Source organism: Paenarthrobacter sp. 2TAF44, from assembly GCF_052114885.1.
Taxonomy (GTDB): Bacteria; Actinomycetota; Actinomycetes; order Actinomycetales; family Micrococcaceae; genus Arthrobacter.
The window spans coordinates 1-57,343 of sequence record NZ_JBFRFP010000004.1; the positions used below are offsets into that span (position 1 = coordinate 1).

A 57,343-nucleotide genomic window follows, 5' to 3' on the forward strand; every position below is an offset into this window, starting at 1 on the left:
CAAACGCCAAGCCGAGGGACGAACCACAAAGGAGATCCGCCGGTGCGTGAAACGCTACCTCGCCCGGCGGATCTACCGAACCCTCAACGCCCCAAACCCCGGCCCTTGCCACGCTTGACAACCATAGAAGGATCCCCGCGTTGCTTTAGAGGTGGAGGCGGGAGACCGCTTCCTGGCGCATGTCCACCTTCCGAACTTTGCCCGAGACGGTCATCGGGAAACTCTCGCGGACATCCACGTATTTCGGAATCTTGTAGTGCGCCAGCTTGCCCCTGCAGTACTCGGCGATGTCCTCCGCGGTCAGGGTTTCCGCCCCCGGTTTGAGGATGATGCAGGCCATGAGTTCCTCGCCGTATTTAGCGTCCGGAACCCCGATCACCTGCACGTCCTGGATGGACGGATGCAGATACAGGAACTCCTCAATCTCGCGGGGATAAATGTTCTCGCCACCACGAATCACCATGTCCTTAATCCGGCCTTCGATCACCAGATACCCATCCTCGTCCATGCGGGCGAGGTCGCCGGTATGCATCCAGCCCTCGGAGTCAATGGCCTCGGCGGTCTTGTCCGGCTGGCCCCAGTAGCCCTGCATCACCGCGTAGCCGCGCGTGCACAGCTCACCGATGACGCCGCGCTCCACCACTTCACCTGTACCCGGGTCCACAATCCGGCTCTCAAGGTGCGGCATGGTCCTGCCCACTGTGCTGGTCCGGTGCTCCAAAGTGTCCCCCGCCCGGGTCATGGTGGACACCGGCGAAGTCTCGGTCATGCCATAGCAAATGGCCACATCCACCATGTGCATCTCATCGATGACCCGGCGCATCACCTCAATGGGGCACAACGACCCGGCCATGACGCCCGTCCTGAGCGTGGAGAGATCGAACGTGGCGAAGTCGGGCAGCGCGAGTTCGGCAATAAACATGGTGGGCACGCCATAAAGCGACGTGCCGCCAAAGTCCTGCACAGCTTCCAACGCCGCGGAAGGGTTGAATCCCCTGCTTGGGATGATGGTTGCCGCCCCGAAACTCAGGGCATTCAGGTTCCCGATTACCATTCCGAAGCAGTGGTAGAACGGCACCGGAATCACCACGCGGTCATGTTCCGTGTAGCCCAGGAGGCGGCCTATCGAGTGGCCGTTGTTGAGGATGTTGTGGTGGGTGAGGGTCGCAGCCTTCGGGAATCCCGTGGTGCCCGACGTGTATTGAAGGTTGATGGGATCATGCGGATCCAGTTCGGCCATACGGTCCCGTAGTGCAGAAGGCCCGACGCCGTCCGCCCGGGTCAGGAGCTCGGCATACGTCAGTTCGTGGCCGGCCTCGGGGACACCCGCCGTGAGGCCCGCCACCGGGTTTCCGGGGAGGAAGACGATCTCCCTGAGTTCGGGGCAAGTGCCTGCAGTTTCCCTGGTCATGCCCACGTAATCGCTGTTCTTGTCAGAGGGCGCAGCCACGAGCATCCGCATGCCGTTCTGCTTGACCACGAACTCCAGTTCGTGCCTGCGATAAGCCGGGTTGACGTTGACCAGCACGGCCCCGATCTTTGCCGTGGCGTACTGCAGGATGGTCCACTCCGCACAGTTCTGGCTCCAGATGCCGATGCGCTCGCCTTTCTCCACCCCCAGGGCGAGGAGCGCGCGGGCGAGGTGATCGACGTCGTCGTTAAGCTTTTCGTAACTCCAGCGCCGGGCATCCCCGCCGGGCGTGGCAGCGGCTTCTATCAGCGCGTCCCTGAGCGGAAACTGCGCTGCGATGCGTTCAAAATTGGCACCGATGGTCTCTTCGAGCAGCGGGACGTCAGTGTCTCCGGCGGTGTAGGACAACATGACCGAACGCTACCAAGTCAGTGCCCGCAACAGAACCGTAAAGTGGACAATCGGCTCCGTGTCCTCCCGGTAGGGTTGACTCCATGAGTGCACCCATCGACCTGCAGGCCACGTTCATCCCCAACGACGGCGAATTCTTCCGCGTGAAGCTCGCCCTGGAAATCGCGATCGACGAGGTCGTCAACGAGCCCGGCTGCATCAGTTATGAACTGACCGAAGCCACTGAGGATAAGCTGGTGCTCACAGAGCGCTGGGAATCGGAAGAGGCTCTGGAGAAGCACTCCAAGGGCATTGCAGTGCAGGACCTGAACGAGTCCCTCAGCGCCTTGCTGGCTGAGCCGGTCAAGCTCGAACGGCTCTAGCCTCTCCCAGCACTGGCTCAGCTCCCCACACCAGCTCAGCGAAATCGCCGCAAAACTGCGGGAACGMCTTAAAGCATCGAGGTCGCCGGAATTTTCCGGCGACCTCGATGCTGTTCCGGCGGTTTCGCCGGGCGAGTCTAGCTTTCCTGGGCCTCGGCACGCGCCTTGGCCACGTGGGCGTGGACTTCTTCCATGTCCAAGCCCTTCACGGCCTCGATGACCTGCTCCAGCTGCGGGCCGTTGAGGGCACCCGGCTGCGAGAAGACAAGCACTTTCTCGCGGAAGGCCATGAGCGTCGGGATGGACGTAATCCCGGCTTCGGCGGCGAGCTGCTGCTCAGCCTCGGTGTCTACCTTCGCGAAGACCACGTCCGGGTGCTTCTCCGAAGCTGCCCCATAGGTGGGCGCAAACTGGCGGCACGGGGCGCACCAGGCAGCCCAGAAATCCACCAGGACAATGTCATTGCCCTCGATGGTCGATGCGAACTGTTCTCCAGTGATGTCAACTGTAGCCATGATTCCACGGTACGCGACCCTGCTCGCTAAGTCCCGTGGAGAGGGGCCTTGTTCGCTTCCCGCGTCACCGGGAATAAACGGCTACCTGGCCAGGACGTACTTGAGCGCGGACGCGTAGAGCGGGGCAACCTTGTTGTGTCCGGTCTGGTTTAGGTGGACGTCATCAAGATAATTCCAGGTAGCTCCGGCGATAGTCGCTGTCCCCGCCATCGAGATGCGTGGCCAGCCCCGGACAGCAGCTTCGCGTGTCAAGAGCCCGTCCACCCATCGGCGCTGGAAATGGCTGGCGTCGTAGCGCGAAAGAACACCAGTGATGAGGATGGTGCTGCGGGGATATTTGCGGCGCAGTTCATCCCACAGTCGGTTGGCCTGGGACAAGATCGCGGCATCGGTGGCAAAAATCCGGGCGTCGTTTCCACCAAGAGTCACCACCACCAGTCCGGGGTTTCCTTGGGGCAAAAGGATCCGGTCCAGGAGCAGGGCATCCGTCGCTGAATTGCCACCGACGGCGGGGCTCCCCGAGACGTATCCGATGCCACCGATGCTTCGGACCACCTGGCGGGTATAGCCAGCGGCGCGGGCGCCCTGTTCACCCCAGGAATCAAGGTCCAGCTGCGAATCGCCAAGGAAAACCACGGTGGAGGCGTCCACTGCTTCGGCTGAATACAGCTCCTGGGTGGAATCGTTCCAGATAGTTTCCAACTTTTGGAAGGCGACGTGGGAGCCCCGGGCATCGGACCAGGTATCGCGCACCGGCCAGCCGAACTCGTCCGGATTGATGGACCACACTTTGTACGTGGGGTGCCCCACAATCCGCGCTCCCGTTGCAGGCCCCCAAACAAGCCAACCGTTTACGAACTGCTGCACCAGACCCCCGGCCCGCGGAAGCTTGTCCGTGAGGGGCAAGCCCAATTGGCCGGCAGCTCCACCCAGGGAGACGTAGCGGTTGTGGACGTCGCCATGGGTGGTTGAATGCGCACCAGTGGCCGCCGACCAGTAGACCGTGCCGCCCTGGAAGAGTTGGTAGACGAAGTCGTTTTGCCGGTATTCCTCGCTGACCGGATATCCCAAGGCACCGTTCTGGCCTCCAGTCGCGGACCAGTAGCTCCGGATGGCTCCCGTCAGGGCCCGCGCGCCCGTGGCGGGCGACCAGATGATGGTTGCGTGCTGGTACTGCTGTGACGAGCCACCATTACGCAGTCCGGTCGCTTCGTCCGTAGTGGGATAGCCAAACTCGCCGCTTTCCAGCCCGGATTGGCGCCAGCGCTCACGTATGGCGCCCATGGAAGGATGTGCCCCAGTCGTCGGGGACCACACAATAAAGCCGCGCTCGAAGACCTGGTAGGCGCCGCCGTCGGGCAGTCCGGTCTGTTCACTGCCGGCCGGGTATCCGAGGAAACCGGCCTCAAAACCCGTCCTCCCCCACGCCAAATGGATGGACCCCGCTGTCTGTTGGGCACCAGTAGCTGGCGAGAAACTGATGGCTCCCCGTTCGAAGAGTTGCTTGGAACCCCCATTGCGCAGGCCGCTTACAGTGTCTGTTGTGGGATAGCCGTGATAGCCCGCGGGGCCATCGGCTTCCCACCAAGCGTTGCGGACCGGCCCATTTACCACCACACGGGCTCCCGTACGGGCAGACCAAGCGATATCGCCACCGACAAACCGTTGCACGCAGCCTGTGCTGGAGCAGTCCTCCGCTGCCGTGGGCCGGATCAGAACGCTTCGAGCCCAAGTGCTGGTGCTGTAAAGCTGCCCGATGGCGCCTGTGACGGGAGGATTGGAAGTCTGAAACTTGATGCTCGCCGACGGGAACGCTTGCGCCGGTACCACTGTTCCAAGCAGGCCAAGGACCAACAACAGCGCCGCCGCTGACCGGGCGATTTTGCTTTTCTTCGACCTCGAAGCCGACCCCGCACAACCCACTTATCTACCCCTGCATCTTCGGACCCAAAGGCCCCGTCACTGCTCCCCCACGAAGACAGTCAAGCCAGTATCTTCGACGGCGGCACTTCAGGCAGCGACGACGCAGCGTTTGGTGTCACATCGTTATGTTCCCCGGCCGGCGGGCATCGTTCCGCTGAGTCACGGGAACCCCTGTCATCGCCGGATCCTTCGTCCTAGACTGGCCTCCCATGGTGACTTGGGGACGGGTTGCGTTGCCTGCCCTGACCAGTTCTTGCCCGACCAGTTCTTGCCCGGCGGCCACGCATTCAATGAAGGGAATGAACGTGGAGCCTGAGGATAACAAAGCGCTTGTTAGGCGCTTCTATGAAGCGATCGATGCCGGCAACATCGAAGCGATGGACGATCTGGTTGCTGAAGACTATCTGGACCATCACCCTCCTTTCCCCGGGCTCTCGGCTGGACGGGAGGGACTGAAGGAGGCCTTCCGCATTTTCCTCCAGGCCACGCCGGGACATCATGTTATTGAAGATCAGATCTGCGAAGGCGACAAGGTAGTTACCAGGCTGACCGCCCATGGTCGACACGAAGGCGAGCTGCCCGGTCCGCTGCCTGCTACAGGCGCCGAACTGGACGAAACCGCCGTGGCCATCCACAGAATTCAGGACGGCAGGATTGTGGAGCATTGGTCCGATCGCGACGACCTCGCGCTGATGCAGCAGCTTGGGATTATTCAGATGCCAGGCGCCTGAATCGAGCCGCGAAGCTTCCGAAGTCCACGCAAGTAACCTCGCATTCGTGGGGGTAAATCAGCGCCTCTTGCCAGCGATTGAACAAGTGTTTAGTGTATGAAACATGCGTTTAACCGCAGAGGATTTAACCACCCGTGCACGCATCCGTGATGCCGCCATTGGACTGTTCGGCCGCGATGGTTTCGGCCCTGCCACCGTCCGCGCCGTCGCCTCTGCCGCTGGGGTCAGCCCTGGCCTGGTGATCCACCATTTCGGCAGCAAGGCAGGTCTGCGCGAAGCATGCGACCAGCATGTCCTCGCGCAGACCGCCAGCCAGGGCAGGGAGAAAACAGACCCAGGCACCGCACGCCAATTGATCCAGGACTACCTCAACCACCCGGACCAGTACGCCAACGAGATCGCCTACATCCGTCGCTCCCTGGGCGACGAATCCGAGGCCGGCGACGCATTCTTCGACGCCGTGGTGCGCCAGACGCAGGACATCATCGAGGCCGGAATCGCTGCCGGCACCATCCGCGACTTCGACGACGTCCGGTCCACCGCCGTCGTCGTTGCATCAAACAGCCTTTCAATGCTCATGCTGGGCAGGCACCTCTCACGGGCGCTGGGTGCGGACGTAACAGAACCGCACGGCATAGGACCGGAACTGCTGCGGCAACTGACCATCCCCGCGCTGGACATCTACACCAACGGTTTCTATACGGATTCGCGGTTCCTGGACTCGGCCCGCGACGCCCTGCAGCAGGACACCATCAACCAAGGAAGGGAGCATGCCCCGTGACCCAGGCAATCGTCGTTGAGGGGTTGCGCAAGAAGTTCGGCCAGCGCGAGGTCCTCCACGGACTCGATTTCGCCGTTGAACCGGGAACGGTCTTCGGCGTCATTGGACCGAACGGAGCGGGCAAAACCACCACCATGCGCTGCCTGCTGGATATCATCCGGCCAAGCGCGGGAACCATTTCTGTGTTGGGCCAGGATCCACGCCGCGCCGGAACCGGACTCCGCCGCAGGATCGGTTACCTCCCCGGCGAACTCCACTTGGAGAACCGGACCACCGGCCGGCGAATGCTTGAACACTTCGAGGCCATCAGCGGCCCGGTACAGCCCAAATATGTCAACGAGTTGGCAGAACGGCTGGACCTGGATTTGGACCGGCAGACCCGCAAACTCTCCAAAGGGAACAAGCAGAAGCTCGGCCTCCTGCAGGCGTTCATGCACCGCCCCGAGCTACTGGTGCTCGATGAACCAACCAGCGGCCTGGATCCCCTGGTCCAACAGGAATTCCATTCACTGGTCCGCGAAGTGGTGGACGATGGCGCCACGGTCTTCCTCAGCTCACACGTGCTGAGCGAGGTCCAGCAGGCCGCCGACGCCGTAGCCATCCTCCGCGACGGCGGCATCGTGACCATCTCCACTGTTGAGGCCTTGAGGAACGCGGCCGTACGGCAGTTGCGGTTCAACGCGGCGGGCGCAGAAACGCACGACGTCGGGGCGCTGCTGGCGCGGGTGCCCGGCGTCGCCAACGTTGTGCTGCGGGAGCTTCCTGGTGACAGCGCAGCGGAAGCCGCCGTCGAAGCAACGGCGACGCTCTCGGGGCAGGTCCAGCCATTGGTGCAGGAGCTGGCTCGATTAAACCTCACGGACCTCGTCCTGGAGGAGCCGGATTTGGAGGAAGCCGTGCTGACTCTCTACACGGGTCATTATGTGGGCAACGGAAACGGGCGCGGCGGAAACGGGCGAAATGGAACTGGACACAAGTCCCTGAGCCACACGGAAGGAGCACACCATGTCTAAGTTCCTCCCCCTCTTCACGAAAGCCTTGACTGACTCGTGGCGGTCCACTCTCGCATGGGCCTTGGGACTAACGGCCGCGATCATGCTGTACCTGCCGCTGTATCCGTCCATCGGCGGCAGCGCGCAAATGCAGCAAATGATCGACGCACTCCCCCAGGAGATGACCAAGGCCCTGAACTATGACCAGATCGCCACCGGACCTGGCTATACCCAGGCCACCCTTTTCGGGTTGATCGGTTTCCTGCTGATGTCCATGGCCTCCGTCGGTTGGGGCGCGGCGGCAGTCGGCGGGGACGAGGAGTCTGGGCTGCTGGAATTGACCTTGGCCCATAGCGTGACCCGAATCCAGGTGGTCCTTGAACGCGCCCTGGCACTCGTGGTCCGCGTCGCGATCCTCTCAGCCTTGGTCTTCCTGCTGGTGCTGGTGCTGAACGGGCCCTCGAAACTGGATATCGACGTCGGGCATCTCTTCGGTGCGGTAGTGCTGTTTGCCGCTTTGGCACTGCTGAGCGGAACAGCGGCGCTGTGCGTAGGTGCGCTGACAGGACGGAAGGTTTATGCGATTGCGGCGGGTGCCGCCGTCGCCGTCCTCGGCTATGTCTTCAACGCTGTTGGGAGGCAAAGCCCCGACGTCGACTGGCTGCTGCACCTTTCGCCATACCACTGGGCGTACGGCAATTCACCCGTGACGAACGGTGCTGATTGGGGAGCGGCTGCCGGCCTGCTGGGTATTTCCGCGGCGCTTATCGCACTGGGCGCGGTTGCACTTCAACGGCGGGACGTCGGCGTTTAGTTATTCCTAACCCCACACGTGCGGAGCTGACCGGCGCGCTCCTGGGAGCGCATTGTTTTCGCGCCACTCATGGATCCACTCCGGCAATTCCAGATCAGCCGGCGGCGCCCCGAACTCAGCAATGATCTCTTCCTGCGTCACCGGCTTCCCCTTGTTGACCAAGCGGGTTGCGATGTGCGCGCGAGCGTAGATCTCACCGTCCACCACCATGCGCTGCTCAAAGTAGATGGCTTTGGTGTCCAGTCCGATGATGCGCGTTTCGATGGTGTAGCGCTGCCAGAGTTGCAACGACTTGCGGAAAGCGATGGTCTCTCCGGCTGCCACAGGACTCCAGCCGCGCCTGCGCATTTTTCTCCAGATACCGCTGCGAACCATGAGGTCGAAACGGCCAAGGTCCATCAAGGAGAAATACATGCCGTTGTTCACGTGCATCGCGATGTCGATGTCGGTCGGCAGGACCCGCAGGGGCAGCGAGGACGTTTCCCAAGCACCCAAGGGGGAACGCTTGGATGAAGTGAACAGCAGCATGAGGGTGCGGAGAAGCAAATGCATGCGAGCAATGTTACCCGCGAGTAACTTCGGAGGGAATAGACGGACCGCATGGTGGACAGGGTGTCGGGCGCAGCGTTAGTACATCCAGCGCTTTATGTCCAACGATTGCACAAACGTTTACCGCCAGTTCATCCATCCCGTGCACAATATCTGAAACCCGGAAACACCGACTCATACCCAGGGAGATCCCTTTGAGCACTCTGCAAACCACCAAACCGCACGCCGACGTCTGGCCCGACCTCGCCCGGCACCAGGACGTCGTGCTCCGGGACGCACGTGGCAACCGCATCGAAGGAACCATCGACGGCATGACCGATGACCACAGCACACTCTGGGTACAGCTCAAGGGCGGTCTGGGCCGGCAACTGGTTCACCACATGGACGGATACTGGCTGGAGACTCCCACCGTCTGATCCGTTTTCCGGTGGCGTGCAATGTTGCTGTGGCTAGGATTCCCGTATGACTCAAGCGCGATACCGGGACCTCGTCGAATGGCCCCTCATGGGGACAGCACTTGTTTTCCTCACGGCCTATGCCTGGCAGGTTGTAGGACGCGTGGACGGCACGGCCGCCCTCCCCTTCGAAATAATCCTCTGGATTACCTGGGGGATCTTCGCGCTGGACTACTTCGCCAACCTTTGGCTGGCCGAGGATCGAAGGCGATGGTTCATCTGGAACCTGCATGAACTCCTCATCGTGGTGCTCCCCTTCTTCCGACCACTCCGGCTTCTTCGGCTGGTCACGCTCCTGTCCGTACTGCAACGCACGGTGGGGGAAACCCTGCGCGGACGCGTAGCCACCTACGTTGCCGGCTCGGCCGCCATGTTGGTGCTCATCGGCGCCCTGGCAGTGCTTGACGTGGAGCAGAATGCACCGGACGCCAAGATCCTGACATTCGGCGACGCCGCTTGGTGGGCTATCACCACGATCACCACAGTTGGCTACGGAGACCTCTACCCCGTCACGCCCATCGGCCGGATCGTGGCGGCGGCACTCATGATGAGCGGGATTGCGGTCCTGGGTATTGTGACGGCCTCTATTGCCTCGTGGTTGGTGCAACGAATCGAGGAAAATGCGGAGGATGTTGCGGCTGCGGCCGAAAACAAGGCAGCAGCCGCCGAAGAACCGGTTCGCGCTGAATTGGCAGACCTTGTCACTGAGATTGCCGCACTGAGGCGTGAGATCGCGGAGCTTCGGGAGAGCGCGGCTTCGCGAGAGCCTCCAACCCAGGCGTGACACTGGGACGGAGTCGCCAACCAGCTGAGAATTCCCGGACTCGTTCGAATTCCCCGCCGCACAACGGTGAGTACAGCGAACAAGAGCGGGAGCCGCGGGTTCCTTGGCCTCTGAATTCGGGGCGCGTGCACCCCGAACGCGAAAAATCCCCGGAACCTGTTGGTTCCGGGGACTTTCCTTGGGTGGCAGATGAGGGATTCGAACCCCCGTAGGCGTTGCCAGCTGATTTACAGTCAGCCCCCTTTGGCCGCTCGGGTAATCTGCCGAACTTCAAAAGAAGATCACTTCCGGAGACCGTTTCTTTCGATCCGGTAACCGAAGGCAGAGATAACCTTACAGAACTTCCGGCCAAGAATCTAATCGAGGGCGGACACGCCGGAATGGCCGGTATTTCAGGCTTCTCCGAGGATCCGGCCAGCCAGTTTCGCTTCAAACTTTTCTGCTTGCTCGGCCGTGATTTGGTTGAGCTCCACAGCACGCAGCAAATCGGCATGCACCCCGTCCATACGCGAAGCCGCATCCGGCACCGGGCTCAGGACGATCGACGCCGCCACGGTCACCGCTGCCACCGCACTCGCCGCGGCTGCCGCTGCAGTCCCGATCGAACCAGCTGCCGCGGATGCGGATTTCGTGACGTAGTGGACGGCCTTGTGGCTCATGCTTACCTCCGGGGGTGGGCTCTTCCAACTGGTACAACTCTCAAACATCCACCTCGGTTCCAACCAAGCATGTGCTGTGAGTGAACTGTGAAAGTTATCCACGGCCCCATCCCGCGCCTTCCGTACTAGGCTGGATGGCAGACAAACCGCCCTTACCGGGCCCCCAACCTAAGGAGAGTCATGGCAGGCGAATCAACATTCGACGTCGTCAGCAAGGTAGACAAGCAAGAGGTCGCCAACGCGCTCAACCAGTCCCAGAAGGAAATCGCGCAGCGCTACGACTTCAAGGGAGTCGGCGCGGAGATTGACTTCAGCGGCGAAAAGATCCTCATGAAGGCCAACTCCGAGGATCGCGTCCTCGCCGTCCTGGACGTCTTCCAGTCCAAGCTCATCAAGCGTGGCATCTCCCTGAAGTCCCTGGATCAGGGCGAGCCCTACCCCTCCGGCAAAGAATTCCGGCTGGAGTGCACCATCAAGGAGGGTATCGCGCAGGACATCGCCAAAAAGATCAACAAGATCATCCGCGACGAAGCCCCCAAGTCCGTCAAGTCCCAGATCCAGGGCGACGAGCTTCGCGTCACTTCCAAGTCCCGCGATGACCTGCAGGAAACCATGAACATCCTCAAGAAGTTCGAAGAGGCAGACCTGCAGTTCGTGAACTTCCGCAGCTGACTGCCGACGCTGCACCGCCAGCGTCATAAAAGCCGGAGTCCGGCGCCGCTCAGGGCGCTGGACTCCGGTTTTTTATGGCCTGGCTACAGCGATTGTCGTAATAGCCGCGGACATTAGGGCACAAACTTTTTGCGTAATCACCTGATGGCAGTATTCTTCTTCATTAGGCAAGCCTAAGTATGGCTACCCTGAGTGAAAGAAATGCACATGACCGCCAACTTCCTGATAGGCCTGCGTGAGGGCCTCGAGGCCTCGCTCATCGTGGTCCTCCTGATGGCCTACCTCATCAAGACCGGCCGGCAGTCCCTGCTCCCCCGGCTCTGGACCGGCGTCGGGCTGGCCATTGCCATCTCCCTCGCTTTCGGCGCCCTTCTTACTTTCGGCCCGCGGGGCCTCACCTTCGAGGCCCAGGAAGCGATCGGCGGAGGGCTGTCCATTGTTGCCGTAGGCCTCGTGACCTGGATGGTCTTCTGGATGGCGCGCACCGCCCGCAGCCTCGGAAGCGACCTCCGGTCCCACGTGGACAAAGCAGCCGACGGCGCCGCATGGGGCCTTGTGCTGGTTGCGGCACTGGCCGTGGGCCGCGAAGGACTCGAAACCGCCCTCTTCATTTGGGCGGCAGCGCAAGCCACCGGCGAAACCACGTTCCCCCTCCTTGGTGCCCTGCTTGGCCTCCTGACAGCTGCCGGACTCGGATACCTGCTGCACCGCGGCGTCCTCAAGGTCAACCTGGGCCGCTTCTTCACATGGACGGGAGTTGGACTCATCGTCATTGCCGGGGGCGTCCTTGCTTATGGCGTCCACGATCTCCAGGAAGCCGGCATCCTTCCCGGCCTGCATAGCCTGGCCTTCGACCTCTCAGCCGCCGTTCCGCCGTCGTCCTGGTACGGGACCTTGCTGAAGGGCACACTGAACTTCTCCCCGGCCAGCACGTGGCTGGAAGCAGCAGCCTGGCTGCTGTATGTCATCCCGGTCCTGTTCCTGTACATCCGGGCCAACCGCTCCCATCCTCCGGCGGCAGCAGCGAAGACGCCCGCGGCGAACCCGGCAGTCGCCCTGCAGCAGTAAGAACCCAGAGCTTCTCCAACTCGACGCGCAGGCCCTCGCACCCCGCGCCTTCCCCCAACACAAAGGACCCCCATGCTTGGCACGTTCCTGTCCACGTCCACTTCCCCGAAGCTTCGCAGGACCCTCACCGTCATTGGCGCAGCCGCCGCCGTCCCCATGGTTCTGGCGGGCTGCACTGACAATGCGAAAACCACGGCGGCCACGGATGGGCCGATCCAGGTCAGCAGTACCGCTAATGAATGCAAGGTCTCCACAGGCACTGCGCCCAGCGGCAACCTGACGTTTGCCGTGAAGAACGAAGGCACCGAGGTCACCGAGTTCTACCTGCTGGCCGAGGACGGTTTGCGGATCATCGGTGAAGTGGAGAACATCGGGCCTGGAATTACGCGGAACCTGGTGCTCACGGCTCCTGCAGGCAAGTACAACACCGCCTGCAAGCCGGGTATGCAGGGCGACGGCATCCGGGCTTCGTTCGAGGTCACGGAATCCGGAAACAAGCCAAGCGCAGATGCTGACTTCCAAAAGCTGCTTGAGACCGGCTCCCAGCAGTACGCCGCTTACGTCAAGGACCAAACGGAGCAACTCGTCACGGGCACCAAGGCCTTCGCAGACGCCTTCGCAGCCGGTGACGCCGCCAAGGCCCGTGAGCTCTATGCCGCGACCCGCATGCACTGGGAGCGGATCGAGCCCGTTGCCGAGTCGTTTGGCGATCTCGACCCCAAGCTGGATGCGCGCGAGGCCGATCTCGAGCCTGGCCAGGAGTGGACCGGCTGGCACCGCGCCGAGAAGGATTTGTTCCCGTCAGCGGACTACGCCGCCATGACGCCGGCCGAACGGACCGCGATTTCCACTCAGCTGGTTGCAGATACTGCGGACCTCGCAACGCGTACCCGCACGGTGGAGTTGACGGCAGACAAGCTGGGCAACGGCGCCAAGGAACTCCTCGATGAGGTTGCTACCGGTAAGGTGACGGGCGAGGAAGAGATCTGGTCCCACACCGACCTCTGGGATTTCCAGGCCAACGTGGACGGCGCCCGCATCGCCTTCCAGAGCCTGAAGCCGGCCTTGGAGCAAAAAGACGCCGAGCTTGCCAAGTCCCTGGACGAGAAGTTCACAGCCCTCCAGGTCCAACTTAAGAAGCACGCCAAGGGCGATGGCTTCTCCTACTACAACGAGTTGAGCCAGGATCAAATCCAGCAGCTCGCCGCGCTGGTCGATTCCTTGGGCGAACCGCTGTCCAAGCTCACCTCGGCCGTCGTGCTGTGAGCGGCTGCCCCTACGGGCACACCGGCGAAGCCCCCGAAACTCCAGGTGCCGGACAGCCACTGGATGTGAACGATTCCCCGCGCCCAGGCGAGGCGACCGGCGTCGTAGGTTCCGAAGCGACGTCCGACGGCGGTGCGTCAGCTACCGCTGGCACCTCCCGACTGTCCCGCCGCGGCCTCCTTTCCCTTGCCGGAGTGGGCGGCGCAGGCGCAGTGGCTGGCATCGCCGCCGGTTTCCTGGGCCACGACGTGGTCGCGGCCGGTGCTGCGTCGGCCGCGGAATCCGACACAGGGGATGCTGTTGTTCCCTTTTTCGGCGAGCACCAAGCTGGCATCACGACTCCGGCCCAGGACCGCCTTCACATGGCTGCCTTTGATGTCACCACCGAGGACCGGAAAGAGCTGATCAAGCTCCTGAAGGATTGGACCGCTGCGGCTGAGGCCATGACGGCAGGCCGCAGCACAGGCGCGACTGGCGCCGTCGATGGCCCTTACGACGCCCCGCCGGAAGACACCGGTGAAGCGCTGGACCTGGCCGCCGCACAATTGACGTTGACCTTCGGTTTCGGCGCAGGGCTGTTTGAGAAAAATGGCAAGGTGCGCTTTGGCTTGGACGGTCGCAGGCCCGAAGCCTTGATCGACCTCCCGCACTTCCCGGGCGACGACCTTCAAGCTGGCCGCACCGGTGGCGACATCGTGGTCCAGGCGTGCGCCGACGACCCCCAAGTGGCCGTCCACGCCATCCGTAACCTTGCGCGCATCGGCTTCGGAAAGGTGCGGGTTCGCTGGTCCCAATTAGGCTTTGGCCGCACGTCCTCCACGTCACGGGCGCAGGTGACGCCCCGCAACCTCTTCGGCTTCAAGGACGGCACCAACAACCTCAAGGTTGAGGACAACGCCCTCCTCGATGAGCATGTCTGGGTAGATTCCCCGGCTTCCTCGAAGGAAGAGTGGATGAGGGGCGGCAGCTATCTTGTGGCGCGCAGGATCCAGATGCACATCGAGATCTGGGACCGAACGTCCCTGCGCGAGCAGGAGGGCCTGATCGGCCGGACGAAGGGCGTGGGAGCGCCGCTGTCCGGTGGCGAAGAGTTCACGGCGCCCGATTTCAAGCTCGCTGGCCGCAATGGTGATCCACTCATCCCCTTGGACTCGCACGTCCGGCTGGCCCACCCCGACCAGAACGGGGGTGTGCGGATGCTTCGCCGCGGCTACAACTTCACGGATGGCTCAGACGGGCTCGGGCACTTGGACGCAGGGCTGTTCTTCATCGCGTTTGTCAAGGATCCCCGGACCCACTACGTTCCCATGCAGATGGCTCTGGCCAAGGGCGATACCTTATCCGTCGAATACCTGAAACATACCGGCTCGGGCCTTTTCGCCGTGCCTCCTGGGATCCAGCAGGGCGGCTTCATCGGCGAAGGACTTTTCGGCTGATTCCTCTATTACGTCGTGAACCCGCTATTCCGTTGTTGGCCCCCCACGGAATAGCGGGTTCACGACGTTTTAGGCCTTAGGAAAGCGGCGTCCTTAGGAAAGCGGCCGGCCGGCCATCCGCTCAAGCCTGGTGATGCGTTCCTTCATGGGCGGGTGTGTAGAGAACAGGCGCCGCATGCCACCGCCTCGGAACGGGTTCGCGATCATGAGGTGGGAAGCATTCACGAGCCTTTGATCCTGCGGGAGCGGAAGTTGGGAGACACCAGATTCGATCTTGCGCAGGGCTGAGGCGAGCGCCAGCGGATCGCCGGTCAGCGCGGCCCCGTCCTCATCGGCGTCGTACTCGCGGGTACGGGAGATCGCCATTTGGATCAGGGAGGCCGCGAACGGCGCCAGCAGGGCCATGGCGATCATCGCGATGGGGTTGGCGTTGCGCCGGTCCCCTCCGCCGAAGAACAACAACATCTGCCCCACGGACGTGATCACGCCCGCAACGGCGGCAGCTACGGACGACGTCAGGATGTCACGGTTGTACACGTGCATGAGCTCATGCCCCAGGACACCCCGGAGCTCGCGGGCATCAAGGACATGCAGGATTCCCTCGGTGCAGCAGACCGCGGCGTTCTTGGGACTGCGGCCGGTAGCGAAGGCGTTGGGCGTCATGGTGGGAGAGAGGTAAATCCGCGGCATGGGCTTGTTGGCCCGCACGGAAAGCTCCCGGACAATCTGGTACAGCTGTGGGGCTTGGGCTTCGGTGACGGGATAGGCGGCCATGGAGCGGATGGCGATCTTGTCGCTGTTCCAGTAGCCGTAGGCGGTGGTGGCTACCCCGATCAGGGCAAAGATCCAGATGGGCGTGGTGCTGCGCGTGCCGGCCCCGATAATGGCGCCCAAACCCAACAGCACCGCCCACAGCACACCGAAAAGTGCTGCGGTCTTGAGTCCATTGTTGTGTTTGTGCACGGTTGTTCTTTCACTTTCTTTGGCTCGTGAATGGTTGTGTACGGATTAACTCTGTAGCGATTAACGCCGACGGCGGTCGCCGTGTTCCGCAGCTGTCACGCCTGGGCTGGCGTCGACCTTTTGGGCCGGCGTCGACTCTTGTGCCAACACCGTCCTGCCTGCAACAATCCTGCTGGCTATGGCACCGGATGCTTCGCATCGTACGCGACGAAGCCCGGCTGCAGGCGCGAAGCCAGCCAGGCCAAGACAATGCAGACGATCCCGCCCATCAGCAGCACTCCGCCTTCGCTAACGAATTGCGTGACACCTCCAGCCAGCATGTCCCCCACTCGAGGGCCTCCTGCGACCACCACGATGAACACTCCCTGCAGTCGTCCGCGCAGGTGATCGGGCGTCGCGGACTGGAGGATGGTGGTCCGGAAGACCGCGCTGACAGAATCCGAAATCCCCGCCAGCGCACAACACAACGCCGCAGGAAGGAGCCAGGGCGTTACGCCCTCGCGGCCCGAATCTCCAGCCAGCAACACCACCACTCCAAAGGCTGCAATCGAGGCGCCCCATCCGACCACCGACCACACCACTGCGCTGCCTTGGCGCCTCACCCTGCCGAGGGGACCGGAAAACAGTCCGGCCAGGAAGGCGCCCACGGCGGTAGATGCCAGCAGCACGCCCACCGTTGTTTCACCGCCGCCAATCATGACTGCCCCAATTGCAGGCATCAGGGCACGGGGTTGGGCGCAGATCATGGCGATGAGGTCGATGATGAAGGTCATCCGGACATTGGGCCGCGTACCTAGGAACCGGAAGCCCTCCACTACGGAGCGAAGCCCGGGCCGGACGGCCTCCTTTGACGGTGGCAGCGGCGGGAGTTTGGCGAGGCCCCACAGGGCAAAGGTGAAACTGATGACATCGATCGTGTAAGTCCATCCGAAACCGATCGTGGCCACCAGCACGCCCGCCAGGAGCGGCCCGGCGGTCATGGACAGGCCGAACGTCAGCATGCTCAAGGCGTTCGCCGCCGGGAGCAGGTCCTTCCGGACAAGGAGCGGAATGATGGCGCTTCGGGCGGGACCATTGATGCCTTGTGCACCACTTTGGATGGCAACCAACGCGTAAAGGATCCAGATGTTGCCGATCTCCAGCCACGCCTGCAGTGCCAAACCGGCGGTGCTGGCCCAAAGCACCAGTGATGCGATCAGCGCTACTTTGCGGCGATCGTAGGCATCGGAGATAGAGCCGCCGTATAGTCCGGTGATGACCAGCGGAACCAGCGCGAAGATACCCAGAAGGCCTACATAGAAGCTCTCCTGGGTCAGACGGTAAACCTCCAGGCTGACGGCCACCAACGTGAGCTGGGTACCGATGGCAGCCACCGAAGCCCCAAGCCAAAGCCGCCGGAAGGCCACGCTCTCCTTGATCGGGGTGATGTCTGCCAGTAGTTTCGCCACCTAGCCACCCTAGCGACCCAAGCGAACCCCAGTGACGTCGTTGCCCGCTTCGCTTGAATAACGCGTCTCCCGCCGTAACGCGCTGGTTGGTAGGCTCACCCGGGGGAAGGAGTCCACATGGTCTTGTCGCGACGATTGCTGTTCCGCTCGGGCATCTGGGAAATTGCCAGGCCGCGCCACCCCCTGACGGCCGGCCATATTCTGATCCGCCTCTCGGACCCCTCCACGGAATTTACGGAATCCTCTGCGGCTGACTGGTTGTTCTGCCACAACCTCGCCCGGGCAGCATTGGACGACGTCCTTGGCGCGAAGCGGTTCGCGGTGACGTTCGCCCATCGGTGGCACCCGTTGGGTTCGGCTGTCGGCGAGCCGGTGGCTGAGTCTTCCACACCCACGTTCCACCTGTTCGCTCGTTGGGAGGCGGAAACCACGACGCCGGGACGCCAACTCGCGCTGCCGGCCCACCATCGCGTTCCCGAGCCTGAGGACAGCCTGGAAATCGTCGATGCGCGGATCCGGGATTCGCTGCGGCTTGGTGCCGCCAGCATCCCCAAAGCACCCACCGGGAAGGTGGGGTCCGCGCCTGTGGCCATGTCCGGCGTCGTGCCCGTCCCGATGCCTGTCCTGGTTCCCTTGGTCGCGACAATTGACGCAGGCCGCCATCACAGCGTGATTGAGCCCGCCAGCGGGGCGGCTGCGATTTCCAATGTCCTTCCCGGGGAACTCGTTGCCATGGGGAGCGCCTTGGATGCCCTGCCGTTGACCAGTGGACTCACTGGCTTTAGCTGTGTGGCTGTCGAGGGCGGGAATCCGGGTTCAGCCCTCCGCATCCACGCGGTGGGTCGATCTGCCGCGGAACAGGACAATCCGATGGTGGATTTGTTTAATTTGCCGGAAGTTAGCCGTGCCTTATTGTGAACTGCTCAAAATAAGTGGTTCAATGAGTGCATGACCGATCACACAGCCGACCAGGAAGCATGGGCCAGTGCCCTGCATGCCCACGGCAGGCGTGTGACCAAACAGCGGCTGGCAGTGCTGGCCGCGGTCCAGCACCATCCGCACTCCCCGGCAGAAGGCATCCTTGCTGCTGCCCGCAAAGAGCTCCCTGAACTGACGGCGCAGTCCGTTTACGTTGTGCTTAGCGACCTCACGGATTTGCAGATGCTGCGCCGCTTTGAACCCCCGCACTCCCCGGCGCTCTACGAAACCCGGGTGGGCGATAACCACCACCACGCCGTCTGCATCAGTTGCGGCCGCGTGGAAGACGTGGACTGCGCCGTGGGACACGCACCGTGCCTCACGCCGCACTGGGATGAAAATTCCAAGCCAATGACCATCCAGATCGCAGACGTCCTGTATCAGGGCATCTGCCAGGATTGCCAGGCAAAACAACAGCTCCCCAAACAAACGTCCGTAACTCAAAAATAAGAACAAGGAGAACAATGACTGCTATTTCAACAACCCAGTCAGGTGCCCCCGTTACTTCCGACGCGCACTCCAAGTCCGTCGGCGCCGACGGTGCCATCATCCTGACCGACCACTATCTGGTGGAAAAGCTTGCGCAGTTCAACCGCGAGCGGGTCCCGGAGCGTGTAGTGCACGCCAAGGGTGGCGGCGCTTTTGGTACGTTCAAGACCACCTCGGACGTATCGGCCTACACCAAGGCCGCGTTCCTGCAGCCGGGCGCCGAGACGGACATGCTGATCCGTTTCTCCTCCGTTGCAGGCGAGAATGGTTCTCCTGACACTTGGCGCGACCCCCGCGGTTTCGCCGTGAAGTTCTACACCTCCGAGGGCAACTACGACCTCGTGGGCAACAACACCCCGGTGTTCTTCATCCGCGACGGCATCAAGTTCCCGGACTTCATCCACTCCCAGAAGCGCCTCCCGGGTACCCACCTGCGTGACGCTGACATGCAGTGGGACTTCTGGACCCTCTCCCCCGAATCCGCACACCAGGTCACTTGGCTCATGGGCGACCGTGGCCTGCCGGCTTCGTGGCGTGAAATGCAGGGCTACGGCTCGCACACCTACCAGTGGATCAACGCCGCTGGTGAGCGTTTCTGGGTCAAGTACCACTTCAAGTCCAACCAGGGCGTCAAGACCATCACCGGTGACCAGGCTGAGCAGCTGGCAGGCTCGGATGCAGACTTCTACATCCGCGACCTCTCCGAGAACATCAAAGCCGGCAACTTCCCCTCCTGGGAACTGCACGTCCAGGTCATGCCTTACGAGGATGCCAAGACGTACCGCTTCAACCCGTTCGACCTCACCAAGGTCTGGCCGCACGCGGATTACCCGCTGATCCACGTGGGCACCATGGAGCTGAACAAGAACCCGGAGAACTACTTCGCGCAGATCGAGCAGGCCACCTTCGCGCCGTCGAACTTCGTACCGGGCATCGCTGCCTCACCGGACAAGATGCTGCAGGCCCGCATCTTCTCCTACGCCGATGCACACCGCTACCGCGTGGGTACCAACCACGCCCAGATCCCGGTGAACCAGCCCAAGAACCAGGTCAACAACTACAGCCAGGACGGCGCCGGACGTTACCTGTTCAACGCCCCCACCACCCCGGTCTACGCACCGAACTCCGTTGGTGGCCCGGCTGCTGTTGAGCCCACTTCACCGGCAGGTGGCTGGGAGAACGACGGCGAGCTCACACTCTCCGCGCACACCCTGCACTCCGAGGACAGCGACTTCGGCCAGGCCGGTACCCTGTACCGCGAGGTCTACGACGACGCTGCCAAGGCCCGCCTTCTGGACACCATCACCGGTGCCGTGGGCGGCGTGAAGAGCGCCGACATCAAGGAACGCGCCATCCAGTACTGGACCAACGTTGACGCCGAACTCGGCGCCAAGCTGCGCGCCAACCTCGGTGCAGGCCAGGCCTCCTCTGACGCCGAAGCAGCCAACAAGCTCTAAGCGTCCGGATCGGTAGGAATTACCGTCGAACACCCCGTTGCGGATCTCCGCAGCGGGGTGTTCTTCTTTGTTTTTCCACATAGGCAGGCCGGGCTCTGGCTGCGCTGGTGCCATGGTCCATAGGATCCTTCCATGAGCACATTCGAGGGAATTCCATCCGCAGCCTTCCGCTTCTACGAAGAACTGGAAGAGAACAACAACCGCGAGTGGTGGTTGGAGCACAAAGACATTTATGACGCCGCCGTCAAGGAGCCGCTGGTGGCACTCCTTTCAGAGCTGGAGCCTGAGTTCGGGCCGGCGAAGATCTTCCGGCCAAACAGGGACATCAGGTTCTCCCAGGACAAGTCGCCCTACAAGACGGCCCAGGGCGCCTTTGCAGCGTCACAGGAAGGCCTGGGGTTCTACCTCCAGGTCAGCGCCGATGGTCTGTTGATCGGCGGCGGCTGCCATTCATATACTCCCGCGCAATTGGCACGCTTCCGCGCCGCTGTGGACGCTCCTGAAAGTGGAGGGGAATTGCAGCAGATTGTGGATTCAGTTGCCGCAACTGGTTTCGCCATCCAAGGCGAGATGCTCAAGACCGTTCCGCGGGGCTTCGATAAAGATCATCCACGCGCCGAGCTCCTGAAGCACAAGTCCTTGTCGGCCGGGGTTGAGGTTGGTGAACCGGAATGGCTCTCCACGCCGTCAGCCAAACAGGAGATCGCTGATCGCTGGGAAGTGCTGAGGCCGCTTGTGGACTGGGTGGGGAAACACGCTGCGCCGTAGTCCCTGCCCCTTTCACGGTGTCCGGTCCCCAGTGCCCTGGGTTGACGGCCCAGGAACGCCAAAAGCGACTGGGTACACCAAAAGCGCCCGGGAATTGATTCTCCCGAGCGCTTCCGATGATAATTCGAGCCAGCTGTCTGACAGGCAGCTGGGATTGGTTTAGACCTTGGTAAAGGAGTCTTCGTCCTCGTCGCCCGTGACCGCAGTAGTTGCAGAACCGCCATTGACGGCTGCCTTGGCTGAGGCGAACTTCTCGTTGAGCCGCGAGTGGCGCTGCCCGTAAGAGAAGTAGATGACCATGCCGATAACCAGCCAGATCGCAAAGAAGATCCAGGTTTCGACCGCCAGGTTGGTCATGAGGTAGACGCACAGGATCGCGGACACCCAGGGCAAGACCTTGCCGAAGGGGACCCGGAACGCAGGCTTAAGGTCCGGGCGCTTCTTGCGCAGCACCAGGATGCCCAGGCTGACCATCACAAAGGCGGACAGGGTTCCAATGTTAATCATTTCCTCGAGGAGATCCACATTGGTCAATCCGGCCACCAGTGCAACTGCTGCGCCACAGATGATCTGCAGGCGTGCAGGGGTGGAGCGCTTCTCGCTGGTCTTGGACAGCGACCGCGGCAGCAGTCCGTCGCGGCTCATGGCCAACACCACACGGGAAAGGCCCATGAGCAGCACCATGATCACCGTGGTCAGGCCCACAAGGGACCCAAAAGCAATGACCTTGGCGGCGTCGTTGTTGCCCACGGCCTCGAAAGCTGTGGTCAGCGTGGGGTTCTTTTCCTCCGCCAGTTGGGTGTAGGAGACCATGCCGGTCAACGCGAGGGAGACCAGGATGTAGAGCAACGTCACCACAGCCAGGCCACCGAAGATGCCGCGTGGCAGTGTCTTCTGCGGATTCTTGACCTCTTCCGCGGAGGTTGCAACAACGTCAAACCCAATGAAGGCGAAGAACACCAGGGCAGCACCAGCGAAAATGCCCAAGGTGCCGTACTGGGCAGGAGCAGCACCGGTCAGGAAACCGAAGAAGGACTGCTTCATGACATCAGCGGCGCCTGTGCCCGTAGTCGGCTCCGAGGCAGGAATGAACGGTGTGTAGTTGGAGAATTTCACGTAGCTGAAGCCCACAACGATCACGAACAGCACTACTGCGATCTTGATCAAAGTGAAGATGTTGCCAACGCGGGCGGACAACTTCGTCCCCAGCACCAGCAGCACAGTGAAGATCGCGACAATGAGGAAGGCGCCCCAATAGAGGTCAACGCCGCCCAGGCTGAGCGACGGCGGAATGTCCAGGCCCATCAGGGCGAAGACTTTGCTGAGGTAGATGCCCCAGTACTTGGCGATCACCGCGGCAGCAGTAAAGAGTTCGAGGATGAGGTTCCATCCAATGATCCACGCGAGTACCTCGCCCATGGTGGCGTACGTGAACACGTAGGCCGAACCTGCCACGGGGATGGCCGTGGCAAATTCGGCATAGCACATGATGGCCAAGGCGCACGTGACGGCTGCGATGGCAAAGGAGATGGTGACGGCCGGGCCGGCAAAGTTTGCAGCAGCCTTGGCGCCAACGGAGAAGATACCGGCACCGACAGCGACGGCGACACCCATAATCATCAGGTCCCAGGTACTGAGGCTTCGCTTCAGCTTGCGCCCGGGCTCGTCGGCGTCGGCGATCGACTGCTCGATCGACTTGGTCCTGAAAATGTTCATAAAAATGCCACATTCTGGATGGGGGTGGTATAGGACTCATCAAGAATAGTGTCCGGTCAGTGGACGGCCATATTTATCCCAGATAGTGAGACGGGTCCCGACTCCGCGTTACTGATGTGACTGGTGTGACGGAGGCGAGTAGCCCCCGTCACACCACTAAACACCTGGGACGTCCCAGTCCATGATGGTGGAGCGGATCAGGAACCGCTTCCCCTCCGGGGACTCGACGGAGAAGCCGCTTCCTCGACCTGGGACCACGTCAACAGTGAGGTGTGTGTGGGACCAGTAGACGAATTGTTCCCTGGACATCCAAAACTCGAGAAGCTTTGGATCCTGGCCCGTTCCAGTTGCGAAGCCTGCACTGAGGTCGAACCTGCCGAGGAGGACATCCGAATCGCCTGTGAGGAACTCCCCCGCCGGGTAGCACATGGGAGCGGAGCCGTCGCAGCACCCACCGGATTGATGGAACATGAGCGGGCCATGCTGCTCCCAGAGCTTCCTCAAGAGTTCGACGGAGGCCGCGGTGAGCGCCACCCGGGAAAAGGTCTCCCCGGAGAGCGTCACCGCGGCTTCCAATACGGGGTGGTCCATCAGAACTTCAGAACCACTCGGCCATCGATCTTGGCGTGCTTCATCTCGTCAAAGACCGCGTTGACCTCGGACAGCTCGCGGGTGGAGACCGTTGGCTTGATCTTGCCTTGTGCGTAGAACTCCAACGCTTCCTCAAGATCCTGGCGGGTGCCCACAATCGATCCCCGGACAGTGAGTCCCTTAAGGACGATCTCGAAAATCGGCGCCGGGAAGTCACCCGGAGGAAGCCCGTTGAAGACGATGGTTCCGCCACGGCGGGCCATTCCGATTGCTTGCCCGAAGGCAGAGGGGTGCACCGCCGTCACCAGAACACCGTGGCAGCCGCCGGTTTCGCGCTGGATAACTTCTGCCGGATCCTCATGAAGTGCGTTGACCGTCAGCTCAGCGCCGTGTTCCCTGGCCAACGCCAGCTTGTCGTCGGCAATATCCACCGCGGCTACACGAAGTCCCATGGCCACCGCATACTGGACGGCAATGTGTCCCAATCCGCCGATTCCGGAGATCGTGACCCACTGGCCAGGCCTGGCTTCGGTCATCTTCAAGCCCTTGTAGACGGTGACTCCGGCGCACAATACCGGAGCAACCTCCACAGGATCCGAGCCCTGGGGGATGCGCGCCGCAAAACGCGTATCCACCAACATGTACTCGCCAAACGAGCCATCCACACTGTAGCCACCGTTCTGCTGGGACTCACACAGCGTTTCCCATCCAGTGCGGCAGTACTGGCAATCTCCGCATGCAGACCACAGCCAGGCGTTGCCAACAAGATCCCCGACGGCAACGTCCGTTACCCCTTCGCCCAGGGCCACCACTTCACCCACTCCCTCATGGCCGGGAATGAACGGAGGTGTTGGTTTGACCGGCCAGTCACCTTCGGCGGCGTGCAAGTCGGTATGACATACCCCCGACGTGATCAGGCGCACCAGCGCTTGGCCGGGACCCGGCGTCGGCCTTTCCACGTCCATGACCTTAAGGTCGGTTCCGAACTCAGTGACTACTGCTGCTTGCATGGTTGTCGACATTGACGATCTCCTTTGATCGATGAACAGGATGGGTTTAGAAGAAGCCGAGTTTGTTCTCGTTGTAGCTGACCAACAGGTTCTTGGTCTGCTGGTAGTGGTCCAGCATCATGGCGTGGTTTTCACGGCCAATGCCTGAGGACTTGTAGCCACCGAAGGCGGCACCGGCCGGGTAGGCGTGGTAGTTGTTGACCCACACGCGGCCGGCCTGGATTTCCCGGCCTGCGCGGTAAGCCACATTTCCGTTGCGCGACCAAACGCCGGCACCCAGGCCATACAGAGTGTCATTGGCGATGCCAATGGCGTCGTTGTAGTCGCTGAACCTAGTCACGGAGACCACAGGGCCGAAGATCTCCTCCTGGAAGATCCGCATCCTGTTGTGGCCTTCGAAAATCGTCGGCTGGACGTAGTAGCCGCCGGCAAAGTCACCGGAAAGCTCTGCCCGTGCGCCGCCCGTGAGGACCTTGGCGCCCTCCTGCTTTCCAATGTCGATGTAGGAGAGGATCTTTTCCAGTTGGTCGTTGGATGCCTGGGCACCGATCTGGGTTTCCGTGTCCAGAGGGTTGCCCTGGATGATCTTGTTGGTGCGGGCTACGACGTCAGCCATGAAGGAGTCGTAAATCCCCTCCTGGACCAAAGCACGCGACGGGCACGTGCAGACCTCGCCCTGGTTGAAGGCGAAGAGCGTGAAGCCCTCCTGTGCTTTGTCGTAGAAAGCGTCATTCTGGGCTGCGACGTCGTCGAAGAAAATGTTGGGGCTCTTGCCGCCAAGTTCCAACGTGACAGGGATGAGGTTGTTGGACGCGTACTGGCTGATAAGCCGGCCCGTGGTGGTCTCGCCCGTGAAGGCGATCTTGCGGATACGTGGGCTGGAAGCCAGCGGCTTTCCGGCTTCCACGCCGAAACCATTGACGACGTTCACTACACCCGCGGGCAGCAGGTCGCCGATCAATTCCATGAGGACGAGGATGGACGTCGGCGTCTGCTCGGCTGGTTTGAGCACGACGGCGTTACCGGCGGCAAGCGCGGGGGCCAGCTTCCACACGGCCATGAGGATGGGGAAGTTCCAGGGGATGATCTGGCCCACCACGCCCAGGGGTTCCTTGAAGTGGTAGGCGGTGGTGTCGTCATCGAGCTGCGAAAGGTGGCCCTCTTGGGCACGGACAGCGGAGGCGAAGTAGCGGAAGTGATCGGCCGCCAAGGGAATGTCCGCGTTGAGTGTCTCCCGGACGGGTTTGCCGTTGTCCCATGTCTCGGCAACCGCGAGCAGCTCTACGTTCTCGTCTATGCGGTCGGCGATCTTGTTCAGAATCGCGGCACGTTCCGTTGCTGAGGTCTTGCCCCATGAAGGCGCTACCTTGTGCGCGGCATCGAGGGCCAGTTCGATGTCCTCGGCCGTGCCACGGGCAACTTCGCAGAAAGCTTTGCCAGTGACGGGCGTGATGTTTTCGAAGTAGGCGCCCTTGACGGGAGCAACCCATTCCCCACCAATCCAGTTCTCGTACCGGTCCTTGAAGGTGACCTTCGAACCCTCGGCACCCGGCTGTGCATAAACGGTCATTGCTAGCTCCTTTGCTGCGAATCACGGTGGCTGTCGCCATTGATTCGAGCCTAGGAGCGGGCAGGTTGCAGCTACGTTGCAACCATGTGAGTCAGCTCACGCGGGTGGTTCAGGCGCGTGGTTCAGGCCGTCAGTTCCGTTTCGATCCGCTCAAGGTCAGCCACGACGGCGGCCCGCTTGGGTGAGCGCGGCGGCAGCAGCTTCAGGACGGCAAGGCGGAGTTCGACGTCGTATTTCGCCTCGGGCAGCTCAGCGTACTTCAAGAGCGAATCGACACTGCCGTCACTGAGCAGCGCTTCCCGCAACAGATGCGAAACCCGCTCACGCAACTGCACGACGCCGGGCGCCTCCGACCGCGGCAGGACGGCACCTTTGTAGATCTCCAACGCAATCCGATGGGCCCCGCGCTGCAGGCAATTGAGCACCTGGCCGGAATCGGGAAGCAACTCGACAGGCAAACGGTACGGCCGCGATTCGGGAACTGCCTCGGGGCTTAGCTCATGGAGAACCTTGCGCAGGCGCACCATTTCGGCCCGCAACGTCACAGCCGAGCCGTCTCCTGGGTATAGCTGGGCGCAGAGGTCATCCGCACTGAGGCCGGTCGGCTGACTGCAGAGGATAGCCAGGATTTCGCTGTGCCGGGCGGACAGGGAAACGGTCCGGCCATCAATGCTGAGAAGGGCCTGATCGCGGCCCAACAACTGCAGGCTATTCCGGTACAGAGTGTGGCTGGAAGCGGAAGCTGAGCTTCGGCGTCGTGGTTTGTCCCGGACGGCGGCGGCGAGCTGGAGACGTTCGATGCGCAACTGCGCCTGTGCGGCCGCAACCGTTGCTTCCACCAGGGAAACTGTGTGCGGGGCCACCGCGGTCTCCGTTCCAGTGATGTCCACAACGCCCAGCACGGCACCGGAATCGGGATCATGGAAGGGAACGGCGGTACAACTCCAGGGGTGAACTGATCTCTTGAAGTGCTCGGCACCGGAGATCTGGATGCTCCGATCCAGGGCCAGCGCCGTCCCGGGCGCGCTTGTACCCACTGAAGCTTCGGACCAATCTGCGCCCGCAACGAACATCATTCCTTCGGCCCTGCGCTGCATGACGGGATCGCCATCCACCCACAAAAGCCGCCCGACGTCGTCCCCCACCGCCACGAGCAACCCGCTGTCATGGCTGGGCTGGACCAGGAGCTTCCTGATGACGGGCATGATCGCGGCCAGCGGGTGTTGCCGGCGGTAGTCCTCCAGTTCGTCACGGTCCATCGCGAGCGGCGCTTCGGGAACATCGGGATTGGCCAGCAGGCTGGCCGATCGTTGCCAGGATTCGCGCACCAACCGCCGGAGGCCGGAGATTTCCTCCGGAGTCCCGGCCCGCAGCATGTCCAGTTGCTCGTGGCTTCCCAGGTTTTCATGGGCCGCCAGGGCGCGCTTCTGCAGCAGCCTTCCGGCTTCGCTGCCCGGAACAGGCGAATGGACTGGATTCCTCATCGAACTCCCTCGTAGTCCGCAATGACAGCGCGATGTGCATGTGCTGGCGGCACGGTACCCGAAAGTCTAGTTCCAGGAATGGAGTTTGTGTACAGCTCACGCCTCTTGCCAAGCCTGTTGAGGGCGTTAGCGTACACAAACCCAAGGCTTAGCCGCGGGAAATCTGGATCATTTCCTCACGCGGGACTACCTTGATGCGCTCCCGGATCACGCCATTGCCGTTGCCGGATTCGGACTCCGACTTGGACCACGCGGCGCCGAGGGCAGCCTCGTGCGCATCCAGCCGGTTCCACCCCTCCCAAGTGGTGTATTCGATGCCGCGTTCCTCAAGGAGATCGATGATGGCCTGCGGATCCGGGTTCTCTGCTGGAGGCAACGTGAGCCGGTCTTCCAGGAGGCAGCCGATGGTCTCCAGGGCATCGCCCTTGGTATGACCGATCAGGCCTACAGGTCCACGCTTGATCCAGCCGGTGGCGTAGATTCCCGGCACGGGCTTGCCGTCGGCATCCAGGACGCGACCGCCGTCGTTCGGTATGACACCGCGGCGGGCGTCGTACGGCAACTCCTCAAGCGGCGAGCCGTGGTAACCGATCGCGCGGTATACGGACTGCACCGGGTACTCCACGAATTCACCGGTGCCCTTGACGTTGCCGGTTCCGTCCAGCTGCATGCGCTCGAACTTGATGCCGGAAACCTTGCCGGGAGTTTCCGGCGAGTCCAGGATTTCCACCGGGCTGTGCAGGAAGTGCAAGTGCAGACGGCGCGAGGATGGCTGCTCGGATTCCGCGTGTTCCTCCACCAGCCAGTTGGTCATCGTGTTGACCATGGTCTTGATCTGGTTATTGGTCCGGATTGCCTCATCGGAGGCTTCATCAAACTCGAAGTCCTCCGGGTACAGCACAATGTCTACGTCATTGCAGTGGGACAGCTCCCGCAATTCCAGCGGAGTGAACTTCACCTGTGCGGGACCGCGGCGTCCAAACACGTGGACGTCGGTAACGGGCGATTTCTTCAACCCCTCGTACACGTTTTCCGGGATCTCGGTGACCAGCAGTTCATCGGGGTGCTTGACCAGCATGCGAGCAACATCAAGGGCAACGTTGCCATTGCCGATGACCGCAATCTCCTTGGCATCCAATGGCCAATCGCGGGGAACGTCCGGGTGTCCGTCGTACCAGGAAACAAAATCGGCTCCGCCGAAGGAACCGTCCAACCCGATGCCGGGGATGTTGAGGTCCGCGTCCTTGATGGCACCCGTGGAGAAGATAACGGCGTCATAGAAAGCTCGGAAATCGTGAAGGGTCAGGTCCCGGCCGTAGGTCACGTTGCCAAGGAAGCGGATGTCGCCGCGGTCCAACACCTTGTGCAGGGCGTTGACGATGCCCTTGATGCGGGGATGATCCGGCGCCACACCGTAGCGGATCAGCCCGTAGGGCGCAGGGTACGCCTCAAAGAGATCGATGCTGACCTCCACGTCCCCGTCCTTGACCTCATTGGACTTGGTCAAGATGTCGGCGGCGTACACGCCGGCGGGACCGGCGCCCACGATGGCGACGCGAAGCGGACGTTTGGGGGTGGTGGCGGCTGAGTTGGACACCGTAAGCCCTTCCGAAGCAGTAAGCCACGCCGTTGTTGGGGCGCGCAGATTCCAATTCTAGATGTCCACTCTGCACCCGGCGTCCTATATGGCGGGAGTCACACGAAATCAGGTGATTGGTGCCAACATTTCGGAATATTGCGACCCCTTTTGGTGTTGGCGACATTGTGTCGACACCCGAGCAGATCACCGCAAACTCGTCCACTTCCAACCAGCCCCCGACTGCGAGTGCGTCCAGCAGTGAACTTAACGGCGGTACGTCTGGGGGCAGGACCTCTGGCGGCGGGACCCGACGGAAGCCGGTCTGGAGCGAGTCGACGGCGGGAATCCTCTTTGGGATTGGCGCATACAGTTTATGGGGACTGCTTCCGCTGTACTTCCTCGCGCTTCAACCGGCGGGCGCCATCGAAATCGTCGCCAACCGCGTCGTTTGGTCACTGATCTTCTGTGCGTTGCTGATCACGGTCACGCGGGCCTGGCGTGTCTTTGGCGCAGCCGTGAAGGACCGCTCAGTCTTTGGGCCGCTGGCCTTGGCAGCCGGACTGATAGCCATCAACTGGCTCACCTACACCTTCGGCGTCACTACAGGGCACGCCGTTGAAACGTCCCTTGGATACTTCATCAACCCATTGGTATCGGTCCTGCTCGGCGTATTCGTCCTCAAGGAGAAGTTGCGGCCGCTCCAATGGGCAGCAGTCGGCATCGGCTTCATCGCAGTGGGCGTCCTGACCTTTTCCTACGGCCAGCTTCCCTGGATCGCGCTAATCCTGGCCTTCAGCTTCGGCCTCTACGGGTTCGTTAAGAAGCGCGTTGGGCCCAAGGTTGATGCGCTCACCAGCCTCTCCGTGGAAACAGTGGTGCTGGCCCCCTTTGCGGCCGCCACCATGGTTGTCCTGGGCGTGAGCGGCGTTGCAACACTCACCGCACTTGGGCCTGGGCATTTCTGGTTGCTTCTGGCATCCGGCGTCATCACCGCTGTGCCGCTGCTCTTCTTCGGCGCCTCGGCCCGTCGCCTGCCCATGACCACCATCGGTCTTCTCCAATATTTCGCACCGATTCTCCAGTTCATCGTGGCGCTGGCCGTCTTCAACGAGACCATGACCACTGCCCGCTGGATCGGATTCTGCGTGGTGTGGCTCGCCCTGCTGGTGCTCACGGTGGACATGCTGCGCACAGCGAAGAAGAACTCGTCGCTGAAGAAGAAGGCCCGGATCGCGGCCGCTGCGGGAGCTTAGCCCCGGCTGAACCGACGTCGTGCGTGGCTGACGGTCCACCCGAGGACGCGGGAACAGTGCCAGAACGTATGGAAACCTCCAGCGAATAGGACGTGTTCCCGCGAACTCGGCGTGCACCGACGTCGTGCGTTCGGCTGGTCCACGCGAGGACGCGGGAACAGTGCCAGAACGCCGGGCAGCTCCGGCGAACGGGACGCGCTCCGGCGTAGTCGGCGGTCACCGGCGAACTCGGTGCGCACCGCCGTCGTGCGTTCGGCTGATCCACGCGAGGACGCGGGAACAGTGCCGGAACGTATGTAAACCTCCAGCGAATAGGACGTGTTCCGGCGAACTCGGCACGCCGCCCGTTAACGCACAAGGAGGGCCGGCGAAACCCCGGCCCTCCTTGGATCTAGCGGAGAGAGTTACGCATTGGCCTTGATGGCTGCAGCGAGAACCTCGAGGCCGTCGATGAGCAGCTCATCGCTGATCACGAGCGGCGGAAGCAGGCGGATCACGTTGCCGTAGGTGCCACAGGTCAGGATGATGACGCCTTCCTGGAGGCAAGCGGCAGCAACGGCCTTGGTGAGCTCAGCGTTGGGTTCCTTGGAACCGGACTGTACGAGCTCGATGGCCAGCATGGCGCCACGGCCGCGGATGTCGCCAATGACGGAACCCCCGCCTGCGGAAAGCTCGGCGGCCAGTTCGCGCAGCTTGCCCAGGGCGAGCTCTTCGATGTGGCGGGCACGGCCGTTGAGGTCGTGCTGTTCCATGGTGTCGATCGCAGCGAGGGCGGCTGCGCAGGCAACCGGGTTGCCACCGTAGGTGCCGCCGAGGCCGCCCGGGTGAACGGCGTCGAGCAGGTCGGCGCGGCCGGTGATCGCGGACAGCGGGAGGCCGCCTGCGATGCCCTTGGCCATGGTGATGATGTCCGGGACAACACCTTCGTGGTCAACGGCGAACCATTCGCCCGTGCGGCAGAAACCGGACTGGACCTCGTCAGCGATGAAGACGATGCCCTTATCCTTGGCCCATGCCGACAGAGCCGGCAGGAATCCTTCGGCCGGGACGATGAAGCCACCCTCGCCCTGGATGGGCTCGATGATGATGGCTGCAACCTGGTCGCCACCGATCTGCTTCTCGATCATGGTGATAGCGCGCTTGGCGGCCTCGGCACCGGTGATCTCCGGGTTCTCCTCACGGAACGGGTAGCTCATGGGCATGCGGTAGACCTCGGGCGCGAACGGGCCGAAGTTGGTCTTGTACGGCATGGCCTTGGCGGTGAGTGCCATGGTCAGGTTGGTGCGGCCGTGGTACGCGTGGTCGAAAGCTACGACGGCATCGCGGCCGGTAGCCAGACGTGCAACCTTGACGGCGTTCTCCACGGCTTCAGCGCCGGAGTTGAACAGCACGGTGCGCTTGGCGTGGTCGCCCGGCGTGAGCCGGTTGAGCTGCTCGGCCACAGCTACGTAACCCTCGTACGGGGTCACCATGAAGCAGGTGTGCGTGAAGTGCGCAGCAGCCTCCTGGACAGCGGCGACGACGGCAGGATCGGACGCGCCGACGCTGGTCACGGCGATGCCGGAGCCGAGGTCAATGAAGGAGTTGCCGTCGACGTCGCGGATGATGCCGCCGTCGGCGTCTTCAACGTAAACGGGAACGCCGGAGGCGACGCCGGCAGCAACGACGGCGGAGCGGCGCTCGGCCAGTGCCTGCGACTTAGGGCCGGGGAACGCGCCGTTGATGTTGCGCTTCTGCTCAATGCGGTACGAGAGTTCGTTCGCGGTAGTGGTCATGGGGTGGTTGCCTTTCTGGGAAGCTCTGGTGAAGGTACGGGTTACGCGACTGAGTTATGCATCTAATGCACTCATCACGTGCTTGATGCGCGTGTAATCCTCAACGCCGTACATGGAGAGGTCCTTGCCGTAGCCGGACTGCTTGAAGCCGCCGTGGGGCATCTCTGCCGTCAGGAGGATGTGGGTGTTGATCCAAACCGCACCGAAGTCCAGGTCGCGGCTCATGCGCATGGCCGTGCCGTGGTCGGTGGTCCAGACGCTGGAAGCCAGGGCATATTCGACGTCGTTGGCCAGCTCGAGCGCTTCGGCTTCGGTGCTGAACTTCTGGACGGTGATGACCGGGCCGAAGGTTTCCTTCTGCACGATGTCGTCGGTCTGCTTGGCACCGGAGATGATGGTGGGCTCGAAGAAGAAGCCCTTCTCGCCTGCGCGGTGGCCGCCGGTTTCGATCTTGCAGTTGGCCGGGAGGTGCTCCACCACTGAGGTGACGGCGTTGAAGTGGTTCACGTTATTGAGCGGGCCGAAGTAGTTCTCTTCGTCGTTCTGCGAGCCTGTGTGCAGGGTCTTGGTGTGCTCCACCATTGCCGCCACAACATCATCGTGGACGGAGTCTTCCACCAACACGCGCGTGATGGCGGTGCAGTCCTGGCCGGCGTTGAAGAAGGCGAACTCGGCGATGGCCGCTGCGCTCTTCTTGATGTCGGCATCCTTGAAGACAATGGCCGGAGCCTTGCCGCCGAGTTCCAGGTGGGCACGCTTGAGGCCCTTGGCTGCGCCGCTGGCCACCGCGATGCCGGCGCGAACGGAACCGGTGATGGACACCAGGCCGGGAACTTTGTGGTCAACCATCATCGCGCCGGTTTCGCCGGTGCCGAGCACAACGTTGAGCACGCCGGCGGGGAAGATCTCGCCGGCGAGGCGAGCCAGCACCAACGTGGACTCCGGGGTGGTGTCCGAGGGCTTGAGAACAACGGTGTTGCCGGCTGCAAGGGCGGGGCCGATCTTCCAGATGGCCATCAGGAACGGGTAGTTCCACGGGGCAACTTGGGCCACGACGCCGATCGGTTCGCGGCGCACGTAGGAGGTGTGGCCCTCAAAGTACTCCCCGGCGGACTTGCCTTCCATGATGCGTGCTGCACCGGCGAAGAAGCGAAGCTGGTCTGCGCCCGCGGCAACTTCCTCGGAAGCGATCAGGGACCGCACCTGGCCGGTGTTGCGGTGCTGGGCGTCAACGAGTTCGTCGCTGTTGGCCTCCACGGCGTCGGCGAGTTTGAGCAGCATGAGCTGGCGCTGGCCCGGCGTAACGTGCTTCCACGTCTTGAAGGCTTCTTTGGCTGCGGTCATGGCGGCGTCAACATCGGCCTGCACCGAAATCGGCGACTTGGCAACGATCTCCCCGTTGGTGGGGTTCACGATGTCCAAGAGACCCGTACCTGCCGGCGTAACGAATTCGCCGTTGATGAAGTTCTGCAAGGTTTGAACCACGGTGTGCAACCCTCTTTCGGTGTCTGGGGCATGGGTTTTAGCTGATCAGAGCCTATGCCAGCGAAGGGGTCCACGGAATAGTCAGCTGCACACACCGGCATACCCTCCTTAGTGCGCTTGACCAGCGCCGGGTTACGCTTGTAACCATGGCAATGTCCCTCTCTTCGCTCGTCGCTGTCCCATCCTTGAAGCTCCGTAAAACAGGTAGCGCGGAAACAACCTGGAACCAGGACATCAGTTGGGTGGCCGTGACGGAGTTGGAGGATCCCCAGCGCTTCCTCAGCGGCGGGGAATTGGTGCTTACCACGGGCCTGCGCCTGAAGAGCGCCGCAGACCAGCGCCGATTCGTCCGGCAGGTCCAGCGTGCGGGTGCGGTGGGCATCGGTTTCGGCATCGGCCTCACCCACGAATCCGTTCCTGAGGCGCTCATCGCCGAAGCCAACCGTTGGGGCTTGCCCTTGGTTGAAGTACCCTACGAGATTCCCTTCATCGCTATCGGAAAGCTCGTTGCCGAGTCGCATTCAGCTGACCACTATTCAAACTTGGAACGGCTCCTGGCCGGGCACCAGATCCTGGCCCGGTCGCTCCTTACTGGCGGCGGCCTGGGCGAGCTCCTGAAACAGTTGGGCAGCATGCTGCGCACCGATGTTGTGCTCACCCAGTTCAGCGCGCAGCTTTACAACAGCGTTCCCGGGAAACCGGCGCCGACGGCGGATGGCTGGGCTTCGTACCCGATTCCCACCGGCCGCAGGGACGCCTGCACACTGTGGTTGCGGCAGCCGTTCGTGGACTCGGGGATCGTCAGCTACGCGCAGAACCTCATCAGTGTTGAGCTGAACAACATGGTCAAGCAGCGCCAGGCCCAGCGCGCGATGGCCGGGCAGGTGCTGGACGACGTCATCCACGGAACCTTGGAAACCATAGAGGCCGCCCGCCGTTTGGCAGGCGTTGGAATCAACAGCACCCGGAAGAACGTGGTGCTCGTGGCAGAGTCCACGGCACACCACAAACAACTGATCAGCATCTCCCTGCCCCAGGCGCTGGAAGCCGGCGTTAGCGCCGTCGTCGGGAAGGATCTTGTCACCGTCGTCACCGACGATGGCAGCTCCGCGACGGCCTTGGCCAAGAGCCTGAGCGATCACCTGCAGGAGGCCGGGATCCATGCCGTGATCGGAATCGGCGGCGCTTATACGAAGCCGAACGGCCTGCGCTGGAGCTACTTTGAAGCCCGCGACGCCGTGGCGCACGGCTTACCCGTCAACGAGCCCGAGCGGCTGAGCCTGACATCCCTCCTGCTGGCGAGCGAGGATGTTCCCTTGGCCGACATGGCCAGCGAATCGCTCACGCCGTTGAGGAAGTTCGACGCCGCCCATGGCTCTGAACTGGTAGCTACACTGGAGAGCTACCTGAACCACAACGGTTCCGTCGCCGCCGTCGCCGAATCCCTGACCCTGCACCGCAACACCGTGCGGTACCGGCTGGCCCAGATCACCGAACTGACTGGCTACGACCCGTCGCAAACCCAGGATCGTGTGCAGCTTTGGCTCGCCTTGGCGGTGCAGCGTCTGGGTTCGCGCAATCCGCGGTAGGCCCTGCGAGCTCGTACAGAGAGGTTCGCCACAAAAGCCTAGACATTAGACGTCAAACGTCTAACCTTTACATATGGCTGCGACGACCCCTCTTAACCCCACCACAGGAAACATCCCTACGATTGCCACTGCTGCCCCGGCAACAAACCAGCGACTGGCAGTCCCCAAGACGCGCGTCGTCGCCGTCGTCGGCATCATTGCCGTAGTGCTTATTGGGCTGAACCTTCGCGCCGGAATCACCAGCGCCGCAGCGCTCTTCCACGAGCTGCAGCAAGTACTGGGCTACGGGGCCTTAGTGGCGTCAATCCTGCCCTCGATTCCGCTGCTGTGCTTCGCGGTTGCAGGGATGGGGACCTCGTGGCTGACCCGTCGCGTGGGTGTCGAGAAGGCTATCGCCATCGCCCTGGCCCTGCTGGCTGGAGGCTTGCTGGTGCGTGGCGTTCCAGCCACCGGTGCGCTGCTCGGCGGAACAGTTCTGGCGATGTCCGGCCTTGCAGTGTGCAACGTGGCCATGCCGTCGTTCATTCGCGAGCACTATTCGGACCGCACCTCCATGATGACCGGCCTCTACACCTTCACAATGTCCGGTGGCGCTACCTTCGCGGCTGCCGTGAGCGTTCCCTTGGCGCAGCAGCTCGGTTCGCCATCGATGGGCCTTGCTGCCTGGGGCATCCTGGGTGTCGCAGCGCTGCTCGGCTTCCTGCCGGTGGTCCTGCACTCGCACCGGAACTCCACTAAGACGGACCGTCCGCGCGTATCCATGTGGCCCCTGCTACGCACCCGCCTGGGCATCCTGATCACGGCCATCTTCACCTTCCAGGCCTTCCTCGCCTACGCCGTGATGAGCTGGTTCGCCTACATCCTCACGTCCCAGGGCCTCAGTGCCTCGGAAAGCGGGCTGCAGTTTGGCGTCATGCAGTTGGTCTCCGTGGCCGCCGGCATGATCCTGCTTGCCTTCGGTTCCAGGCCCGGAATGCTGCGGCCTGCCCTCTACCTCGCCAGCAGCTCGACGCTGGTTGCCATTGCTGCGATGATCTGGTTGCCGACCTCCCTGGCGTTCATTTCCGCCGTGCTCTTTGGGTTCGGCTTGGGGATCTTCCCGCTGGTCCTGGTAATCATCAGCCGCAGCGGACGGTCGACGGCGGAAACCACCGCGCTCTCCACGATCGCCCAATCACTGGGATACTTGATTGCGGCAATTGGCCCCTTTGGCATGGGGCTGCTCCACAGCGCAACCGGCGGCTGGGCGCTGCCCTTGAGCTTGCTGTCCATCGTGGCGGTGGCGCTCATGGTTACTTGCCACATGCTTACGAGCAAGCGCACTGCCACAAAGACCGGACCGAGGACAGCATGACCCTAACCCCTTCGCATCGCCCGGCCCTCGCCGAGGAGATCACCGCCAAGCTGCGGGACATGATCAAATCAGGCGAATGGCCGCTCCAGGAGCGCATCCCGGCAGAGCCTGAACTCATGGCAAGCCTGGGTGTTTCGCGGGGAACCCTCCGCGAGGCCATCAAGGCATTGGCGCACTCGGGCATGCTCGAAGTTCGCCGGGGTGACGGCACGTACGTGCGTGCAAACAGTGAGATGTCCGGCGCGGCCCAGCGAATGTACTTGGAGCACACCCAGGAACACATCGTTGAAGTGCGGCTTGGCTTGGACACCCAGGCGGCCCGGCTTGCTACCAAGCACGCAACTGTCGAAGACCTCGCAGAGATGCGCCGCCTCCTGGCCCTGCGCCATGACGCCTGGCAGTCCGAGGACTACCCCACCTGGGCGCGCTCCGATTGGGAATTCCACGAACGCGTTGCCCTGGCTTCTGGAAACCCGCTGCTGCATCAGCTCTATGTCTCCTTTGGCGGGGTCTTCCACAACGATCTCCTCCGCCAGCAACGCAAGGAAGGCTTCAACGGTATCCCCCGGGAAGGCCACGACGAACTGGTGGATGCGCTGGAAGCCCACGATCCCGACGCCGCCGTCCAGAGCGTCTACCGGAACCTCGATTTCTGCGCCGACAAGACCCCGCGGTAGCCCTTCGTTAGTCGTCGCCAGGCCGCTAAGTCGTTGCCAACCCGCTCATCCGTTGTTGCCCTACCACGGCTTAGCGGGGCAGCAACGTCTCAAGGCACGGTCTCGATTCCCACCCCAGCCGCGTCCTTGAACCTCGCGTCGATCAGGACAACGTCCCGTCCCGCCCGGTCCAGGAGACTCGCTGCGACACTCGCCCGGTACCCCGTGGCACAGTGCACCCAGATCCTGGCGTCCGGCAACTCAGTGGTCCTGCCGAGCAACTCGTAGACCGGAATGTTGAGGGCTTCTTTGACGTGCGAGGCCTTGTATTCCTCCGGGCGGCGAACGTCCAGCACCACGTCCTCAGGCTCCCGGTCTTTGAAGAGTGCAGCCCAGTCCCCGTGCTCGTAGCTCGCCCGTGGATGGTCAGGTGCCAAGGCACCGATATCCGAACCACCCGCTTCAGGCCCGACGGCGGCATCCGGACTATCGATGCCAATCCTCGCCAGATCGCGGATCGCCTTCTCCACCTCATCCAACGGGCCCAGCAAGGTAAGCGGCTGATTCCAAGGGATCACCCAGCCGAGGTAGCTGGTGAAGTTATCGCCCCTGCCATACTCGAAGCTCACGCTTCCCCGGAGATGGCTATCCGCGAAGGCCACTCTGTGTCGCAGATCCACCACCCACTCCCCCTCGCCCAAACGCCGGCCCAGCTCTGCGGCGTCCACAGAATCAGGTACTTCCAGGTTCGGCACACCGGGCCCGGCCGCATTGAGGGGGCTCATGTGTGCGTAGTAGGCCGGGTAGGCTGTGATGTTCTCCAACAACTGGGCCACGAAATGGTCCTCGTCGGGGTCCGTGAGGGCATGGTTGGCGGCGGCTTGCTCGCCAATGGTCGATGCCTTCACCTTGCTGGAGGGCCCCACGGAGCAAAAGGAACCGAAGCCGTGTGTTGGATAGAGAAACGCCTCGGGTTGTGCCAAATCCACGAGTCGCCGGACCGATGAATACTGATCGTGAGCCAACATCGCGGTGTCCTGGGGCGAGACTAGGTCCGTTCTCCCGACTGAACCGTAGAGCAAGCTGCCACCGGAAAACACAGCCTCAGGGCCGCCGTCGTGCGCGTCGTCCCGCACTACGTACGAGAGGTGCGTGTGCGTGTGGCCAGGCGTGGCAACCACCGTCACGGTGAGCCGGCCGACGTGAAGCACCTGTCCATCCGTGACGGGAACGCGGGTGAACTCCACGTGGTCGTCGGCATTGACCAGGTATGCGGCACCGTGCGCTTGAGCGAGCAGCAGACCGCCGGTGACGTAGTCGTTGTGCAGGTGGGTTTCGGCCACGTGGGTGATCCGGACGCCAGCCTCAACAGCCGCCGCCTCTATCCGATCAGTATCCCGCTGGGGGTCGATCACCAAGGCCACACGGCCGTCGTGCACCAGGTAGCTCCGGTCCCCCAACTGGGGTGTTTCGATGACGACGACGTCCATACCTCAGGTTAAAGCAACGCGGGGTCACTTAAGCACCATCCGGAAGCCCGGAAAGGTACATAAGTGACCCCGCGTTGAAATTAAACTTCGGCTGCCACGCCGTCACGGGAGATGTTGACCATGTCCTCGCGCGGCACAACCTTGATGCGCTCACGCGTGACCTCAACACCGTGGGAGCCGCCGGCCTCGGTGGCTGCCGCGCCGAGCGCGAGCTCGTGGGCGTCCAGAGCCAGCCAGCCTTCCCAGCTGGTGAATTGCACGCCGCGGGAGTCGAGCAGATCCACGACGGCGTCTGCCGCGGGAACGTCGGCGAACGGCAGGTTTTCGCGGTCCTCCAGAAGGTACGTCACGGTCTCAAGGGCATCGCCCTTGGTGTGGCCGATGAGGCCGACCGGACCACGCTTGATCCAGCCCGTTGCGTAGAGGCCCGGCACGTGCTGGCCGTCGGCGTCCAGGACGCGGCCGCCGTCGTTCGTCACGACGCCCTTCTTGTGGTCGAACTCGACGTCCGGCAGGGCCGAACCGAAGTAGCCGATGGCGCGGTACACGGCCTGAACCGGGTAGTCGACGAACTCGCCGGTGCCGCGGGCGTTGCCCGTGCCGTCCAGCTCGGTGCGCTCGAACTTGATGCCGGCAACCTTGCCCGGAGTTTCCGGGGAGTCAACGATCTCAACCGGGCTGTGCAGGAAGTGCAGGTGGAGGCGACGCGAAGCCTTGAGCTCGGAGAGGTCCTCGGGCTGCTCGGCGATCCAGTTGGTGAGCGTGCCAACCATGGTCTTGGTCTGGTTGTTCGTCTGGACCTGGCGGTCGGACTCTTCGTCGAATTCGAAGTCCTCGGCGTAGAGGATGATGTCTACGTCCTTGGAGTGCGAGAGTTCGCGGAGTTCCAGCGGGGTGAACTTCACCTGCGCCGGGCCGCGGCGGCCGAAGACGTGGACGTCCGTGACCGGGGAATTCTTCAGGCCAGCGTAAACGTTGTCCGGGATTTCGGTGACCAGGAGGTCGTCGGCGTGCTTTGACAGGACGCGGGCGACGTCGAGGGCCACGTTGCCGTTGCCGAGGACTGCGATTTCCTTTGCGTCCAACGGCCATTCGCGGGAAACGTCCGGGTGTCCGTCGTACCAGGAGACGAAGTCGGCGCCGCCGAAGGAACCCTCGAGCTCGATGCCCGGGATGTTCAGGTCCGCGTCCTTGATGGCGCCGGTGGCGAAGATGACGGCGTCGTAGTGCTTGCGGAGGTCCTCGATGGAGATGTCCGTGCCGTAGTCAACGTTGCCGAAGAAGCGGATGTCGCCGCGGTCCAGGACCTTGTGCAGGGCGTTGACTATGCCCTTGATGCGGGGGTGGTCCGGAGCGACGCCGTAGCGGATCAGGCCATACGGTGCCGGGTAGCGGTCAAAGAGGTCGATGCTGACGTTGAGCTCGCCGCTCTTGACGGCCTCGCTCTTGGTCAGGATGTCTGCTGCGTACACGCCGGCAGGGCCGGAGCCGATGACGGCGACGCGAAGCGGACGGTCCGCAGAACCTACGGGAGTGCTAATTGACACGGCTGTGTTCCTTCTTCTTGTTCAGTTGGTGCGGACTCAGTTACTGCGGACGCGGGGACGGTTGGGGGTAATCGTGCTGTAGTCAGCGGTCTTGAAATGCTGTGGGGCGAAGGGGCTGACACGGACCACATCGCCGATCACGATGACCGCGGGATTGGCCACGCCGACGGCCTCAGCCTGGTCCGCGATGGATCCCAACGTGCCGATCGTGACGCGCTGATCCGGCAAATACCCGTTCTCAACGATACCTACTGGAGTGTCCAAAGGCAGACCCGAGCCAGCCAGGGCAACCGCGGAATCGCGCAATTGAGCCACACCCATGAGCAAAACCACAGTGTGATCCGGTCGGGCGGGGACCTCGGAAAGCTCTTCGTGACCGGTCACGACGCTGAAACCCTTGGCCAAACCGCGATGCGTGACGGGGATACCGGCAGCGGCAGGAACAGAAATGGCCGACGTCACACCGGACACCACTTCAACCTCGACGCCGTTCTGGCGGCAGAACTCTGCTTCCTCGCCGCCGCGCCCCAGGACGTAGGGGTCGCCACCTTTGAGGCGGACCACGCGGTTGCCTTTGAGGGCTTCGTCCACGAGGATGCGGTTGATCTCAAGCTGCGGCACAGGGTGATGGCCGGGCGTTTTACCGACCTCGATCACGCGGACATCGGGAGCAAGTTCCTTGAGCAGCTCACGCGGGCCAAGACGGTCAGCAACCACGACGTCGGCCTGACCCAGCAAGCGTCGACCGCGAACTGTGATGAGTCCCGAGTCCCCAGGGCCGCCGCCAACGAGTGCTACAGAACCAGCAGGCGCTTTGCCGGCAGCGTCCGGCTTGCGGTGACGACGGAGCGGCAGGTCTCCAGTTTCCAGGGCAGTGGCAACAGCATCGCGGAGCGCCATGGCGCGGCGAGGGTCTCCCCCTGCATTGATGGCGATCTTGACGTCATCCACCACGGCAACGGCGGGCGTCCAGGCAGCTGATGATTCGTGGTCCGAAGCGTTGACGCACCAGATGCGCTGCGCTTCGGCGTCGGCTGCTACTTGGGTGTCCACAGCGGCAGTCCCGGTGGCGGTCTGAACGAACCAGGCGCCGTCGAGGTCTGACGTGCGGTACTCGCGCGGCTCCCAGGTGAGGAGTCCGGCGTGGGCGAGTCCGCGGAGGTTTTCGGAGGCAACGGGAGCGACTACGGTGACTTTCGCACCGGCGTCGAGCAGTCCCTTGGCACGGCGCTCCGCGACGGGCCCGCCGCCCACAACCAGCACCGGGCGGCCGAGCAGCCGCAGTGCCGTGGGGTAAATGTCCTGTATTGCCATAAAAAAACTGTAGGGCGGGCCCGTAACATGCTTCAAAGGCTCGGAAACACCCGGTAACGCTGGGTAATCCAGCGTCACATACGCGTCATCCCTTGTTTCCGCCGGCAAATGTCCGGAAACCGCTAGAAAACAGACCAGCCCGTACGCGTCGTGAATTCATCCAAGGCAGCCACACCTGCAACCGAGTTGCCGGACCGCCCAAGGCCCGGGCTCCACACACTGATGGCGCATTTGTTGGGGACCACCGCGACGATTCCGCCCCCGACACCGCTCTTTCCCGGAAGGCCCACGCGGTAGGCGAATTCCCCGGCGGCGTCGTAGGTCCCGCACGTGAGCATGACGGCATTGATCCGTTTGGTCTGTGCCGGGGACAGCAGCCGGGTGCCGTCCGCTCCAACACCGTTGGCGGCCAGGAACCGGGTTGCGAGCGCCAGGTCTTCGCAGGTCATGGCCAGGGCGCATTGCTCCACATAGGACTCGAGGACGGCTTCCACGGGGTTCTCCAGGTTGCCGCAGCTGGCAAGGAAGTGTGCAAGGGAGGCGTTGCGGTGGCTGTTTCGGAGTTCCGAGGCCGCTACATAGTGGTCCGCGGCCACAGTGGGGTTACCGGTTTCGCGGCGCATCAGGTCCCGGACGGCCAGGGCTGCGCTTCCCGTGACGCTGAGGAGCCGGTCACTGACGACGATCGCGCCGGCGTTGATGAAGGGGTTCCGGGGAATCCCTTCTTCGCTCTCCAACTGGATCAATGAGTTGAACGGGTTGCCCGAAGGTTCGCGGAAGACGCGCTTCCAGATGCCATCGCCGTCGAAGGCCAACACCAAGGCGAGCGCGAACACTTTGGAAATGCTCTGAATGGAGAAGGGCACATGCGCGTCCCCTGAAGAGTAGACGTCACCGTCCCTGGTTGCGACGGAGATGCCGAACTGGTGTGGGTCTACGGCTCCCAGCTGGGGAATGTAATCGGCCACGTTGCCCTGGCCGACGTGCGGCTGTACTGCCCCGACGATGTCGTCGAGGAGATTCTGGATATCCAAGGGGTTCTAGCTCCTGGCCTCTGCGTAGGTCCAAAGTCGTATCTGGAGATGGGCAAGCAATCGTTCGTCTGCGGACTGCAGGTCCAGGCCAGCCTCTTCGCACGCTCGCCGGAGCCGGTAGTGGACGGTGTTGCGGTGGATGGCCAGTTCTTCGGCGCAGCGGTTCACATCCCCAAAGAATTCGAGGTACGTAAGCAGCGTCAGAGCGAACTCCGGATACCGGTCGCAGAGCTTGGCTATGCCCTGGTGCCGGAGCCCTTTCCGGGTTTCCAGCAGATCCAGCAGTTCGTTGGTGAGGACCGTGGTTTCCACATCCCTGTACGAGGCAACACGGATCGACGGCGTGCTCTGCAGCACCTTGAGGACGCTGCGCACATGGTCAAGCGTGGCGTAGAGTGCATCCAGCCGTGGAACAATCGGGCCAACGGCCGCCTGGACCTGGAAGTGCAGGTGCGTGGTGGCGTCACGCACAATCGTGTTGACCAGCCGGTTGATGGCGGGCAGTGACTTCACCGGGTCCAGATCGGGCAGGATGATCGCTGTTTCCGTGCCCAGGGCTCCCACCACTGCTCCCGGACGGTACGCCGCCGCGTGGATGGACGCGAGGTTGGAGAGCTCACCCCGGCGGAGCTGTTGACCGGGGGCGCTCTGGTCCAATCCCCCTGCCGAAATCAGCACCAAGGCAGCAGGCTTCGAGGGGTCGATCCCCGCCGACTGGGCCTGTGAGTGAACCTGTGCCGTACCGCTGAGGAGGCTGGACACCCGGTCTTCCCGCATCGATTGGGATTGCTGGTTCCGGTGCCGCACCAGTTCAATCGCTGCATGCCGGGCAGCGCCAATCATCAGCCTGTCGGTGTTCGCGGCCAACGGCTCCGCGCCTTCCTGCAGCCAGATGTAGCCCATCACACGGCTTCCGGCATGGATGCCAATGGCCACGCGTTCCCGAAGGCCGGCCTCAGGGTTGGCGTCCACATGGACGGGTTCCTCGGTGGCCTGAAGGTGCTTGTAGACGCCTGATTCCTTGAGGAGTTTCTGGTACCGCTCGGGTCCGCGCCGCGCGAGGATGGACAGGCGCCGGAGCTCATCAACATCGTTGGACGCAGGCGAGTAGGCAAGGACCCTGTTTCCCGGATCCTCGATGACGACGTGGCCGTTGGTCAGCGTTGCCGTTGTTTGGGCGATGGCGAACAAGTCCCTATGCACCGTGGTGGGATTCTCCCCGGAAACACCGCGTTCCCGGATACGGTCCACAGCGACGCTTTCGAACTTGTCCCAGCGAAGGCCGGGGGCTACGGCCACCAATCCGATCCCTGTGGATTGGAGCAGTTCCGCCACGGCTTCGAGTTCACGTTCGTTGCCCTTGACCGCCACGGCCGTGGGCCTGTCGCTGATAATCCGCCGGATTGCCGGCAGCGCCACACGTCCACGGGCACCGATGAGCATCACCAAGGACCCAGGGCGAGTCGCATCCTCGTCTTCTGCATCCACAATGACCGTTTCACGAACCGTCAGGTTGTCCGCGTCCGGGGCAAGCAACAAGCGTGCGTTGTCCACGCCCAGGTCTTCAAGTACATCGCTCAGCAAGGTGACGACGCCGTCGTCGTCAATGTCCAGGGCCTTCAACGAAGCTATCGCTTCCTCTCGTATTCAGTTCGGGTCAACCGGACGTCCTTCGCCATTGAAGAAGTCCTGCCCATGCTCCTGCGCAATCGCGCACAGCCAGAAACATTACCGGGCCTTCAGGACACCAGTGTTGTCCAGCCAGCACAAGAGCCGGGCCCTGAATTTGGTTCGCCAGCCAATTTGCGCGATTCGCCTGAGATCTAGAGTTATTTACTGTCCCCAACGCCACAAACACTGTGTGTTGCGCCGTGTCAGAGAACACGTCTGTGCCGTTTGGGGCTGTTGAGCTGCCGACGGCGGCGCCGGAGTCAAAGGAGACCCCCAAGTGATACCCACGTCAGTTTCAGAGCATTCTGCTGCGCCCGACCGGTCCGATGAGGCCGGCACCCTGCTTGTCGGCCAGGAGCCAGGCCAGGATTTCTCAACGGAAGAATCGGGCTACCGGAAGACCCTCAAGCCCCGACAGATCCAAATGATCGCCATAGGCGGCGCGATCGGCACGGGGCTTTTCATGGGAGCAGGCGGCCGTCTCAACGGTTCAGGCCCGGGCCTGGTCCTGGTGTATGCGGTGTGCGGTTTTTTTGCCTTCCTCATCCTGCGCGCATTGGGCGAGCTGGTTCTCTACCGCCCGGCCTCGGGCTCGTTCGTTTCCTACGCCCGTGAGTTTTACGGTGAGAAAATGGCCTACACGGCTGGTTGGTTGTACTTCCTGAACTGGGCCATGACCTCCATTGTGGATGTCACGGCGGTGGCCCTGTACGTGAAGTTTTGGGGCCAGTTCTGGCAGCCGATCAATGACGTCCCGCAGTGGCTCATCGCCCTCATCGCACTGGTGGTAGTGCTGGCATTGAACCTCGTGTCGGTGAAGATCTTCGGCGAGATGGAGTTCTGGTTCGCGCTCATCAAGGTGGGTGCGCTGGTGGCCTTCCTCGTCGTCGGCATCTGCTTCATTGTCCTTGGTGGCAGGACGGATGTGGGCGTTCCCGGCCTGAACGTCATTGCCGATAGCGGCGGCCTCTTCCCCACGGGCGCGGTGGCACCGCTCCTGGCGATCAGCGGCGTCGTGTTCGCCTACGCAGCCGTTGAGCTGGTGGGCACCGCAGCCGGCGAAACTGCCAACCCGCACAAGGTCATGCCCAAGGCCGTCAACACTGTGGTTCTGCGTATCGGCATTTTCTACGTCGGCTCCGTCCTGTTGCTCTCTCTCCTGCTGCCCTTCACGTCCTACAAGTCCGGCGAATCGCCCTTCGTGACCTTCTTCTCCCACCTGGGCGATCCCCAGGCGGCCGCGATCTCTGCCTCTGTGATGAACTTCGTGGTTCTGACGGCCGCCCTCTCAAGCCTCAACGCCGGTTTGTACTCCACCGGACGGATCCTGCGTTCCATGGCCATCAAGGGCTCGGCTCCCCGCTTCACCGCACGCATCAGCGCTTCCGGTGTCCCTTACGGCGGCATCCTGCTGACCGCCGTCATCACGTTGATGGGCGTTGGCCTGAATGCGATCGTTCCGTCTCAGGTCTTCGAAATCGTGCTCGAGGTCTCGGCGCTGGGCATCATCGGCGGTTGGGCCACCATCATGCTCTGCCACATTAAGTTGCAGGCGTGGGTGCGGAGCGGCAGAGTCACGCGGCCTGCGTTCCGGCTCTTCGGCGCCCCTTTACTTCCTATCTCACCCTCGGATTCCTGGCCTTTGTCCTCATAACCATGGGCTTCTCGGAAACCGGCCGATGGGTGCTCGCCTCCCTGCTGGTACTGGCACCGCTGCTCGTGGGTGGCTGGTATGCCCACCGGGGCCGAATCCGCAATGAGCAGTCCGCTTTGAACCCGCCCTCAGTTTGAAAGAGAAAACACGTCACATGAGCACCCTCTCCCCCCTTCCAAAAATTGGCACGCCCAGCCGCGCCTGGCGGTCGCGCGCCGATGCTTGGGAGTTCCTGGGATATGCCATCAAGCAGCTGGTCTTGGACCTTCACTCCTCCTCCGATTCAGGCTTGCATTCCCAGATCAGCCGCACTTTCGCGCTCCTGGATGCCGTGGAGCCCTACTGGGCGGAGCCGGGCGTTGCGGCTGTGGCCCAGTTGCGCCAATTGGTCGACGACGGCGACCCCCACGCCGCGCTGGAACTTCTGGGCGGTTTGGCGCACCTTCCTCTGGCTTCCGGAGCGGAGCAAGGTTCAGTTTCCGGCGGTCTCCAGGAGTCGTCCGAGGACGAGGTTGCACAAGCCGAGCAGGCTGACCGTCCTCGCTTTGAGGTTCTGGTGGTGGACAACATCACGGCCCAGGAAGCTGAGTCGCTCAAGAACAACATGGCAGCCCAGCGCCGCCCATCGGATGCTTTCACGTACGAAATCAATGTGGTCCCCAGCTACGAAGACGCGTTGGTCGCCGTCCTGCTCAACCCCGATATCCAAGCGGTGATCCTGCGTCCGGGCTTCTCGGTTCGCAGCTCCCAGCAGCTGGGCAGCGACCTCCGCCGCTTCCTGGCCGGGCACACTCCCGAAGGCCTGCAGGCCTTGCGACCAGTCAAACGGATCCTGGGCCTGGCCGAGGAAATATCCGGGCTGAGGCCTGAGTTGGACGTCTACCTGGTTGCAGGCGTCTCCATCGAGTCCCTGGCCGGATCGCTGACCAGGAAGTTCCGGAGGATTTTCCGCAGGCAGGATCACCTGGACCTGCACTTGTCCCTGTTGTCCGGGGTTGCAGAACGATACGAGGCTCCGTTCTTCACAGCCCTGCTGGATTACAGCCGCCGGCCTGCAAGCGTCTTCCACGCGCTGCCCATTTCGCGTGGCGGATCCGTTGGGAACTCCCCCTGGATCCGCGACATGGCCGATTTTTATGGGACAAACCTGCTTTTGGCGGAGACTTCGGCAACGTCCGGCGGCCTCGATTCCCTGTTGGACCCGCATGGATCCATCAAGCAGGCGCAGGACCTGGCCGCCCGGGCCTTCGGAGCGCAGAGAACCTACTTCGTTACCAACGGCACGTCCACGGCCAACAAGATCGTTCATCAATCCCTGCTGGCCCCTGGTGACGTTGTGCTGGTTGACCGGAACTGCCACAAGTCCCACCACTACGCCTTTGTGCTCGCCGGTGCCCGCGTTTCATATCTGGATGCCTACCCCTTGGACAAGTACGCGTTCTATGGCGCTGTGCCCTTGGCCAGTTTGAAGCGCAGGCTGCTTGAGTACCGGAGGGCCGGACGGCTGCACGAAGTCAAAATGGTCACGCTGACCAACTGCACCTTTGACGGCATCGTTTATGACGTCGAGCGGGTCATGGAGGAATGCCTGGCCATCAAACCTGACCTGGTGTTCCTCTGGGACGAGGCATGGTTTGCCTTCGCCCGCTCCCACCCGATCTACCGGCGTCGAACGGGTATGGTTTCAGCAGCTGCCCTGGAAGCTTCCTTCAGCAACCCTGCCTACGCGGCCCGGTATGCCGAACAAGAAGCGGCCCTGCATGACCCGGTCACCGGTGAACCCCTTGATGACGAGGCGTGGCTGAACAGGCGGCTGATTCCCAACCCTGCGAAGGCGCGGATCAGGATTTACGCCACCCAGTCAACGCATAAGACCCTGACGTCCCTGCGTCAGGGCTCCATGATTCACGTGTACGACCAAGACTTCATGGCGTCCAACCAGGAGTCCTTCCGCGAGGCGTACATGACCCACACCTCCACCTCACCCAACTATCAAATCCTGGCTTCCCTGGACATTGGTCGGCGCCAGGTGGAGCTTGAAGGTTTTGGTTTGGTCCAGAAGCAATCCGACCTCGCCGTCTCTGTGGCACAAGCCGTCGCACGGCATCCGCTGCTGAAGAAATACTTCCGGGTATTGACCTCACGGGACCTTATTGAGCCCCAGTACCGCGAAACCAGCGCCGCCATGCCGCTGCGGGAGGGATTGGCGGAACTTGAGGACGCGTGGCAACGCGATGAGTTCGTCATTGATCCGAGCCGCCTCACGCTGGACATCAGCAGGACAGGGATCGACGGCGACACGTTCCGCCACAGCTACCTCATGGACGATCACGGGATCCAGGTGAACAAGACGTCCCGGAACACTGTGCTGTTCATGACCAACATCGGCACCTCGCGGAGTTCCGTGGCATACCTGATCGAGGTCCTGGTCAAACTCGCCGAGGGATTCGAAAACCCGCATCCCTCATCGCGACCCCGCACGGTGCCCGTGCTTTCGGCGGTGTCTTCGAACGTGTCTTCGGTGGTGTCTTCTGTGCCCGGAGGATCAGCGGTGGTTGGACAGACGCCGCCGCTTCCGGACTTCAGCACGTTCGCGGCCCGGTTCCGCGTGGACGAGGCCTGTGAAGACGGCGACATCCGTGCTGCCTACTTCGAAAGCTATAAGCCCGAATCCACGGCCTACTTGTCCGCCGACGAGCTTGCCCGTGCAGTGCGGGCCGGGCAGGAAGTCATTTCCGCCGGCTTCGTCACTCCGTACCCGCCCGGTTTCCCCATCCTCGTGCCGGGCCAGGTCATTACCCGGCAGACGTTGGAGTTCATGGCGGCCTTGGACACCCGCGAGATCCATGGTTTCGATCACGAACGTGGCTACCGGGTCTTCGTGGACCGGTCTGCAGTTTCGGAAGATGACATCTCGGAATCGGCTGTTGCAGCGGCGGGCATCGGGCGGCTGCCTGCGGCTTCGTAGAGATGCACAGCTTCGCGAGCGGATACCTGAGCAGCTCGCGTTAGGCGCTTTGGCGGGCCCAACCAAAAGCGGGTGCGATGTACTTCGCGACGTTCCCCAGGAGCTTCGCGTTGTACTCCACCCCGAGTTGGTTGGGCACCGTCAGCAGGACAGTATCGGCAGCCTGGACGGCTGCATCGGCTGCGAGTTCTTCCGCCAGCTCGTCCGGCTCCCCGATGTAGCTCTTCCCGAAACGGGACAACGCGCCGTCGAGAATTCCTACCTGGTCCTGCCGGTCCGCTTGGGCGCGAAGGCCGAAGTAGCGGTTGTCCACCTCATCGACGATCGGCAGGATGCTGCGGCTGACTGAAACGCGGGGCTCGAAGTCGTGCCCGGCAGCTGCCCAGGCCTCACGGAACATGTGGATCTGCTCGGCTTGCAGTTGGTCGAAAGGGGCGCCGGTGTCTTCGGTCAGGAGCGTGGAACTCATGAGGTTCATGCCCTGCTCGGCGGCCCAGACGGCGGTCTTGCGGGTGCCGGCTCCCCACCAGATTCGCTGTGGAAGTCCCGGAGAGAGCGGCTGGATAGGCAGAAGTCCGGTGGCTCCGCCTGCGTAGTGGGGATCAGCTTGGGCAACCCCGTGCCCGGCAATGGCCTTGCGGAAAAGTGCCGTGTGGCGCCGCGCCATGTCGCCCGTGTCCTCGCCTTCATTTGGGACATGGCCAAAGTTGGCGGCTCCGTTCAGGGCAGGCTCGGGTGAACCACGGCTTATTCCGAGCTGAAGCCGGCCATCGCTGATCAGGTCCGTGGCAGCAGCTTCCTCCGCCATGTACAGCGGTGTCTCGTAGCGCATGTCGATCACGCCGGTGCCCATCTCGATGGTGCTGGTCCGCGCCGCGATCGCGGCGAGCAACGGGAACGGGGATGCTTGCTGTCGGGCGAAGTGGTGCACACGGAAGAACGCTCCGTCGATCCCTAATTCCTCTGCCGCCACCGCCAGTTCGATGCCCTGCTTGAGCGCTTCACCGGCCGACGGAACGAGCGAACCAGGGACGCGCGCCCAGTGGCCGAAGGAAAGGAAGCCGATCCGTTTGTTGTGCATGTCCGGGACAACAGCCGTGGGCGCCCGGTAATTCCTCACTCGGCGCGTCGGTAGTGCATGGCGACTGCGCCGTTGCTGAGCGGCTGTGCCGAGATCAGGTCGAGGCGCCTGGTGCTGGGCAGCCCGCCCTGGTACAGAGTGGGACCGTGGCCGGTGATCATGGGGTGGACCAGGAACTTGTACTCATCGATAAGATCCAGTCGGTCCAGCTCGGTGGCAAGTCTGCCGCTGCCGACAAGAACGCCGTCGGGAGTCCCGTCCTTGAGATCCTGCACCGCAGTGCGCAACTCGCCGACGAGGTGATGGCTGTTGGTCCACGGGAAGTCGCTACGGGTCGCAGAGACCACGTATTTGGGCTTGGTCTCGAGTTTGAGGGCCCAATCGCGCATAGCTGGCGGCGCATCGACGTCGCCACGGGCTACCAGCGGCCAGTAGTCCTCCATCATTTCGTACGTGGTGCGGCCCCAGAGCATCGCGCCGCTCTCCTCCAGAAGCCGGGTGAAGTGGGCGTGCGTCTCGTCGTCGGCGATGCCCTCCCGGTGGTCGATGCAACCATCGAGCGTGACGTTGATGCTGAACGTTAGAAGGCCCATGCGGTGATTCTAGCCAGCTAAAAGCAACGCGGGGTCAGATATGGCCCATGTTTGGCGTAAACATGGGCCATATCTGACCCCGCGTTGCTTTAAGAAGGGGGCGCTTAGCGGCTGCTGCCCGCCAGCAGACCGCGCCGCTGCAGCAGGCGCTTCTCGATCGGGGCGAAAACGAGGAGCTCGATCAGGATGCCCACCGCCAGGATCAACAGGATCGCGGACATGACCACAGCCATGTCTGACAGCGCACGTCCTTGGTCAAGCAGCGAGCCCAACCCGAAGCCGATGGTGCCACCCACAGCGATGATTTCCGCGGCCATCAAAGAACGCCAGGAGAAAGCCCAACCCTGCTTCAGTCCGCCGATGTATCCGGGAAGTGCTGCGGGAAGCACGATCTGCAGGGCCATCTGCAGCCGGTTCGCGCCGAGCACAGTACCAACGCTGCGGTATTGCGGCGGGATCTGGTCCACACCGGAGATGAGGCCATTGATGATCGACGGAATGGCACCCATGAGGACCACGAAGTAGACGGTGCCATCCGTCAGGCCAAACCAGATGATCGCCGCTGGCACCCATGCCACGGACGGCAGCACCTGAAGCCCGGAAATCAGCGGCCCAAACGCACGGCGGAGAGGAGCAACCTGTGCCAGCAACAAGCCCACAGGCGTAGCTACTACTACCGAGATCAGAAAGCCGATCAACCCGCGCTGCAACGAGGTCCATACCGATTCCTGAACCCTGCCTTCGCCCCAGAGCGTCACCAGCTGGTTGAGCACATCAAGGGGCCCGGGAACCTGGTCACGGCGCTTGAGGCCGAGAGAGACGTAGAACTGCCAGACGAGGACGAGAACTACCAAGGCCGCGATCGGCAGCAGCACGCGCTTCCAATCGATGCCGGTTTTACGTCCGGTATCGGACTGGAGGTTGTCCAGGCCCGCTTCGAGGTCACGCAGCTCTGAGGGGTTGCCCTTCAAGGACGGCGACGTAATGTGCTCGCTGGTTTCGCTCACGGGAAGGGTCCGCTCTTGGGTAGTGGTGGGGTTACTTGGCATGGCGGCGGATCTCCTCGCGTAGCCGGCGGGTAATGATTCCGGTCAGCTCCCCAGCACGACCAGCATCAGTTCGGTGTTCCTCGGTCACATCCCATTCGGCAACAACACGACCCGGACGCGAGGACAGAAGCAGCACGCGCTGGCCCAAGCGGACAGCCTCACGAACGTTGTGCGTCACAAACACGATGGTGCGGCCGGTTTCCTTCCAGATCCGCTCGAGTTCGTCGTGAAGGAGATCGCGGGTAATCGCGTCAAGGGCAGCGAAAGGCTCGTCCATCAGCAACAGTTGCCGGTCCTGCGCCAAAGAACGTGCAAGGGCAACGCGTTGCCGCATGCCACCGGACAGTTCGTGTGGACGCTTGTCGCCGGCACCGCCGAGGTGGACCAGCTCCAGCAGTTCGGTTGCCCGTTCGCGGCGGCTGGCCTTGGTGCTGGATTTGTCAGCCAGCTGAAGTGCGAGCTCGATGTTGCCTCGAGCCGTCAACCACGGGAACAGCGCTGAGTCCTGGAACATGAAGGCCGCGCCGTCGCTGGGCACCTCAAGGGCGCCCGACGTCGGATGCTCAAGTCCCGCCATGATGTTCAGTAGCGTGGACTTGCCGCAGCCGGACGCACCGAGGAGGGCAACGAACTCGCCCTGCGCGATGGTGGCATTGACGTCGTCCAGCACCGGGGCGCCGTCGCCGAAGCGCTTGCCCAGGTTCTCGAGTACGACTGGCATGGTCCCGTCCTTCGTGTTGATTGGTAGAGCTGATATGGCTGAAGGCTGGCCCGCTCCCCCACCCGTATTCCGGAGGGGAAGCGGACCAGCCGGTTGGTGCTTAGTCCTGGCCGAGTCCTGCAGCGGACGTCTTCTTGCCCTCTACCTCGTTCAATGCCCGGAGGTCGAAGATGCCGTTGATATCGGCGGCCTTCGTGGTGCCGGCGTCTACGCCGTCCTGGAGGAGCTTCTTGTACGTTCCGGCCAGAGGATCTGTGGTGAAGGTGATGTTCTTCAGCGCTCGGTCGATCACGTTGGCGGGGAGCGGCTTGCCGGCTGTGTCCTTGAGGACGGCGTTGATGGTGTTGGCCTTCTCTTCCGGCGTTGCGGAGTTCAGCCAGTTCACGGATTCAACATGGCCCTTCAGCAGTGCCTTCACAGTTTCCGGGTGCTCAGCGGCGAACTTCTTGTTCACGATCAGGATCGTCGTGGTGAATTCACCCTTGTCCCACAGGTCCTTCTCGTCCACGAGGACCTTCGCGCCTGCTTCGAGGACCAAACGGGATGCCCACGGCTCGGGCAACCACGCGCCGTCGAGCTTTCCGTCCTGGAAGAGCTTCAGCGTCTGGGCGTTTTCGGTCGGGTTGATGTTGACGTCGCCGCTGCCGTCCGGGTTGGTCTTGTAGCCCTGGTGGCCCAGCCATGCGCGGAGGGCTACGTCCTGTGTTCCGCCAAGCTGCGGGGAGGCGAGGACCTTGCCCTTGAGGTCTGCTGCGGAGTTGATTTCGGGCTTGACCACCAGCTGGGCGCCGCCTGCTGCTGCACCGGCGATGATGCTGACGGACTCGCCGTTGCTCTTGACGAACGAGTTGATCGCCGGGTTGGGTCCGATGTACGTGGCGTCGATGGCGCCGGCATTCAAGGCCTCGATCGCGGCAGGGCCTGCGTTGAAGATCTGGGTGCTGAGCTTGGTGTCGCCGAGGTCCTTGGCGATGATGCCCTTGCTGATGCCAACCAGGGCCGGGCCGTGCGTCACGTTGCTGAAGTAGCCGAGCTTGAGCTCAGCAGCAGGCGACGTTGTGGGGGCCGGAGCGGCCTCGTTGCTGCGGGAGACGGCCGACGCAACCGCTGCGCCTGCACCGATGAGCAGGACCAGGCCGACGGCCAATCCGATCTCAAGGGTGCGGCGGCGCTTGGGCTTGTTGGTCTCACCGGCGACGATGCGGGTGGTGCCGGAATCGGGCTTCTGTGACTCGGGGGTGTTTGCCATGGGGAGGTCCTAAGGAAATGTGGGATGCGAAGGGGGCGAAGATCAGGCCCCGTAACATCGCCCGTTCGGGGCAAGGAAGGACCATTCCGGAAAGGTCATGCCTTCACAGTAGGGACTGTCATATTTCGGCTTCAATCCCATAGAAACCAAGGTTCACGCAGGGTCACGTGACGTCATATTCAGCGCAGGGCCTTCAAAGTTGCATCGCGTTGTGCGGCACGTGCGTTCATGAAGGGTCACCTGGCGTCATGTTTGCTGCCAGCTCCGCGATGTCGCGCGGCGTCGTGCGGCAGCAGCCACCGATCAGCCGGGCTCCCCGGTCACGCCAGTCAGCGGCGTTCCCGGCGAGGGTAGTCGTGCCGTGACCACCTGCGGAAGGGCCCCACGTCTTCGTGACGGCATCGTAGGTCTCTCCCGAGTTCGGGTACGTGACCAACGGTTTGTCCGAAACTTCGTTCAGCGTCCCGAGAGCCGACGTCACCAGTTCCAGCGGCACACAGTTAACCCCGACGGCGGCCACCCGTGGTTCCGTACGGAGCAGCGCAGCCACTTCAGCCAGAGGCGTTCCATCACTGATGTGTTCCGCATCCCGCAGGGTGAACGTGAACCAGGATTCGACGTCGAACTCCGCCACGAGCGCCAACAGAGCCTCCGCTTCGGCGAACGACGGAAGCGTCTCGCACGCCAGGAAATCTGCCCCGGCTTCCACAAGAGCGGCGATGCGTGGACGGTGGAAATCCATGAATTCCGTGCGGGATAGCTTGTAATCGCCCCGGTATTCCGAGCCGTCAGCAAGGTAGGCACCGTACGGGCCCACGGATCCTGCCACCAGGAGTGGGCCACTGGAAGGGTTCGCCTCGGCGTGCTCACGCCTTGCCTCGTCGGCAAGCTGCACGCTCAACGCCACCAGTTCCAAGGCCTCGCGCTCCCCCAGGCCGCGACGCGCGAATCCTTGGGGAGTGGCTTGGTAGCTGGCTGTGATGGCCACGGAGGCACCGGCGTCGTAATAGTCGCGGTGGACCTGCTTGATCAGGTGCGGCTGCTCCAGCAGGACCTTGGCGGACCACAAGGCGTCCTCAAGATCACAGCCATGGGCCTCCAATTCTGTGGCGAGGGCCCCATCCAGGACGAGGTCCTGCCCGGAGTCCAACAGGGTGCTGAGTGCTGTGTTCTGTGGCATGTAGTGATCTTCCCGCTAAATCGCTCAATGAAAAAACCGCAGCTTGTTCGAAATCCCCGCCGTACAAGGCCGGGAATTTCGAACAAGCTGCGGTCTATCTGACTCTTCGACCTTAGATGACGTAGCGCTCGTCTTCGTGGTCGCCCGGGTGGTCCTTGACCAGTCCGGCGGCAAGGGTGTTGCCGTCCATGGGATCGATCACCAGGAAAGCGCCCGTACGGCGGTGGTGCAGGTAGTTCTCCAGCGGCAAAGGAGCAGCCAGGCGAAGCTGGGCATGGCCGATATCGTTGAGCTCAAGGCTCGAGGCAGGCTCCACGTTGAACGTAGCCAGGTCAAGCTTGCCGGTGACGTTGCGGACCAAAGCCTGGACCGTGCGCGTACCGTGCTTCACCAGAACCTTCTGGCCTTCACGCAGGGGCTTCGGCGAGAGCCACGCCAACGATGCGTACAGGTCAGCCGTGCTTTCCCGGACCGTTCCTGCGGCAGCGATGGTATCGCCACGGGCAATATCGATCTCGTCAGCCAAACGAACGGCAACGGACTGCGGAGCAGCCGCTTCCTGAAGTTCCTTGCCAGCGAAATCGATGCCGATAATCCGGGTGATACGCGGCTCGTGACCAGGGCTCAGCACAGTGACTTCGTCGCCAACCTTGACGGAACCCTCGGTGATCTGGCCTGCGTAGGCACGGTAGTCACGGTAGGCCTCGACGTCCAGCCCACCAGCCACAGCATCAGGCGCCAGGGCACCCTGCGGACGGATCACCAGCTGGACCGGGAAGCGGAAGCTCTCCAGTTCAGCCTCAAGCTCATCGGCTGCCGGGAGGGTTTCAAGGACCTCAAGCAGTGCAGGACCGGTGTACCAGGGAGTGCGCTCGGAGCGGTCCACCACGTTATCGCCATCAAGGGCAGAAACAGGAACCACCAGCAGATCAGCAACGCCATCGGAACCAAGTCCCAGCTCGCGGGCAACCTTCTGCACATCGGTTTCGATGTCGCGGAAAACCTGCTCGCTGAAGTCCACCAGGTCGATCTTGTTCACGGCCACAATCACGTGGGCAACGCGCAGCAACTGCAGCACGGACAGGTGCCGGCGGGTCTGCTCAAGAACACCCTTGCGGGCGTCAATGAGTACGACGACGGCATCCGCAGTGGACGCGCCCGTCACCGTGTTCTTGGTGTACTGAACGTGGCCGGGGCAGTCAGCGAGGATGAAGCTGCGGCGGTCAGTTGCGAAGTAGCGGTAGGCGACATCGATGGTGATGCCCTGCTCGCGCTCGGCACGCAGGCCATCGGTCAGGAGGGCGAGGTCGATCCCACCCTTGTCCCCGCCGAAGCCGCGGTCGGCAGAAGTGCGGGCAACGGCGTCGAGCGTGTCAGCAAGGATCGCCTTCGAATCGTGAAGGAGGCGGCCCACCAAAGTGGACTTGCCGTCGTCGACCGATCCGGCGGTGGCGAAACGGAACAAGGTTGTGGGCAGGGCTGTTTCCAGCCCGGCAGCCAGTGTTTCGGTGCTCATTTAGAAGTAGCCGTCCTTCTTGCGGTCTTCCATGGCTGCCTCGGAGATGCGATCATCTGCTCGGGTGGCGCCACGTTCGGTCAGGGTGGAGGCAGCGACTTCAACTACGACGTCGGCCACGGTGCGGGCATCGGACTCAACAGCACCGGTGCAGGACATGTCGCCCACGGTCCGGTAGCGAACCAGCTTGGTGATGACTTCCTCGTGCGGCAACGGTTCGGAAACCTCGCCTACCGCACGCCACATGCCGTCGCGGGCGAAGACCTCACGCTCGTGGGCGTAGTACAGGCCGGGGAGCTCGATGTTCTCGCGCTCGATGTAGCGCCAGATGTCCAACTCGGTCCAGTTGCTGATGGGGAACGCACGGACGTGCTGGCCCACGGTGTGGCGGCCGTTGTACAGGTTCCACAACTCGGGGCGCTGATTGCGCGGATCCCACTGGCCGAACTCGTCACGCAGACTCAGGATGCGCTCCTTGGCACGGGCCTTGTCCTCGTCACGACGGCCGCCGCCGAACACGGCGTCGAACTTGTTGCGCTGGATGGCATCAAGCAACGGAACGGTCTGCAACGGGTTACGGGTGCCATCGGCACGCTCGGCCAGTTCGCCGCGGTCGATGAACTCCTGCACGGAGCCAACAACCAGCTTCAGACCAAGACGCTCAACGGTGCGGTCCCGGAAGTCGATGACCTCCGGGAAGTTGTGGCCCGTGTCCACGTGCAGGACCGGGAAAGGAACCTTGCCCGGCCAGAAGGCCTTGGTGGCCAGATGCAGCATGACCACGGAATCCTTGCCGCCGGAGAACAACAGCGCAGGCTTCTCGAACTCGGCAACGACCTCGCGGATGATGTGAATCGCTTCTGATTCAAGGGTGTCGAGTGAGCTCAGGCGGGACGAGCCGCCGTCTGCCGCCCCCGCCCCTGCGCCGCGCGGCTGATCTTCGATCAGCCCAGCGCGCGGCTCCGACAGCGGCTGCGGCCTTCCCGGCACTCGCAAGCTCGCGTCGGGTCCCTCGGCCGGAGCCTTAGAAGCCACTCCCTGGGCGGCAGACGGCGTCTCTAGGTCGCTTTCCAGCACGTCCAGCTCCAGTTCCTCGTTAGTGGTTTGAGTGCTCATGTGTGTAGTCCGCATTCTGTCTTGTCGGATCCTGCCCAGCGGCCGGCGCGGGGATCTTCACCCGGGGCCACTTTGCGGGTGCAGGGCTGGCAGCCGATGGACGGGTAGCCCTGGCTCAGGAGGGGGTTGACGGGAAGGATGTTGTCCTCGGAGTACTCCACCAGCT

49 protein-coding genes, 1 tRNA gene and 2 pseudogenes (1 of these 52 cut by a window edge) are annotated in these 57,343 nt (G+C 62.6%); 22 read left to right on the forward strand and 30 right to left on the reverse strand.

Annotated elements, in window-relative coordinates:
* Nucleotides 1–118, forward strand: a pseudogene (locus AB4Z15_RS05575) (IS110 family transposase); the annotation flags it as partial.
* 27 nt (nucleotides 119–145) lie between these two features.
* Here the strand turns inward: AB4Z15_RS05575 and AB4Z15_RS05580 are convergent.
* Nucleotides 146–1,822, reverse strand: coding sequence for an AMP-binding protein (locus tag AB4Z15_RS05580; RefSeq protein ID WP_442016445.1), 1,677 nt, complete (start codon nucleotides 1,820–1,822; stop codon nucleotides 146–148).
* A gap of 83 nt (nucleotides 1,823–1,905) precedes the next feature.
* Between AB4Z15_RS05580 and AB4Z15_RS05585 the strand changes: the two genes are divergently transcribed.
* Nucleotides 1,906–2,184, forward strand: a complete 279-nt coding sequence (locus AB4Z15_RS05585) for a putative quinol monooxygenase (protein ID WP_442016446.1) — start codon at nucleotides 1,906–1,908, stop codon at nucleotides 2,182–2,184.
* A 137-nt stretch (nucleotides 2,185–2,321) separates the two neighbouring features.
* On the opposite strand, the gene AB4Z15_RS05590 is transcribed toward AB4Z15_RS05585, so the two are convergent.
* Nucleotides 2,322–2,699 (reverse strand): thioredoxin family protein, encoded by a 378-nt coding sequence (locus AB4Z15_RS05590; RefSeq protein WP_223946614.1) that lies wholly within the window; start codon nucleotides 2,697–2,699, stop codon nucleotides 2,322–2,324.
* Between the two features lie 81 nt (nucleotides 2,700–2,780).
* Entirely contained in the window at nucleotides 2,781–4,622 is a 1,842-nt protein-coding gene (locus AB4Z15_RS05595; protein ID WP_442016447.1) for a GDSL-type esterase/lipase family protein, read from the reverse strand.
* Between the two features lie 209 nt (nucleotides 4,623–4,831).
* Here AB4Z15_RS05595 and AB4Z15_RS05600 point away from each other — a divergent pair, with 209 nt between their 5' ends.
* The 4 genes from AB4Z15_RS05600 (at nucleotide 4,832) to AB4Z15_RS05615 (ending at nucleotide 7,940) form a co-directional block, all read left to right on the forward strand.
* Nucleotides 4,832–5,353 carry an ester cyclase gene (locus tag AB4Z15_RS05600; RefSeq protein WP_442016448.1) on the forward strand — a complete coding sequence of 174 codons (522 nt, stop codon included), beginning with the start codon at nucleotides 4,832–4,834 and terminating at the stop codon, nucleotides 5,351–5,353.
* Between the two features lie 103 nt (nucleotides 5,354–5,456).
* Nucleotides 5,457–6,134 carry a TetR family transcriptional regulator gene (locus AB4Z15_RS05605; RefSeq protein ID WP_442016449.1) on the forward strand — a complete coding sequence of 226 codons (678 nt, stop codon included), beginning with the start codon at nucleotides 5,457–5,459 and terminating at the stop codon, nucleotides 6,132–6,134.
* Complete coding sequence (locus AB4Z15_RS05610) at nucleotides 6,131–7,147, forward strand: ABC transporter ATP-binding protein (RefSeq protein WP_442016450.1); 1,017 nt, start codon at nucleotides 6,131–6,133, stop codon at nucleotides 7,145–7,147. Before AB4Z15_RS05605 ends, AB4Z15_RS05610 begins: the two co-directional genes overlap by 4 nt.
* Nucleotides 7,140–7,940 carry an ABC transporter permease subunit gene (locus AB4Z15_RS05615; RefSeq protein WP_442016451.1) on the forward strand — a complete coding sequence of 267 codons (801 nt, stop codon included), beginning with the start codon at nucleotides 7,140–7,142 and terminating at the stop codon, nucleotides 7,938–7,940. Before AB4Z15_RS05610 ends, AB4Z15_RS05615 begins: the two co-directional genes overlap by 8 nt.
* 6 nt (nucleotides 7,941–7,946) lie before the next feature.
* On the opposite strand, the gene AB4Z15_RS05620 is transcribed toward AB4Z15_RS05615, so the two are convergent.
* Nucleotides 7,947–8,492, reverse strand: coding sequence for an acyl-CoA thioesterase (locus tag AB4Z15_RS05620; RefSeq protein ID WP_442016452.1), 546 nt, complete (start codon nucleotides 8,490–8,492; stop codon nucleotides 7,947–7,949).
* A gap of 191 nt (nucleotides 8,493–8,683) precedes the next feature.
* Here AB4Z15_RS05620 and AB4Z15_RS05625 point away from each other — a divergent pair, with 191 nt between their 5' ends.
* Nucleotides 8,684–8,905, forward strand: a complete 222-nt coding sequence (locus AB4Z15_RS05625; protein WP_442016453.1) for a hypothetical protein — start codon at nucleotides 8,684–8,686, stop codon at nucleotides 8,903–8,905.
* 46 nt (nucleotides 8,906–8,951) lie between these two features.
* Nucleotides 8,952–9,728 (forward strand): potassium channel family protein, encoded by a 777-nt coding sequence (locus AB4Z15_RS05630; RefSeq protein WP_442016454.1) that lies wholly within the window; start codon nucleotides 8,952–8,954, stop codon nucleotides 9,726–9,728.
* A 183-nt stretch (nucleotides 9,729–9,911) separates the two neighbouring features.
* Here AB4Z15_RS05630 and AB4Z15_RS05635 read toward each other — a convergent pair.
* Together AB4Z15_RS05635 and AB4Z15_RS05640 are read right to left on the reverse strand one after the other, a co-directional pair.
* Nucleotides 9,912–9,993 (reverse strand) — tRNA-Tyr (locus AB4Z15_RS05635).
* A gap of 127 nt (nucleotides 9,994–10,120) precedes the next feature.
* A complete protein-coding gene (locus AB4Z15_RS05640) occupies nucleotides 10,121–10,387 on the reverse strand; it encodes a hypothetical protein (RefSeq protein ID WP_442016455.1) in 267 nt (88 codons plus the stop codon).
* Nucleotides 10,388–10,567: 180 nt separating this feature from the next.
* On the opposite strand from AB4Z15_RS05640, the gene AB4Z15_RS05645 reads away from it, so the two are divergent.
* From AB4Z15_RS05645 to efeB, 4 genes are all read left to right on the forward strand, one after another.
* Nucleotides 10,568–11,059 (forward strand): YajQ family cyclic di-GMP-binding protein, encoded by a 492-nt coding sequence (locus AB4Z15_RS05645; RefSeq protein ID WP_018776783.1) that lies wholly within the window; start codon nucleotides 10,568–10,570, stop codon nucleotides 11,057–11,059.
* Nucleotides 11,060–11,266: 207 nt separating this feature from the next.
* On the forward strand, nucleotides 11,267–12,127 hold the full coding sequence (gene efeU, locus AB4Z15_RS05650; protein ID WP_442016456.1) for an iron uptake transporter permease EfeU: 861 nt from the start codon (nucleotides 11,267–11,269) through the stop codon (nucleotides 12,125–12,127).
* Between the two features lie 72 nt (nucleotides 12,128–12,199).
* Nucleotides 12,200–13,393, forward strand: coding sequence for an iron uptake system protein EfeO (efeO, locus tag AB4Z15_RS05655; protein WP_442016457.1), 1,194 nt, complete (start codon nucleotides 12,200–12,202; stop codon nucleotides 13,391–13,393).
* Between the two features lie 65 nt (nucleotides 13,394–13,458).
* The gene (gene efeB, locus AB4Z15_RS05660; protein WP_442016458.1) at nucleotides 13,459–14,829 is read left to right on the forward strand and encodes an iron uptake transporter deferrochelatase/peroxidase subunit; all 1,371 of its coding nucleotides are present in this window, start codon (nucleotides 13,459–13,461) and stop codon (nucleotides 14,827–14,829) included.
* 93 nt (nucleotides 14,830–14,922) lie between these two features.
* Here efeB and htpX read toward each other — a convergent pair whose 3' ends face one another.
* Both htpX and AB4Z15_RS05670 read right to left on the reverse strand, forming a co-directional pair.
* Nucleotides 14,923–15,792, reverse strand: a complete 870-nt coding sequence (gene htpX, locus AB4Z15_RS05665; RefSeq protein WP_442016459.1) for a zinc metalloprotease HtpX — start codon at nucleotides 15,790–15,792, stop codon at nucleotides 14,923–14,925.
* 176 nt (nucleotides 15,793–15,968) lie between these two features.
* The gene (locus tag AB4Z15_RS05670; RefSeq protein ID WP_442016460.1) at nucleotides 15,969–17,240 is read right to left on the reverse strand and encodes an MFS transporter; all 1,272 of its coding nucleotides are present in this window, start codon (nucleotides 17,238–17,240) and stop codon (nucleotides 15,969–15,971) included.
* 117 nt (nucleotides 17,241–17,357) lie between these two features.
* Here AB4Z15_RS05670 and AB4Z15_RS05675 point away from each other — a divergent pair, with 117 nt between their 5' ends.
* From AB4Z15_RS05675 to AB4Z15_RS05690, 4 genes are all read left to right on the forward strand, one after another.
* Nucleotides 17,358–18,158 (forward strand): hypothetical protein, encoded by an 801-nt coding sequence (locus AB4Z15_RS05675; protein ID WP_442016461.1) that lies wholly within the window; start codon nucleotides 17,358–17,360, stop codon nucleotides 18,156–18,158.
* Nucleotides 18,159–18,188: 30 nt separating this feature from the next.
* A complete protein-coding gene (locus AB4Z15_RS05680) occupies nucleotides 18,189–18,668 on the forward strand; it encodes a Fur family transcriptional regulator (protein WP_224088431.1) in 480 nt (159 codons plus the stop codon).
* A 14-nt stretch (nucleotides 18,669–18,682) separates the two neighbouring features.
* Entirely contained in the window at nucleotides 18,683–20,164 is a 1,482-nt protein-coding gene (locus AB4Z15_RS05685) for a catalase (RefSeq protein ID WP_442016462.1), read from the forward strand.
* Nucleotides 20,165–20,296: 132 nt separating this feature from the next.
* Nucleotides 20,297–20,932, forward strand: coding sequence for a DUF2461 domain-containing protein (locus AB4Z15_RS05690; protein ID WP_442016463.1), 636 nt, complete (start codon nucleotides 20,297–20,299; stop codon nucleotides 20,930–20,932).
* 159 nt (nucleotides 20,933–21,091) lie between these two features.
* On the opposite strand, the gene AB4Z15_RS05695 is transcribed toward AB4Z15_RS05690, so the two are convergent.
* From AB4Z15_RS05695 to AB4Z15_RS05720, 6 genes are all read right to left on the reverse strand, one after another.
* Entirely contained in the window at nucleotides 21,092–22,648 is a 1,557-nt protein-coding gene (locus AB4Z15_RS05695; RefSeq protein WP_442016464.1) for an amino acid permease, read from the reverse strand.
* Between the two features lie 156 nt (nucleotides 22,649–22,804).
* Complete coding sequence (locus tag AB4Z15_RS05700; protein WP_442016465.1) at nucleotides 22,805–23,239, reverse strand: DUF779 domain-containing protein; 435 nt, start codon at nucleotides 23,237–23,239, stop codon at nucleotides 22,805–22,807.
* Entirely contained in the window at nucleotides 23,239–24,261 is a 1,023-nt protein-coding gene (adhP, locus tag AB4Z15_RS05705; RefSeq protein WP_442016466.1) for an alcohol dehydrogenase AdhP, read from the reverse strand. The genes AB4Z15_RS05700 and adhP overlap by 1 nt, the downstream gene beginning before the upstream one ends.
* A 34-nt stretch (nucleotides 24,262–24,295) precedes the next feature.
* Entirely contained in the window at nucleotides 24,296–25,819 is a 1,524-nt protein-coding gene (gene exaC, locus AB4Z15_RS05710) for an acetaldehyde dehydrogenase ExaC (RefSeq protein ID WP_442016467.1), read from the reverse strand.
* 122 nt (nucleotides 25,820–25,941) lie between these two features.
* Entirely contained in the window at nucleotides 25,942–27,303 is a 1,362-nt protein-coding gene (locus AB4Z15_RS05715; RefSeq protein WP_442016468.1) for a GAF domain-containing protein, read from the reverse strand.
* Nucleotides 27,304–27,451: 148 nt separating this feature from the next.
* Entirely contained in the window at nucleotides 27,452–28,900 is a 1,449-nt protein-coding gene (locus tag AB4Z15_RS05720) for an FAD-dependent oxidoreductase (RefSeq protein ID WP_442016469.1), read from the reverse strand.
* A gap of 167 nt (nucleotides 28,901–29,067) precedes the next feature.
* Between AB4Z15_RS05720 and rarD the strand changes: the two genes are divergently transcribed.
* Nucleotides 29,068–30,135, forward strand: coding sequence for an EamA family transporter RarD (gene rarD, locus AB4Z15_RS05725; protein WP_442016470.1), 1,068 nt, complete (start codon nucleotides 29,068–29,070; stop codon nucleotides 30,133–30,135).
* 404 nt (nucleotides 30,136–30,539) lie between these two features.
* Here the strand turns inward: rarD and gabT are convergent, their stop codons facing one another.
* Together gabT and AB4Z15_RS05735 are read right to left on the reverse strand one after the other, a co-directional pair.
* On the reverse strand, nucleotides 30,540–31,910 hold the full coding sequence (gene gabT, locus AB4Z15_RS05730; protein WP_442016471.1) for a 4-aminobutyrate--2-oxoglutarate transaminase: 1,371 nt from the start codon (nucleotides 31,908–31,910) through the stop codon (nucleotides 30,540–30,542).
* Between the two features lie 54 nt (nucleotides 31,911–31,964).
* Complete coding sequence (locus AB4Z15_RS05735; protein WP_431116058.1) at nucleotides 31,965–33,395, reverse strand: gamma-aminobutyraldehyde dehydrogenase; 1,431 nt, start codon at nucleotides 33,393–33,395, stop codon at nucleotides 31,965–31,967.
* A gap of 146 nt (nucleotides 33,396–33,541) precedes the next feature.
* Here AB4Z15_RS05735 and AB4Z15_RS05740 point away from each other — a divergent pair, with 146 nt between their 5' ends.
* From AB4Z15_RS05740 to AB4Z15_RS05750, 3 genes are all read left to right on the forward strand, one after another.
* Complete coding sequence (locus AB4Z15_RS05740) at nucleotides 33,542–34,984, forward strand: PucR family transcriptional regulator (RefSeq protein ID WP_442016472.1); 1,443 nt, start codon at nucleotides 33,542–33,544, stop codon at nucleotides 34,982–34,984.
* Between the two features lie 73 nt (nucleotides 34,985–35,057).
* Nucleotides 35,058–36,338 (forward strand): MFS transporter, encoded by a 1,281-nt coding sequence (locus AB4Z15_RS05745; RefSeq protein WP_442016473.1) that lies wholly within the window; start codon nucleotides 35,058–35,060, stop codon nucleotides 36,336–36,338.
* Nucleotides 36,335–37,015, forward strand: coding sequence for a FadR/GntR family transcriptional regulator (locus tag AB4Z15_RS05750; protein ID WP_442016474.1), 681 nt, complete (start codon nucleotides 36,335–36,337; stop codon nucleotides 37,013–37,015). Before AB4Z15_RS05745 ends, AB4Z15_RS05750 begins: the two co-directional genes overlap by 4 nt.
* Before the next feature lie 89 nt (nucleotides 37,016–37,104).
* On the opposite strand, the gene AB4Z15_RS05755 is transcribed toward AB4Z15_RS05750, so the two are convergent.
* The 5 genes from AB4Z15_RS05755 to AB4Z15_RS05775 form a co-directional block, all read right to left on the reverse strand.
* On the reverse strand, nucleotides 37,105–38,484 hold the full coding sequence (locus tag AB4Z15_RS05755; RefSeq protein WP_442016475.1) for an MBL fold metallo-hydrolase: 1,380 nt from the start codon (nucleotides 38,482–38,484) through the stop codon (nucleotides 37,105–37,107).
* 80 nt (nucleotides 38,485–38,564) lie between these two features.
* Entirely contained in the window at nucleotides 38,565–40,031 is a 1,467-nt protein-coding gene (locus tag AB4Z15_RS05760) for an FAD-dependent oxidoreductase (protein WP_442016476.1), read from the reverse strand.
* A 36-nt stretch (nucleotides 40,032–40,067) separates the two neighbouring features.
* Complete coding sequence (cobA, locus tag AB4Z15_RS05765) at nucleotides 40,068–41,345, reverse strand: uroporphyrinogen-III C-methyltransferase (RefSeq protein WP_442016477.1); 1,278 nt, start codon at nucleotides 41,343–41,345, stop codon at nucleotides 40,068–40,070.
* 122 nt (nucleotides 41,346–41,467) lie between these two features.
* A complete protein-coding gene (locus AB4Z15_RS05770) occupies nucleotides 41,468–42,379 on the reverse strand; it encodes a glutaminase (RefSeq protein WP_442016478.1) in 912 nt (303 codons plus the stop codon).
* 6 nt (nucleotides 42,380–42,385) lie between these two features.
* Nucleotides 42,386–44,002, reverse strand: a complete 1,617-nt coding sequence (locus AB4Z15_RS05775; protein ID WP_442016479.1) for a PucR family transcriptional regulator — start codon at nucleotides 44,000–44,002, stop codon at nucleotides 42,386–42,388.
* Between the two features lie 388 nt (nucleotides 44,003–44,390).
* Here AB4Z15_RS05775 and AB4Z15_RS05780 point away from each other — a divergent pair.
* Nucleotides 44,391–45,841 (forward strand): annotated as a pseudogene (locus tag AB4Z15_RS05780) (amino acid permease).
* A 17-nt stretch (nucleotides 45,842–45,858) separates the two neighbouring features.
* Nucleotides 45,859–48,672, forward strand: coding sequence for an aminotransferase class I/II-fold pyridoxal phosphate-dependent enzyme (locus tag AB4Z15_RS05785; RefSeq protein WP_442016480.1), 2,814 nt, complete (start codon nucleotides 45,859–45,861; stop codon nucleotides 48,670–48,672).
* Nucleotides 48,673–48,712: 40 nt separating this feature from the next.
* Here the strand turns inward: AB4Z15_RS05785 and AB4Z15_RS05790 are convergent, their stop codons facing one another.
* From AB4Z15_RS05790 to AB4Z15_RS05830, 9 genes are all read right to left on the reverse strand, one after another.
* A complete protein-coding gene (locus tag AB4Z15_RS05790) occupies nucleotides 48,713–49,753 on the reverse strand; it encodes an LLM class flavin-dependent oxidoreductase (RefSeq protein WP_442016661.1) in 1,041 nt (346 codons plus the stop codon).
* A 35-nt stretch (nucleotides 49,754–49,788) separates the two neighbouring features.
* A complete protein-coding gene (locus tag AB4Z15_RS05795; RefSeq protein WP_442016481.1) occupies nucleotides 49,789–50,346 on the reverse strand; it encodes a dihydrofolate reductase family protein in 558 nt (185 codons plus the stop codon).
* A gap of 104 nt (nucleotides 50,347–50,450) precedes the next feature.
* Complete coding sequence (locus tag AB4Z15_RS05800) at nucleotides 50,451–51,395, reverse strand: ABC transporter permease (RefSeq protein ID WP_442016482.1); 945 nt, start codon at nucleotides 51,393–51,395, stop codon at nucleotides 50,451–50,453.
* Entirely contained in the window at nucleotides 51,385–52,116 is a 732-nt protein-coding gene (locus tag AB4Z15_RS05805) for an ABC transporter ATP-binding protein (protein WP_442016483.1), read from the reverse strand. The genes AB4Z15_RS05800 and AB4Z15_RS05805 overlap by 11 nt, the downstream gene beginning before the upstream one ends.
* 100 nt (nucleotides 52,117–52,216) lie before the next feature.
* Complete coding sequence (locus tag AB4Z15_RS05810; RefSeq protein WP_442016484.1) at nucleotides 52,217–53,365, reverse strand: ABC transporter substrate-binding protein; 1,149 nt, start codon at nucleotides 53,363–53,365, stop codon at nucleotides 52,217–52,219.
* Nucleotides 53,366–53,591: 226 nt separating this feature from the next.
* Nucleotides 53,592–54,545, reverse strand: a complete 954-nt coding sequence (mmuM, locus tag AB4Z15_RS05815) for a homocysteine S-methyltransferase (RefSeq protein WP_442016485.1) — start codon at nucleotides 54,543–54,545, stop codon at nucleotides 53,592–53,594.
* A gap of 112 nt (nucleotides 54,546–54,657) precedes the next feature.
* The gene (locus tag AB4Z15_RS05820) at nucleotides 54,658–56,061 is read right to left on the reverse strand and encodes a sulfate adenylyltransferase subunit 1 (protein WP_442016486.1); all 1,404 of its coding nucleotides are present in this window, start codon (nucleotides 56,059–56,061) and stop codon (nucleotides 54,658–54,660) included.
* A complete protein-coding gene (gene cysD, locus AB4Z15_RS05825; RefSeq protein WP_442016487.1) occupies nucleotides 56,062–57,177 on the reverse strand; it encodes a sulfate adenylyltransferase subunit CysD in 1,116 nt (371 codons plus the stop codon).
* Nucleotides 57,174–57,343 carry the 3' end of a phosphoadenylyl-sulfate reductase gene (locus tag AB4Z15_RS05830; protein ID WP_442016488.1) on the reverse strand. 565 nt of this gene lie beyond the right edge of the window, so only the last 170 of its 735 coding nucleotides appear in the window; its start codon lies beyond the right edge, outside the window; the stop codon is at nucleotides 57,174–57,176. The genes cysD and AB4Z15_RS05830 overlap by 4 nt, the downstream gene beginning before the upstream one ends.

What these genes read in the sequence shown, in the direction of transcription:
- AB4Z15_RS05580 (WP_442016445.1), bottom strand. Translation starts at nt 1,822, where the DNA reads ATGTTGTCCTACACCGCCGGAGACACTGACGTCCCGCTGCTCGAAGAG.
- AB4Z15_RS05585 (WP_442016446.1), top strand. Translation starts at nt 1,906, where the DNA reads ATGAGTGCACCCATCGACCTGCAGGCCACGTTCATCCCCAACGACGGC.
- AB4Z15_RS05590 (WP_223946614.1), bottom strand. Translation starts at nt 2,699, where the DNA reads ATGGCTACAGTTGACATCACTGGAGAACAGTTCGCATCGACCATCGAG.
- AB4Z15_RS05600 (WP_442016448.1), top strand. Translation starts at nt 4,832, where the DNA reads ATGGTGACTTGGGGACGGGTTGCGTTGCCTGCCCTGACCAGTTCTTGC.
- AB4Z15_RS05605 (WP_442016449.1), top strand. Translation starts at nt 5,457, where the DNA reads ATGCGTTTAACCGCAGAGGATTTAACCACCCGTGCACGCATCCGTGAT.
- AB4Z15_RS05615 (WP_442016451.1), top strand. Translation starts at nt 7,140, where the DNA reads ATGTCTAAGTTCCTCCCCCTCTTCACGAAAGCCTTGACTGACTCGTGG.
- AB4Z15_RS05620 (WP_442016452.1), bottom strand. Translation starts at nt 8,492, where the DNA reads ATGCATTTGCTTCTCCGCACCCTCATGCTGCTGTTCACTTCATCCAAG.
- AB4Z15_RS05630 (WP_442016454.1), top strand. Translation starts at nt 8,952, where the DNA reads ATGACTCAAGCGCGATACCGGGACCTCGTCGAATGGCCCCTCATGGGG.
- AB4Z15_RS05640 (WP_442016455.1), bottom strand. Translation starts at nt 10,387, where the DNA reads ATGAGCCACAAGGCCGTCCACTACGTCACGAAATCCGCATCCGCGGCA.
- AB4Z15_RS05645 (WP_018776783.1), top strand. Translation starts at nt 10,568, where the DNA reads ATGGCAGGCGAATCAACATTCGACGTCGTCAGCAAGGTAGACAAGCAA.
- efeU (WP_442016456.1), top strand. Translation starts at nt 11,267, where the DNA reads ATGACCGCCAACTTCCTGATAGGCCTGCGTGAGGGCCTCGAGGCCTCG.
- efeO (WP_442016457.1), top strand. Translation starts at nt 12,200, where the DNA reads ATGCTTGGCACGTTCCTGTCCACGTCCACTTCCCCGAAGCTTCGCAGG.
- AB4Z15_RS05675 (WP_442016461.1), top strand. Translation starts at nt 17,358, where the DNA reads ATGGTCTTGTCGCGACGATTGCTGTTCCGCTCGGGCATCTGGGAAATT.
- AB4Z15_RS05680 (WP_224088431.1), top strand. Translation starts at nt 18,189, where the DNA reads ATGACCGATCACACAGCCGACCAGGAAGCATGGGCCAGTGCCCTGCAT.
- AB4Z15_RS05685 (WP_442016462.1), top strand. Translation starts at nt 18,683, where the DNA reads ATGACTGCTATTTCAACAACCCAGTCAGGTGCCCCCGTTACTTCCGAC.
- AB4Z15_RS05690 (WP_442016463.1), top strand. Translation starts at nt 20,297, where the DNA reads ATGAGCACATTCGAGGGAATTCCATCCGCAGCCTTCCGCTTCTACGAA.
- AB4Z15_RS05695 (WP_442016464.1), bottom strand. Translation starts at nt 22,648, where the DNA reads ATGAACATTTTCAGGACCAAGTCGATCGAGCAGTCGATCGCCGACGCC.
- AB4Z15_RS05700 (WP_442016465.1), bottom strand. Translation starts at nt 23,239, where the DNA reads ATGGACCACCCCGTATTGGAAGCCGCGGTGACGCTCTCCGGGGAGACC.
- adhP (WP_442016466.1), bottom strand. Translation starts at nt 24,261, where the DNA reads ATGTCGACAACCATGCAAGCAGCAGTAGTCACTGAGTTCGGAACCGAC.
- exaC (WP_442016467.1), bottom strand. Translation starts at nt 25,819, where the DNA reads ATGACCGTTTATGCACAGCCGGGTGCCGAGGGTTCGAAGGTCACCTTC.
- AB4Z15_RS05715 (WP_442016468.1), bottom strand. Translation starts at nt 27,303, where the DNA reads ATGAGGAATCCAGTCCATTCGCCTGTTCCGGGCAGCGAAGCCGGAAGG.
- gabT (WP_442016471.1), bottom strand. Translation starts at nt 31,910, where the DNA reads ATGACCACTACCGCGAACGAACTCTCGTACCGCATTGAGCAGAAGCGC.
- AB4Z15_RS05740 (WP_442016472.1), top strand. Translation starts at nt 33,542, where the DNA reads ATGGCAATGTCCCTCTCTTCGCTCGTCGCTGTCCCATCCTTGAAGCTC.
- AB4Z15_RS05745 (WP_442016473.1), top strand. Translation starts at nt 35,058, where the DNA reads ATGGCTGCGACGACCCCTCTTAACCCCACCACAGGAAACATCCCTACG.
- AB4Z15_RS05750 (WP_442016474.1), top strand. Translation starts at nt 36,335, where the DNA reads ATGACCCTAACCCCTTCGCATCGCCCGGCCCTCGCCGAGGAGATCACC.
- AB4Z15_RS05755 (WP_442016475.1), bottom strand. Translation starts at nt 38,484, where the DNA reads ATGGACGTCGTCGTCATCGAAACACCCCAGTTGGGGGACCGGAGCTAC.
- cobA (WP_442016477.1), bottom strand. Translation starts at nt 41,345, where the DNA reads ATGGCAATACAGGACATTTACCCCACGGCACTGCGGCTGCTCGGCCGC.
- AB4Z15_RS05785 (WP_442016480.1), top strand. Translation starts at nt 45,859, where the DNA reads ATGAGCACCCTCTCCCCCCTTCCAAAAATTGGCACGCCCAGCCGCGCC.
- AB4Z15_RS05790 (WP_442016661.1), bottom strand. Translation starts at nt 49,753, where the DNA reads ATGCACAACAAACGGATCGGCTTCCTTTCCTTCGGCCACTGGGCGCGC.
- AB4Z15_RS05795 (WP_442016481.1), bottom strand. Translation starts at nt 50,346, where the DNA reads ATGGGCCTTCTAACGTTCAGCATCAACGTCACGCTCGATGGTTGCATC.
- AB4Z15_RS05800 (WP_442016482.1), bottom strand. Translation starts at nt 51,395, where the DNA reads ATGCCAAGTAACCCCACCACTACCCAAGAGCGGACCCTTCCCGTGAGC.
- AB4Z15_RS05805 (WP_442016483.1), bottom strand. Translation starts at nt 52,116, where the DNA reads ATGCCAGTCGTACTCGAGAACCTGGGCAAGCGCTTCGGCGACGGCGCC.
- AB4Z15_RS05810 (WP_442016484.1), bottom strand. Translation starts at nt 53,365, where the DNA reads ATGGCAAACACCCCCGAGTCACAGAAGCCCGATTCCGGCACCACCCGC.
- mmuM (WP_442016485.1), bottom strand. Translation starts at nt 54,545, where the DNA reads ATGCCACAGAACACAGCACTCAGCACCCTGTTGGACTCCGGGCAGGAC.
- AB4Z15_RS05820 (WP_442016486.1), bottom strand. Translation starts at nt 56,061, where the DNA reads ATGAGCACCGAAACACTGGCTGCCGGGCTGGAAACAGCCCTGCCCACA.
- cysD (WP_442016487.1), bottom strand. Translation starts at nt 57,177, where the DNA reads ATGAGCACTCAAACCACTAACGAGGAACTGGAGCTGGACGTGCTGGAA.